42 protein-coding genes, 2 tRNA genes and 1 pseudogene are annotated in these 49,740 nt (G+C 59.1%); 19 read left to right on the top strand and 26 right to left on the bottom strand.

The genetic code is table 11. The features are described 5' to 3' along the window. The first annotated feature begins 120 nt into the window (after positions 1–120). The 3 genes from PMI37_RS07540 to PMI37_RS07530 are packed head-to-tail and all read left to right on the top strand — an operon-like array spanning position 121 to position 3,686. Complete coding sequence (locus PMI37_RS07540; RefSeq protein ID WP_008079596.1) at positions 121–780, top strand: paraquat-inducible protein A; 660 nt, start codon at positions 121–123, stop codon at positions 778–780. Then, positions 767–1,390, top strand: coding sequence for a paraquat-inducible protein A (locus PMI37_RS07535; protein WP_008079595.1), 624 nt, complete (start codon positions 767–769; stop codon positions 1,388–1,390). Before PMI37_RS07540 ends, PMI37_RS07535 begins: the two co-directional genes overlap by 14 nt. Next, positions 1,383–3,686 (top strand): PqiB family protein, encoded by a 2,304-nt coding sequence (locus PMI37_RS07530; RefSeq protein ID WP_008079593.1) that lies wholly within the window; start codon positions 1,383–1,385, stop codon positions 3,684–3,686. Before PMI37_RS07535 ends, PMI37_RS07530 begins: the two co-directional genes overlap by 8 nt. Positions 3,687–3,869: 183 nt before the next feature. Here the strand turns inward: PMI37_RS07530 and mksF are convergent, their stop codons facing one another. From mksF to mksB, 3 genes are read right to left on the bottom strand one after another with little or no spacing between them, the layout of a single operon-like run. Continuing rightward, positions 3,870–6,710, bottom strand: coding sequence for an Mks condensin complex protein MksF (gene mksF, locus PMI37_RS07525; protein ID WP_008079592.1), 2,841 nt, complete (start codon positions 6,708–6,710; stop codon positions 3,870–3,872). Next, positions 6,707–7,408: an Mks condensin complex protein MksE gene (gene mksE / locus PMI37_RS07520; protein ID WP_008079591.1), complete on the bottom strand. Its 702-nt coding sequence runs from the start codon at positions 7,406–7,408 to the stop codon at positions 6,707–6,709. The genes mksF and mksE overlap by 4 nt, the downstream gene beginning before the upstream one ends. After that, a complete protein-coding gene (mksB, locus tag PMI37_RS07515; protein ID WP_008079590.1) occupies positions 7,398–8,690 on the bottom strand; it encodes an Mks condensin complex protein MksB in 1,293 nt (430 codons plus the stop codon). The genes mksE and mksB overlap by 11 nt, the downstream gene beginning before the upstream one ends. 232 nt (positions 8,691–8,922) lie before the next feature. Between mksB and PMI37_RS07510 the strand changes: the two genes are divergently transcribed. Next, a complete protein-coding gene (locus PMI37_RS07510) occupies positions 8,923–9,669 on the top strand; it encodes a hypothetical protein (RefSeq protein WP_008079589.1) in 747 nt (248 codons plus the stop codon). Then, a complete protein-coding gene (gene rimI / locus PMI37_RS07505) occupies positions 9,662–10,114 on the top strand; it encodes a ribosomal protein S18-alanine N-acetyltransferase (protein WP_008079588.1) in 453 nt (150 codons plus the stop codon). The genes PMI37_RS07510 and rimI overlap by 8 nt, the downstream gene beginning before the upstream one ends. A 139-nt stretch (positions 10,115–10,253) precedes the next feature. On the opposite strand, the gene PMI37_RS07500 is transcribed toward rimI, so the two are convergent. Further along, complete coding sequence (locus PMI37_RS07500; protein ID WP_008079587.1) at positions 10,254–10,658, bottom strand: hypothetical protein; 405 nt, start codon at positions 10,656–10,658, stop codon at positions 10,254–10,256. A 141-nt stretch (positions 10,659–10,799) separates the two neighbouring features. On the opposite strand from PMI37_RS07500, the gene can reads away from it, so the two are divergent. Further along, on the top strand, positions 10,800–11,444 hold the full coding sequence (gene can / locus PMI37_RS07495) for a carbonate dehydratase (protein ID WP_008079586.1): 645 nt from the start codon (positions 10,800–10,802) through the stop codon (positions 11,442–11,444). Between the two features lie 7 nt (positions 11,445–11,451). Here the strand turns inward: can and PMI37_RS07490 are convergent, their stop codons facing one another. From PMI37_RS07490 to PMI37_RS07480, 3 genes are all read right to left on the bottom strand, one after another. Further along, a complete protein-coding gene (locus PMI37_RS07490) occupies positions 11,452–11,976 on the bottom strand; it encodes an SET domain-containing protein-lysine N-methyltransferase (RefSeq protein WP_008079585.1) in 525 nt (174 codons plus the stop codon). Positions 11,977–12,154: 178 nt separating this feature from the next. Next, positions 12,155–13,321: a hypothetical protein gene (locus tag PMI37_RS07485; protein ID WP_008079584.1), complete on the bottom strand. Its 1,167-nt coding sequence runs from the start codon at positions 13,319–13,321 to the stop codon at positions 12,155–12,157. Positions 13,322–13,439: 118 nt separating this feature from the next. Beyond that, positions 13,440–15,140, bottom strand: a complete 1,701-nt coding sequence (locus PMI37_RS07480) for an acid phosphatase (protein WP_008079583.1) — start codon at positions 15,138–15,140, stop codon at positions 13,440–13,442. A 148-nt stretch (positions 15,141–15,288) separates the two neighbouring features. Between PMI37_RS07480 and PMI37_RS07475 the strand changes: the two genes are divergently transcribed. Both PMI37_RS07475 and PMI37_RS31185 read left to right on the top strand, forming a co-directional pair. Next, positions 15,289–15,579 carry a nucleotidyltransferase family protein gene (locus PMI37_RS07475; RefSeq protein ID WP_045123053.1) on the top strand — a complete coding sequence of 97 codons (291 nt, stop codon included), beginning with the start codon at positions 15,289–15,291 and terminating at the stop codon, positions 15,577–15,579. A 125-nt stretch (positions 15,580–15,704) separates the two neighbouring features. After that, the gene (locus PMI37_RS31185; protein ID WP_443216812.1) at positions 15,705–15,920 is read left to right on the top strand and encodes a HepT-like ribonuclease domain-containing protein; all 216 of its coding nucleotides are present in this window, start codon (positions 15,705–15,707) and stop codon (positions 15,918–15,920) included. A 36-nt stretch (positions 15,921–15,956) separates the two neighbouring features. Here PMI37_RS31185 and PMI37_RS07465 read toward each other — a convergent pair whose 3' ends face one another. Beyond that, entirely contained in the window at positions 15,957–17,375 is a 1,419-nt protein-coding gene (locus PMI37_RS07465) for a short-chain fatty acid transporter (protein WP_008079580.1), read from the bottom strand. Positions 17,376–17,688: 313 nt separating this feature from the next. Here PMI37_RS07465 and PMI37_RS07460 point away from each other — a divergent pair, with 313 nt between their 5' ends. The 7 genes and pseudogenes from PMI37_RS07460 to PMI37_RS07435 all read left to right on the top strand — a co-directional run bounded on the left by PMI37_RS07460 (position 17,689) and on the right by PMI37_RS07435 (position 22,822). Further along, on the top strand, positions 17,689–19,002 hold the full coding sequence (locus PMI37_RS07460) for an MFS transporter (protein ID WP_008079579.1): 1,314 nt from the start codon (positions 17,689–17,691) through the stop codon (positions 19,000–19,002). 68 nt (positions 19,003–19,070) lie between these two features. Next, a pseudogene (locus tag PMI37_RS32445) lies at positions 19,071–19,895 on the top strand (PAS domain-containing protein); the annotation flags it as partial. After that, the gene (locus PMI37_RS32440) at positions 19,875–20,435 is read left to right on the top strand and encodes a methyl-accepting chemotaxis protein (protein WP_443216813.1); all 561 of its coding nucleotides are present in this window, start codon (positions 19,875–19,877) and stop codon (positions 20,433–20,435) included. The pseudogene PMI37_RS32445 and the gene PMI37_RS32440, both read left to right, overlap by 21 nt. Before the next feature lie 179 nt (positions 20,436–20,614). Next, positions 20,615–21,226 carry a flavin reductase family protein gene (locus PMI37_RS07450; RefSeq protein WP_008079577.1) on the top strand — a complete coding sequence of 204 codons (612 nt, stop codon included), beginning with the start codon at positions 20,615–20,617 and terminating at the stop codon, positions 21,224–21,226. 92 nt (positions 21,227–21,318) lie between these two features. Further along, positions 21,319–21,879, top strand: coding sequence for a DUF2975 domain-containing protein (locus PMI37_RS07445; protein ID WP_008079576.1), 561 nt, complete (start codon positions 21,319–21,321; stop codon positions 21,877–21,879). A 7-nt stretch (positions 21,880–21,886) separates the two neighbouring features. Beyond that, positions 21,887–22,108, top strand: coding sequence for a helix-turn-helix domain-containing protein (locus tag PMI37_RS07440; RefSeq protein WP_008079575.1), 222 nt, complete (start codon positions 21,887–21,889; stop codon positions 22,106–22,108). Positions 22,109–22,189: 81 nt separating this feature from the next. Further along, entirely contained in the window at positions 22,190–22,822 is a 633-nt protein-coding gene (locus PMI37_RS07435; protein WP_008079574.1) for a LysE family translocator, read from the top strand. Positions 22,823–22,958: 136 nt separating this feature from the next. On the opposite strand, the gene ggt is transcribed toward PMI37_RS07435, so the two are convergent. Next, positions 22,959–24,791: a gamma-glutamyltransferase gene (gene ggt / locus PMI37_RS07430; protein WP_008079573.1), complete on the bottom strand. Its 1,833-nt coding sequence runs from the start codon at positions 24,789–24,791 to the stop codon at positions 22,959–22,961. Positions 24,792–25,060: 269 nt separating this feature from the next. Between ggt and PMI37_RS07425 the strand changes: the two genes are divergently transcribed. Next, positions 25,061–26,161 carry a DUF2817 domain-containing protein gene (locus PMI37_RS07425; RefSeq protein ID WP_008079572.1) on the top strand — a complete coding sequence of 367 codons (1,101 nt, stop codon included), beginning with the start codon at positions 25,061–25,063 and terminating at the stop codon, positions 26,159–26,161. 215 nt (positions 26,162–26,376) lie between these two features. On the opposite strand, the gene PMI37_RS07420 is transcribed toward PMI37_RS07425, so the two are convergent. Together PMI37_RS07420 and PMI37_RS07415 are read right to left on the bottom strand one after the other, a co-directional pair. Further along, positions 26,377–27,534, bottom strand: a complete 1,158-nt coding sequence (locus PMI37_RS07420; RefSeq protein WP_008079571.1) for an MFS transporter — start codon at positions 27,532–27,534, stop codon at positions 26,377–26,379. Positions 27,535–27,582: 48 nt separating this feature from the next. Next, a complete protein-coding gene (locus PMI37_RS07415; protein WP_008079570.1) occupies positions 27,583–30,498 on the bottom strand; it encodes an aldehyde dehydrogenase family protein in 2,916 nt (971 codons plus the stop codon). Positions 30,499–31,483: 985 nt separating this feature from the next. Here PMI37_RS07415 and PMI37_RS32200 point away from each other — a divergent pair. Then, positions 31,484–31,855: a helix-turn-helix domain-containing protein gene (locus PMI37_RS32200; RefSeq protein ID WP_338009885.1), complete on the top strand. Its 372-nt coding sequence runs from the start codon at positions 31,484–31,486 to the stop codon at positions 31,853–31,855. Between the two features lie 181 nt (positions 31,856–32,036). On the opposite strand, the gene PMI37_RS07400 is transcribed toward PMI37_RS32200, so the two are convergent. The 6 genes from PMI37_RS07400 to PMI37_RS07375 form a co-directional block, all read right to left on the bottom strand. Further along, positions 32,037–32,113 (bottom strand) — tRNA-Met (locus PMI37_RS07400). 86 nt (positions 32,114–32,199) lie between these two features. Beyond that, positions 32,200–33,654: an amidase gene (locus PMI37_RS07395; RefSeq protein ID WP_008079569.1), complete on the bottom strand. Its 1,455-nt coding sequence runs from the start codon at positions 33,652–33,654 to the stop codon at positions 32,200–32,202. Between the two features lie 60 nt (positions 33,655–33,714). Next, a complete protein-coding gene (locus tag PMI37_RS07390) occupies positions 33,715–34,761 on the bottom strand; it encodes an ABC transporter substrate-binding protein (RefSeq protein WP_008079567.1) in 1,047 nt (348 codons plus the stop codon). A gap of 27 nt (positions 34,762–34,788) precedes the next feature. Next, positions 34,789–35,595 carry an ABC transporter permease gene (locus PMI37_RS07385; protein WP_008079566.1) on the bottom strand — a complete coding sequence of 269 codons (807 nt, stop codon included), beginning with the start codon at positions 35,593–35,595 and terminating at the stop codon, positions 34,789–34,791. Beyond that, complete coding sequence (locus tag PMI37_RS07380; RefSeq protein WP_008079565.1) at positions 35,595–36,515, bottom strand: ABC transporter permease; 921 nt, start codon at positions 36,513–36,515, stop codon at positions 35,595–35,597. The genes PMI37_RS07385 and PMI37_RS07380 overlap by 1 nt, the downstream gene beginning before the upstream one ends. 15 nt (positions 36,516–36,530) lie before the next feature. Further along, positions 36,531–37,649 carry an ABC transporter ATP-binding protein gene (locus PMI37_RS07375; RefSeq protein ID WP_008079564.1) on the bottom strand — a complete coding sequence of 373 codons (1,119 nt, stop codon included), beginning with the start codon at positions 37,647–37,649 and terminating at the stop codon, positions 36,531–36,533. Positions 37,650–37,875: 226 nt separating this feature from the next. Here PMI37_RS07375 and PMI37_RS07370 point away from each other — a divergent pair, with 226 nt between their 5' ends. Next, on the top strand, positions 37,876–38,778 hold the full coding sequence (locus PMI37_RS07370; protein ID WP_008079563.1) for a LysR substrate-binding domain-containing protein: 903 nt from the start codon (positions 37,876–37,878) through the stop codon (positions 38,776–38,778). On the opposite strand, the gene PMI37_RS07365 is transcribed toward PMI37_RS07370, so the two are convergent. Then, positions 38,771–40,828 (bottom strand): methyl-accepting chemotaxis protein, encoded by a 2,058-nt coding sequence (locus tag PMI37_RS07365; protein WP_008079562.1) that lies wholly within the window; start codon positions 40,826–40,828, stop codon positions 38,771–38,773. The genes PMI37_RS07370 and PMI37_RS07365 overlap by 8 nt on opposite strands. Before the next feature lie 471 nt (positions 40,829–41,299). Between PMI37_RS07365 and PMI37_RS07360 the strand changes: the two genes are divergently transcribed. Continuing rightward, entirely contained in the window at positions 41,300–42,517 is a 1,218-nt protein-coding gene (locus tag PMI37_RS07360) for an MFS transporter (RefSeq protein WP_008079561.1), read from the top strand. A 142-nt stretch (positions 42,518–42,659) separates the two neighbouring features. On the opposite strand, the gene ychF is transcribed toward PMI37_RS07360, so the two are convergent. From ychF to PMI37_RS07320, 8 genes are all read right to left on the bottom strand, one after another. Next, positions 42,660–43,760, bottom strand: coding sequence for a redox-regulated ATPase YchF (ychF, locus tag PMI37_RS07355; RefSeq protein WP_007912904.1), 1,101 nt, complete (start codon positions 43,758–43,760; stop codon positions 42,660–42,662). Between the two features lie 22 nt (positions 43,761–43,782). Beyond that, positions 43,783–44,367, bottom strand: coding sequence for an aminoacyl-tRNA hydrolase (pth, locus tag PMI37_RS07350; protein WP_008079560.1), 585 nt, complete (start codon positions 44,365–44,367; stop codon positions 43,783–43,785). A 171-nt stretch (positions 44,368–44,538) separates the two neighbouring features. Beyond that, positions 44,539–45,138 (bottom strand): 50S ribosomal protein L25/general stress protein Ctc, encoded by a 600-nt coding sequence (locus PMI37_RS07345; protein WP_008079559.1) that lies wholly within the window; start codon positions 45,136–45,138, stop codon positions 44,539–44,541. A gap of 142 nt (positions 45,139–45,280) precedes the next feature. Continuing rightward, positions 45,281–46,222 carry a ribose-phosphate pyrophosphokinase gene (locus PMI37_RS07340; protein ID WP_003171603.1) on the bottom strand — a complete coding sequence of 314 codons (942 nt, stop codon included), beginning with the start codon at positions 46,220–46,222 and terminating at the stop codon, positions 45,281–45,283. 45 nt (positions 46,223–46,267) lie between these two features. After that, a tRNA-Gln gene (locus tag PMI37_RS07335) sits at positions 46,268–46,342 on the bottom strand. Positions 46,343–46,378: 36 nt separating this feature from the next. Continuing rightward, a complete protein-coding gene (gene ispE, locus PMI37_RS07330; RefSeq protein WP_008079558.1) occupies positions 46,379–47,230 on the bottom strand; it encodes a 4-(cytidine 5'-diphospho)-2-C-methyl-D-erythritol kinase in 852 nt (283 codons plus the stop codon). 3 nt (positions 47,231–47,233) lie between these two features. After that, complete coding sequence (gene lolB / locus PMI37_RS07325) at positions 47,234–47,851, bottom strand: lipoprotein insertase outer membrane protein LolB (RefSeq protein WP_008079557.1); 618 nt, start codon at positions 47,849–47,851, stop codon at positions 47,234–47,236. A gap of 3 nt (positions 47,852–47,854) precedes the next feature. Next, on the bottom strand, positions 47,855–49,579 hold the full coding sequence (locus tag PMI37_RS07320; protein ID WP_008079556.1) for a tetratricopeptide repeat protein: 1,725 nt from the start codon (positions 49,577–49,579) through the stop codon (positions 47,855–47,857). Positions 49,580–49,740 lie beyond the last annotated feature (161 nt).

Below are 49,740 nucleotides of genomic sequence, written 5' to 3'. Positions count from 1 at the left end.
TTGGGGTTTTGTTTTGCCCGCAAGAAAAGTTTTTCAACTGCGATCAGCGAACAAATTTGCACAGTTATTTTCAAACCAGAACACTAGAATAGCCCCACCTTATTCGGAGCCAGAGCCTTTATGTCAGAGTCGGTTGACGCCCCCGGGCTGTCAGATTTACCGCTGGAAGACTTGGTGGCCTGTCACGAGTGCGACCTGCTGATGCGCAAGCCAACGCTTGCCCACGGCGAGAAAGCCCTCTGCCCACGCTGCGGTTACGAACTGTACGCTCACCGTCATAACGTGGTGCAGCGCAGCCTTGCCTTGGTGATTGCAGCGTTATTGTTGTACATCCCGGCAAACTTTTTGCCCATCATGCAGCTCAATATCCTCGGACAGTCTTCGCAGGATACGGTCTGGAGTGGCGTTCTCGGCCTGTTCAACACCGACATGCAGGGCGTTTCGATTGTCGTATTCCTGTGCAGCATGGCCATACCGCTGCTCAAGTTGCTGTGTCAGCTGTTCGTTTTACTGACGATTCGTTTCAACTTCGGCCGTAGCTACGGTCTGCTGCTCTATCGCATTTACCACCACCTCAAAGACTGGGGAATGCTCGAGGTTTACCTCATGGGCGTACTGGTGGCGATCGTCAAACTGGCGGACATGGCGGCGATTACTGTAGGCCTCGGGCTGGCGTGTTTTATCGGACTGTTGTTGGTACAGGTCTGGTTGGAAGTGGTGATGTCACCGCATCAGATCTGGCAGGCGTTATCAGGAGAAGACGCGCATGCGGGCGATTGATGCGGGCATTCTGGTCTGTACCGAATGTCATGAGTTAAACAGGCGGGAAGCGGACACCGACGAGCAAACCTGTACCCGCTGCGGTGCCTTGGTTCACGCTCGCCGGCCGAACAGCCTGACCCGCACCTGGGCGCTGCTGATCACGGCCGCGATCATCTATATTCCGGCCAATGTTCTGCCGATCATGACTGTCAGTTCTTTGGGGCAGGGTGATCCGAGCACCATCATGTCCGGGGTGATCCAGTTGGTGCAGCACGGCATGATTCCGATTGCCGCGGTAGTCTTTATCGCCAGTATTCTGGTGCCGACCTTCAAACTGGTCGGCATCGCGCTGTTGCTGTTTTCGGTGCAACGACGCCAGCCGTTGTCGGCGCGTCAGCGCATCTGGATGTACCGCTTCATCGAGTTCATCGGTCGCTGGTCGATGCTCGATATTTTTGTGATCGCCATTCTCGTGGCGGTCGTCAACTTCGGCCGGCTAGCCAGTGTCGAAGCCAATCTTGGCGCCATCGCCTTCGCCAGTGTGGTGATTCTGACGATGCTCGCCGCAGTAACTTTCGATCCCCGACTGATTTGGGATAACACGGAGTCGGACGACGACCATGACTGATTTGCCCGTAGCGAAAACCCGACCGGCCTCGAACTGGTCTGCCATTTGGGTACTGCCTCTGATCGCGCTGATCATCGGTGGCTGGCTCGGCTGGCGTGCCTATTCCGAAACCGGTATCGAGATCCAGGTCCGCTTCGAGAGTGGCGAAGGCATCCAGGCCAACAAGACCGAAGTCATGTACAAAGGCATGTCGGTCGGCAAGGTCAAGACGCTCAAGCTCGATGACGAGGGCAACTCCAAAGGCGTGATCGCCACCGTGGAGATGAACAAGGACGTCGAGCAATATCTTAAGACCAGCACGCGCTTCTGGCTGGTCAAACCGAGCGTGACTCTGGCCGGTATCACCGGACTGGAAACCCTGGTTTCGGGTAACTACGTCGCCATCAGTCCTGGTGAAGGCGAGCCGACTCGCAAGTTCAAGGCGCTTTCCGAAGAGCCGCCGCTGTCCGACGCCAAGCCTGGCCTGCACCTGACCATCAAGGCTGATCGACTCGGTTCACTGAGCCGCGGCAGCCCGGTGTTCTACAAACAGATCAAGGTCGGCCAGGTCAAAAGTTACCTGCTCTCGGAAGACCAAAGCACCGTTGAACTGAAAGTCTTCATCGAACCGACCTACGCCAAACTGGTGCGCAAACACACGCGTTTCTGGAACGCCAGCGGCATCAGCATCGACGCTAACCTGTCCGGGGTAAAAGTGCGCAGCGAGTCGCTCGCCAGTATTGTCGCTGGTGGTATCGCCTTCGCCACACCGGAAAACCGCAAGGACAGTCCACCGACCGATCCAAGCCTGCCGTTCCGTCTCTACGAGGATTTCGACGCCGCTGCTGCCGGGATTCGCGTAAAGGTCAAACTCAGCGACTTCGAAGGCCTGCAGGCTGGCCGCACGCCGGTGATGTACAAAGGCATTCAGGTCGGCAACCTGAAAGCTTTGAAGGTCGATCCGGATCTGAACAGCGCCACCGCCGAACTGACGCTTGATCCTTTGGCCGAAGATTATCTGGTCGACGGCACGCAGTTCTGGGTGGTCAAACCGTCGATTTCCCTGGCGGGTATCACTGGGCTGGAAGCTCTGGTGAAGGGTAACTACATCGCCGTACGCCCGGGTGACAAAGGCGCTGCACCGAAACGCGAGTTTGAAGCACGGCCGAAAGCGCCGCCACTGGATCTGCGCTCGCCGGGCCTGCACCTGGTGTTGTTCACCGATACCCTTGGCTCGATCGATGTCGGCAGTCCGATCCTGTACAAGCAGGTCAAGGTCGGTTCGGTTCAGAGTTATCAGTTCTCCAAGACGCGCAAGCAGATCATCGTTGGCGTGCACATCGAGAAGGAATACGAAAACCTGGTCAACGCCTCGACGCGTTTCTGGAACGTCAGCGGTGTCACCCTCACTGGTGGTCTGACTGGCGGGATTCAAGTTAAAAGTGAGTCGCTGCAAACCCTGATGGCCGGCGGTATCGCCTTCGAAACGCCGCAAGCCAAGGCGCCGCTGCAGAAGCGCATCCCGCGTTTCCGTCTGTTCGCCAATCATGACGATGCCAGTAAAAAAGGCAGCGTAGTGACGATCAAAGTCGATCGCGCCGACGGCCTCAGCAGTGGCACGCCGGTTCGCTTTAAAGGGCTGGACGTCGGCAAGATTGAAAGCGTCGATCTGACTGATGACCTGCAGTCGGTCATCCTCACCGCGCGCATCACTGAAGTGCCAGAAAAGATCGCGCGAGTTGGTAGTCAGTTCTGGGTGGTCAAGCCTGAGCTCGGCCTGATCAAGACCGAGAATCTGGAAACCCTGGTGACCGGCAAGTACATCGAAGTGCAACCGGCGGCGAAGAATCTTGGCCCACAGAAGAACTTTGTCGCGCTGGCCAATGCGCCGGAAGTGACCAAGCAGGAAGCAGGGTTGAGTCTGGTACTGAGCGCTGCCCGTCGTGGTTCGCTGAAGCCGGGTGTGCCGGTGACTTACCGTGAAATCACCGTGGGTAAGGTGACCGGTTATGAATTGGGCCAGACCGCAGATCGGGTGTTAGTGCACATTCTGATCGAGCCGAAATACGCGCCACTGGTGCGCAGTGGCAGCCGGTTCTGGAACACCAGCGGTGTTGGGTTTGATATCGGGTTATTCAACGGGCTGACAGTGCGAACCGAATCGCTGGAGACGGCGATTCAGGGCGGGATTGCTTTTGCTACGCCGGAGGGTGAGCGCATGGGCAACCCGGCGCGGGCTGAGCAGACTTTCCCGTTGTTCGACAAGTTTGAGGATGAGTGGCTGACGTGGGCGCCGAAGATTTCACTCGGTAAGTAAATCCTGCGGTGTTTGAAGTGGCGCCATCGCGAGCAGGCTCACTCCTACAGGGGAGCGAATTCCAACTGTAGGAGTGAGCCTGCTCGCAATAGGGCCCGTAAAATCAGCACTAATCCCAAGCCATAAAAAAGGGCCGCGATCCCATCAGATCGCGGCCCTTTTTTTGCCTTCAGTTAACGCCGATCAAACCGCATCCAGCGCCGGCTCATCCGCTTCAACATTCACCGTCGCCTTCACCACATCATGGCGACGGATGTACTTCCAGTCCGCCTCATCAATGTAGATACCCGCCGGGCCGCTGCCGCCTTCAAGGTCGATCGCGACACTGGCGCAGACCTGCGGCTTCACACTCGCCAGAATCGGTACGAAGCCCAGTTGCAGGCTGGTTTCCAGCAGTGCGGCCTGGTTCTTCTCATCGATATCCGCCGCCTCGTCGAGGTAGTACGGCAGACGCACGCGGCCGGCCAGATCGCGATCCATCAAGTGCAGCAACAAGTACATGTTGGTCAGCGCCTTGATGGTCATGGTCGTACCGTTGGACGCCGCGCCGTCGATGTCGGTGTGAATCACCGGCTGGCCGTTGACCTTGGTAATCTCGAACGCCAGCTCAAACAGATCCTTGAGACCGAGCTGGTTGTGGTTTGCCGCCACCAACCGCGCCAGATATTCCTTGGCCTCTTCGTTCTTGTTGTCCTGCTCGGCGCTTTGGCTGAGGTCGAACACCGACAGGGTTTCGCCTTCTTCGTACTGACCGGCGCTGTGGATGATCTGATCGATGTGCTTGAGCGCTTCCTTGTTCGGCGCGAGAACGATGCGGAAGCTCTGCAGGTTGGAGACCTGACGCTTGTTGATCTCGCGGTTGAACAGCGCCAGTTGGTGCTCGAGGCTGTCGTAGTCGCTACGGATGTTGCGCAAGGTGCGGGCGATGTCGGTGACCGCTGCACGACGGGCCTTGCCCAGCGTCAGCGCTTCATCGGTACGGTGCGCGTAAGCGTTGATCAGCAGCGACAGACGGCGCTCCATGTCGTCTTCGCTGTCGAACTTGGCCACGCCCTTGAGACGCACTTGCGCGTACAGCGCTTCGATCTGACCGTCAGCGCGCAGCAGACCTTGCCAGCTGTCCTGATAGTCGTTGAGAAGCGGCAGCAGGTTGTCCATCGAATCGTCGACCGGATCCATGAACGGCGTACCGAACGGCAGATCCGCCGGCAACAGCTGACGACGGCGCAGCGCATCGTCGAGCGTGCGTTGCTTGGCTTCCATGTCGGCGATCTGCCGGCCGACCAGTTGCAGCTTGGCCGACAGTTGCTGGACGCGTTCGGTGAAGGCATCGCTGGAACGCTTGAGTTCGTCCTGTGCGCCTTCCATCTGCGCCAGTTGCTCGAGCTTGTCGCTTTCTTCAGCGCTCAAAGTCTGCGTACGGCGGAAATCTTCCAAGGCTTTCTGCGCGTCCAGCACTTGCTGGTACAGCGCTTCGGTCTGGGTCTTGCTCGCGGCGCGGTCGGCAGCAACGGCCTGTTGGGTTTTCAGTTGCTTGAGTTCTTTTTCCAGACGCTCTTTCTGATCGCGCAACGCGGCACGGTCGGCCAGCGCTTGCAGGGCCGGCGGTTCGATATTGGAGATGTCGATGGACAGGCCCGGCACTTCGAAACGCTCGCCCTTGAAGCCATCAAGGATCAGCTCGACCGATTTGACCCACTCGCCATCGTCGTCGAGGGTGATGCCGTGTTCGCCCAGCGGCAGGCTGAACAGTGCGCTGTTGAACAGGCGCATCAGGCGCTCGACGTCCTGTTGCGAGAACTCTTCGCGCAGACGCGCATAGCTGTTGTTGTCGGCGTGATCGAGTTGCAGCTTCACCGACTTCAGGCGTTTTTCCAGATCGCGCAGACGCTCTTCGAGATCTTCGGCACTGAACTGACGCGATTGCGCCAAGGCACCGGCCAGTTCGTCGTGCGCGTCTTTGGCCGCGAGCAACTGTTGCTCCAGCACTTTGACGTCATCGACCAAGGCGAAGCGATTCTTCAACACCGACAATTCGCCGAGCCAACGCTGGATGCCGGAAATTTCCCGCTCCAGACGCATCAGTTCCTGGGTGCCACCGCGCTGATCGTTTTGCAGACTGTCCTGCTCGCCACGGTAGTGGTCGGCCTGAATGGTCAGCTCTTCCTTGCGCGCACTGGCGTAGTCCGACCAGGTGCCGAGCAACGAATCGAGCAGCGGCGACAGCCGATGCAGTTTGCCGCGCAGCACGTCGCGCTGTTTCACGCCGTTGGCCAAGGCTTCAACCAGCGGGCCGGCAGCGACCAGCGAGTTGTAGTCCTGTTCCATACGACGCACGTCGCGGAAGGCTTCTTCGCACGCGGCGATGTAGTCGACGCTGCCCGAACGCAGGCTGTGTTCGAAGGCATCAAGGAACAACTGCTTGAGCTTGGCCGCAGTGATTTCGCGCATGTGCAGCAGGTTGATGAACAGTGCGCGGAAGGTCTTCAGGCTCTGCTCGCTGGTGGAGCGCAGCGGGATCAGGGTCAGATCCAAAGGAATAGACGTGTGACCGCCCACCAGCAAACGACGCAGTTCATCCGGCTTGAGTTCGTAGGCTTTCAGGCCTTCTTTCTCAAGGTTGCTGAACAGCTCTTTCTGGCGCAGGCAGGTGTCGTTCTTCTGGTAATGCGCCAGATCGAGCTTGCCGGCGTAGGCGAAGAACTGGTGACCGAAACCACCGCCCGGGCCGCGCCCGACCACGCCGATCACGTGCGGGCCGTGCGGCAGGTTCACTTCGACAAGGATGTAACTGGTGTCGGAAGCGAAGTAAAAGCGCCGCGATTGTTCGAGGCTGTACTTGCCGAAACTCATGTCCGACATGCGCGCCAGAATCGGGAACTGCAAGGCGTTGATCGACGCCGATTTACCGAGGTTGTTCGCGCCGTAAACCGACAACGGTTCTTCCAGCGGAAACAGGCCGAGGCTGTAACCGGCGGTGTTCAAAAGGGCAAAGCGGCGGATGCCGTAGCGTTCCTGGCTCATGCGTCGGACTCCTGTTCTTCGGCAATGGCGCGGGCCAGTGCGTCTTCTTCGCTCTCTTCATCGAATTCGCTGAGATCGAGCGGATCGTCGGTTTCGAGGAATTTGGCTTCCGCCGCTTCGTCGATCAGCACCGGGGCTGGCAGCGGCAGAACGCTGTGTACGCTGGCTGCCAGATCGCGGTCTTGCTGCACCGACAGGCACACGTCGAGGAAACGGTGCATCGGCGGCAGGAAGCGATACACACCGTTTTCTTCGCCGGCGAAACCCAGTTGAGTCATGCGGCGCATGATCTTTTCTTCGAGTTCTTCAACGGTCTGCACTTCGGCCTGAATGAACAGGTCGCGGTACTTCTCCAGCAACGATGGCAGTTCTTCACGGCCGAGGCTGCCGCCATCGAGCACGGCGATCGGGTCGCGGCCCTGATCGGCCAGGTGCTCGACGAGGATGAAGGTGAACAGCGCCAGACGCTGGGCCGTCTTGTTCACCGCTGCTGCGGCCATGTCCGGTACGAAGTAGTAGAAACCACGGGTGTCGCAGACCAGTTCAAAACCCAACGCCTTGAACAGCGTGCGGTACTGATCCTGGAAGTTCGACAGCTGCGCGTACAGCTCCGGATCACGGCGACTGACGTGGTAACCCTTGAACAGCTCGCGGAAGATCGGCGCGAGTTGCGACAGTTCGGAAAGATCAAGTTGCATTTGAAGTACCTGCAGAGAGGGCGCTCGCAGAATCCTCGGCGGCGCTGTCGCTGGCCGAGAGCAGGGCGAAGGAGCGCAGGCTGACCTGGTGCTCGTGAGTGTGGTATTCGCGGCGTTCCAGACGCTCGCGCTTGAAGCGTTTTTCCCGCGACAGGCGCGAGAACCAGTAGAGCAATTCGTCGGTGGCGCCGTCCGGTTCTTGCTCGAGCAGCCAGGTCATCAGATCCGGCATCGGGAGGGCTTCTTCGCAACGGTCGACCATCTCGCGCACGGTGCGTGGCGCGCGGGGGGCTTCGCCTTTCTGGGTCTTGTGCGCTTTCGGGAAACGCGCCGGTTTCGGCTCGAAACGCGCCAACGCATACACGTAGGCTTCGACCTGACTGGCGCTGCCGAGGAAGGTGCTTTGCGGGCGGGTGAACAGCGGCATCGCCGCTTGGGGCACAGCGTCGATGCCTTTGCGGCGAATCGCTGCCAGAGCGAGCGCGGCACCACGGGTCACGGCGTTGTGCCGGCGCGCTTCTTCACGCAGCGGCAGCAGCAGTTCGCGGGCGTGACGCAACGTCAACTGAGCGCTGGTCTGCATTTCGAGGATGCGCGCGTGGGTGCGCAACAACATGTCGTCATCAACCAAGTGACCGAGGCGCTGTTGCTCGCTGAGCATCTTCAGCAACACGGTTTCGACCTTGCGCACGCCTTGTTCGAAGGCACCGTCGGCGTTCACCAGATCGATCATCGGCTCGACGTATTCGTCCCACGTCGCCAGCACTTCGGCGTAACGCTGACGCAGCGGAATCTGCCGGTCACTGGTCTTGGCGCGTTCGGCCACCGCCACCAGCGCCTGTTCGTCGTTGTCGAGTTTCTTCAGCACGTCACGCACGCGCATGTCGAGCAAACGCAATTGGCGCGCGAGGTCGTGGCCGTCGCGGATGTCGAAGGCGTCCTGGATGTAACCAGCCAGACGCTCGAGGTGGCGCAGATACGCTTCGATTTCCAGGCATAGGCCCAAGCGGTGTTCACGGCGCAAGTACGCGAGGAAGTCGTGAATCTGCGCGTTCAGCTCGAAACGGTTCGGGCTTTTCGCCACCGGAATCAGAATATCGAGGCGAATCCACACGTCGAGCAGGCTGGTGATGTCCTGTGGCGTGCTGTCCAGTTGTTGGGCGGCCAGTTGCGCGCGCAGTTCGTTGAGGCTCAATGTGCCTTGGTCGAAATGCTCGCACAAAGGCTCCAGAAGCGCCCAGTGTTCAGCGAGGGCGCGCAAGACGCGCTTGGGTTCGATCATCGGAATGCCCGGCTGGTTGGCAATGAAAAGCGGCGATTGTACTGCATCATGAAGGAGGCGATTCACTCTCGGGACGGACTGTCGCGTTTCTCCCTGTGGAAGACGTTGATCAAGTCTATCGATCAACAACGGGCGATCTTGAGCGAAGGGCGGTAGAATCAGCCCACTTCAGTTATCCACAAGTGGCCGACCCTTGCTAATCGAGTCCCGCCGCCGCGCCTATTTGAACGCCATGCAGGTGGTCAACTGGCTGCCGCGCACCGAATTGCCTTTCGCCGCGCCGTCGCGGCCCGAGCTGCTGGACATGCCCGAGCCCGAGGTAGAGGCGCAGGTGATGCCCGCGCCTCAGGCTGAAGCGCCCGCGCAGGCTGCTGCGCGTCCGAGCGAACGGCCGAAAATCGAAGTGCCACGCCCTTCGCTGGCCAGCACCCGAACCAACGCCAAACCGGTAGAAGCGGCCGACGACACCCCCGTGGTGGCCAAACCCGCGCCGGTGCCGCCACCGCGTTTCGCTCTGCAATTGCTCCGTGCCGGGCGCTGCCTGCTGTTGGTCGAGTTACCCACAGGCGAACCGTTCCAGAGCCGCGACCCGGCTTATCTGCTGCTCAAAGACATGCTGCGCGCCGCCGGTCTGCCGGATGCACCGCAAATCGTCGGCGAGCCAGTGCGTTGGCCGTGGCTCAATCGCGGCACCATGGATCAGGGCCCGGAGGCGGCGCGCGACTTCGTCCAGGGCTTCCTTTCGGTACAAATGGAAGCCGCACCGTGCGCCTGCCTGTGGCTGATCGGCCTGCCGGCAGTGCGTTTTGCCGGTGAAGCGGACGCTGAAGCATTCAATCGTGAATTGCAGATCGAAGGTCTGGGCTCGGCCTGGGCCATTCCCGGTCTGGAGTTGTTAATGGAAGAGCCACAGCGCAAGGCCGCTGTGTGGCAAGCCATGCGTCGGCTGATGGCGCGCTGGAAAGAATCGAATGAGTGACGCTGTAACCTTCCGCCCGATGATCGAGGCGGATCTGGACGCTGTGCTGAAGATTGAATTCGCCGCTTACAGCCATCCATGGACTCGGGGCATTTTTCTCGACGGCTTGGGCAAATACCAGATCTGGCTGATGTTCGAAGGGCAGCAACAGGTCGGGCATGGCGTGGTGCAGATCATTCTGGATGAGGCGCACCTGCTCAATATCACGGTTAAACCGGAGAATCAGGGGCGAGGCTTGGGGCTGACGTTGCTCGAGCATCTGATGTCGCGGGCGTATGCGGCGCAAGCTCGGGAGTGCTTTCTCGAAGTGCGCGACAGCAATCGCTCGGCGTTCCGCTTGTACGAGCGCTATGGTTTCAACGAAATCGGCCGGCGCCGGGATTATTATCCGGCGGTGGGCGGGCGCGAAGACGCTGTGGTCATGGCCTGCACCCTGGTCGACTGATCCCCTGACTCATTCTGCGGATACAACATCCCCCTGTAGGAGCTGCCGCAGGCTGCGATCTTTTGATCTTGTTCCGGGTCATGCAAAAAAAGATCAAAAGATCGCAGCCTTCGGCAGCTCCTACAGGAAGGCGCGTCTGTTAGCGGTTACCGTCCAGCGGATCGCGCCGCGCCAGCTCCGCTTCATCCAGCCCGTTACCACCGCCGATGTCGTCTTCATCGACCAGGCTCAAGTCCCAATCTGCCGGATTACCTTCACCGGCCTCTTCGGCATCCCGCGCACCGTCTTCATGAATCAGGGTTTCCGGGCTCATGTCATCGTCCGTTGGCTCATGATCGCTGACCGAAGCCCCGGTCATGCCCGCCTCACGCACGCGCTCACTGGGCATCAACTGCTCGCGTTCACGTTCTGGAATCTCATCACCAATCTTCGCGCTCGGCTCGTCTTCATCGAAATCCAGCTCATGCACCGAACCCATGCGGTCTTCGTTATCATCGATGGGCTCCGGTTGCACCGCATCGTAAGGGCGTCGTGAATCAGTCATGGCAAATCCTCATACTGTGGGCCTTACTAAGGTGGACTCACCAGGCACACGAGAATTCCCATGAAATCACTTGCGATGGCGGCGTGACCCCGACGGGCGGTCGACTGTCATACCAGCGCATCTTTCTTGAGGCCTTACAGCATGCACGACTTACAAGACCTGATTGATAACAACGAGCGTTGGGCTGACGCGATCACCAAGGAAGACCCGGATTTTTTCGCCAAGCTGGCGCGCCAGCAAACGCCGGAATACCTGTGGATCGGCTGTTCCGACGCACGTGTGCCGGCCAACGAAATCGTTGGCATGTTGCCCGGCGACCTGTTCGTTCACCGTAACGTTGCCAACGTGGTGCTGCACACCGACCTCAATTGCCTGTCGGTGATTCAGTACGCGGTCGATGTGCTCAAGGTCAAACACATCCTTGTCACCGGCCACTACGGCTGCGGCGGTGTGCGCGCCTCGATGCAGGACCGTCAGTTCGGCCTGATCGACGGCTGGCTGCGGTCGATCCGCGATCTGTACTACGAAAAACGCGAAGAACTGGCCAAGTTGCCGACCGAAGAAGAGCAGGTCGATCGGCTCTGCGAACTCAACGTGGTCCAGCAAGTGGCCAACGTCGCCCACACCAGCATCATCCAGAACGCCTGGCATCGCGGGCAGAGCCTGTCGATCCACGGGTGCATCTATGGCATCAAGGACGGTCGCTGGAAAAGTCTCAACACCACCATCAGTGGTTTCGAGCAGTTGCCGCCGCAATATCGTTTGCGTCCGGTCGGCGCGCCGTAAAACCGCGTCAGCGCCCGCTCGAATGTCGCCAACGCTGTAGAAAGTGCTGACCTTCAAGGGAGGGTGGATCGTCGTAGCCGGTGATCCACCCGCGACAGAGCGACGCTCCGCACGTGCAGGCGAACTGCTGCAGGAGTTTGTCTTCGGTGGCGGCGTAATCCATGGTCAGGCGCTCGCCGCTGTGGATATCTTTCAGCGCCCACAGCCATAACTCGCTCATGTCGAGAAAGACGTTGGGGTCGCAGGAGTGCTCCAGCAGGCCGCAAAAACGCGGGTCGTAAATGTGAATGCCGATCTGCAACTGGCGGGTTTGCCGACACCGATAGGGCAGCAATTGCCCGGACACCCGGCACATCCGACTGATACGCAGAAAATCCCGCCGGGCCACCACTGCTGCGCCATTGCCCGCGTCCGGGTGAACGATTTCGAAATCAAGGCAGGAGGGGAAACCCAGGCGAACAGGCAGTCCGGCGAACGGATAAATCCCTTTTGCATCCCTCGCCTGACTGGCTTGAAAGGCATGGCTGTTCATAACGTTCCTTGTTGTTCGGGTGTTGCGACTCCCGAAGGCTGACGTCCTGTCAGTCCTGCAACACGTTCTGTGGAACCAATCGTCGTGTATGTGCCGAGACGGGTCTACTGTCAGATCTGACAGGCGCGATAGACGCATCCCGCGTCAGCTCTGGCTGACACGGGAATCCCGTCATCGGTTACAGATGCGGTGCTGCAACCGCGGCTTGCGGCAGTGGCGCCTGCAATTGCTTGAGTTGCGCCTTGATTGGCGTCGAGGCGCATTTGGCGGCGGCCTCTGGCTGGCTTAGGTTACGGATCGAGGTGTAGAACAGTTCGCAGGTTTTGCCTTTCTGCGTCACTTGCCAGGTCTGCGTGCAATTGTTGAGCGTGGTCTGCGCATTGCTTGCCGGTCTGGTGCCCATGTCGGCCTGCCAACAGGCGGCGCTCAAGTCCTGACCCATGACCTTGAGGCCGGCCGCATCCGCCTTGGCCGTGTCGCCGTCGTAGCTCGCCGGGTCAGCGGCGTACCAGATGTAGCTCGGGTGGTTGGAGCCCAATACCGGCACTTTCACGCCTGCGCTCGGGCTGATGGTCGCCAGGCCCAGGACATTCACGGTCGGCCCGTATTGCTGCTTGATCCAGTTACGCACCGGCGCACCGAATGCGACCATCGGCAGGGTTGTGCCGGCGGCGTTCTGGCTGAACTGTTGGACCAGCGTGGTCTGATAGTCCTTGAAGTAGTCATAAACACCTTCGAGATCCTTGCCCGCACTGGACGGCGCCGCGATCGGGGCGATGTCGATGATGGTCTGGAAGGCTGGCGTCTGCTCGGCGGGAATGCCGTTGAAAGTGAGCAGCGCTGCCCAGCGATCCGTGGTGTTGGACCGTAAATAATCCTGCGCCTGAGTCAGTGAGTAATCCGGCGGGAAGTGCAGCAACTCAATACTTTTGCGATTTTCCAATGCCATGCCCAGCGGCAGGAACAGGTACCAGCTGTACGCCCACTTGCCGTCGGCGTTGAGTTTGCTGGCGCCGGTATAAGCCAGGTCGCCGGCGTCGAGCAGCGCGGACAGCGGCTTGTCATAGCCCTGCGGCACGCCACTGATTTCAGCGTAGAGCTGGCCGTTATCGTTTTTCACCAGAACCCTGGCGTCGGTGTAGCCGTCGCGCTGCACGCTTTGGCTCAGGTAGTGGGCGACGGTCTGCTCCAGCGACCAGTTGCGAAAGCAGATCACGTTGCAATTGTTGGGATAGGCGAAGAGGCGCGTGACGCGCTCGGTGCTGCCCAGCTTCAAGTCGACATCGGCGTGGGCGGCCGCGCTCAACGTCAGCGCGGCGAGGGTCAGTCCTGCGAGTTTGAACATGCTCAGATCCTTTTCAGCGTGGTTCCCGTCGGTCGGGGGCGGCTCATAGTGGATCAGCCGCGTGGCGCAGAAAAGCGGTCATGCGCAGTTTTTTGCGCCACCTCGCAGGACCCTTTGCTCAGGCCCGGAGCTGCAGGGCGTTGGTCAGATCGCCCATGGGTTTCTGGCCACGAGCGATCATCGCTTCATCGCGCTGCTTGAGACCGTCGAGCGTTTCCAGTTGGAACACCCGGGTGATCAGACGCAGGATCGATGCGGTGTCGTACACCGTGTGATCCACCGTACCTTTGCGGGCAAACGGCGACACCACCAACGCCGGCACCCGTGACCCCGGCCCCCAGCGATCGCCTATGGGCGGCGCGACGTGATCCCACCAGCCGCCGTTTTCGTCGACCGTGACGATCACCACCATGTTTTTCCACTGCGGGCTTTCACGCAAAACCTTCAATGCGCGGACGATATGGCGATCCCCCGAGGCAACGTCGGCGTAACCGGCGTGCATGTTCAGGTTGCCCTGAGGCTTATAGAAACTCACCGCCGGCAGCTTGCCGGCCTCGGCATCGGCGAAGAACTTGTTGCTGGTTGACTCGTCACCCAGACCGGCATCGCGCAGGCGTTTGTCACGCTCGGCGGGGTTTTCCGGGCCTTGCTGTTTGAAGTAGTTGAATGGCTGATGGTGATACTGAAAGTTGGGGATTTTCGGGATGCCGCCGGAATCCTTGAACTGCTCCAGCGTCGCTTGCCACGCACCGGCGTACCACGCCCAATCGACATTCTTCTTCGACAGCTTGTCGCCGATGTGCTCGTGAGTCTGCGGCACCATGACATTGGGCAGATCGGGCTTGGCATACGCCGGGCGTTGCGGGTCGCGAATCCACGTCGGCCAGTAGGGCGGGGCGAGCGTGTTGACGCCAAAACCATCCGGGGTCAATGCACTCGGGCCGAACTGCGGCGGGCCGGTCATGGCGCTGGCTGGGGACTGTTCCAGCGGTTTCAGGCGCGAATCTTTCGGATCGTCGCTGTGCAAGGCAGCGATCTGCGACTTGGCCACCGAATTGGCCGCGTCCGGATAGAACGGCGCGGTGGCGCTGATCAAGTACTGGTGATTGAGGAACGAACCGCCGAAAGCGCCCTGGAAGAAGTTGTCACACAGCACGAATTCCCTGGCGACATCCCACAGGCGCAATGAATAGCGACTCTGGGCGTAATGGCCCATGGTCAAACCGCCGGAGTCCGCCCAGGCGACGAAGCTGTCGTTCTTGCCGCCATTGATCTGCATCTGGTTCTGGTAGAACACGTGCCACAGATCGCGCGTCACCAGGCCGAACGGCAGATCCTCGCCGCTCGGGCCTTTAAGGGCGAACGGCGCGTTGGGCAGGTTTTCCTGAAACTGTGTGGCGCTGGGGTAGGTCACGCCATCGAGGGTTTGCGGGCCGAGCTGCAAGGTGCCGCCCCAGACGGGCGGCAAGGTTTGCAGCAATGAGCCGTCGCGATCACGTTGCTGATAGTCGGCGGGATTGAGCGCCGCCAGCGGCTTTTCGACACCGGGGAAATTACCGAACAGGTTATTGAAACTGCGGTTCTCGGCGTAGATCACAACTACGGTTTTCACCTGCTCGCGCAGGGCCTTGTCCAGCTCGGTCGGGGTTAACGGATGTTCGGCCGGTTTGCCGGGCTGTTCGCCGGTGTTGCCACAGGCCGCCAGCGTCGCGCCGACGCCGAGCACCGCGACACCCCCGAGGAAGCGGCGGCGACTGGTATCGGTGGGATTGTCGGATTCAGGGGAAGGTGCGTCGGTGCCGTCTGTTTCGTCGATCATGTCTCAGCCCGTTTTTGCTTAAATGTTTCAGTATGTTTCGGGCGGACGCTAGCAAGGGTGTGTGACGGTTGGGTTACAAAAGGCGCGGTGTTTGCAGCTCTCAAGCACTGCTAGACTGGCGCTACATTGAATCTGGCATGGGTGAACCATGAAACCTTCCACTGCTCTTGATTTGCAGCGATCAGCCGTTCGCGAGGTTATAGGCCGTTTTCGCGTGGCCAATCCTCGGGTGTTTGGTTCCGCGTTGTTAGGTACGGACATGGAAGGAAGCGATCTTGATTTGTTGGTAGATCCCTTGCCCGGCACTACCCTGTTCGATCTAGGTGGGCTTCAAGTTGAGTTGGAGGACCTGCTGGGTGTCACTGTTGATTTGCTGACTCCAGGAGACCTCCCGCTGAAATTTCGCCAGAAGGTTCTTGATCAGGCCCGTCCCGTATGACCGAAAACCGCCTCAGCGATTACCTTGAGCACATGCGCCAGGCGTCGAGCGATGCGTTGATCTTTGTGTAAGGCCTGAGCAAGGAAGAGTTCGTTGACGATAAGCGAACTCAGCAAGCGGTCATCATGAGTCTGATCATCATTGGCGAGGCCGCGACCAAAATAATGGACCGCTTTCCGGATTTCGTGGCGCAGCATCCAATGATTCCCTGGCGCAATATGCGCGGAATGCGTAACCGGATTGCTCACGGTTACTTCGATATCAACCTGGCTGTAGTGTGGGAAACGGTTCATAGCGCTTTGCCTGAATTACTAGCCTCCTTACCCACCGCGTCAGATTGATTGCACCCGCCCTGAAGCAGGTGCAATCAACTCAAACTACGGCATCACCGGCGGCGTATACGCCAATGTCGTCCCCAGCGCCCACAGCAACAGCAGCACCAGTGGCGTGTGCACCAGCAACTGCACGAACGAGAAGCCGATCAGATCCCGCGCCTTCAACCCAAGCACCCCGAGCAGCGGCAGCATGTAGAACGGGTTGATCAAGTTCGGCAGGGCTTCCGCCGCGTTGTAGATCTGCACCGCCCAGCCGAGGTGGTATTGCAGATCGTTGGCGACCTGCATCACGTACGGCGCTTCGATGATCCACTTGCCGCCGCCCGACGGAATGAAGAAGCCGAGAATCGCCGAATACACGCCCATCAGCAGCGCATAGGTGTCGTGCGAGGCGATGCTGACGAAGAACGTCGAGATGTGATGCGCCAGGGTTTGCGCATCGGTGCCTTTGACCGTGGTCATCAGCGCGGCGATCGAGCCGTACAACGGGAACTGGATCAATACGCCGGTGGTGGTCGGCACCGCACGGGCCACGGCATCGAGGAAGCTGCGCGGACGCCAGTGCAGCAGGGCGCCGAGCATGATGAACAGAAAGTTGTAGGTGTTCAGCCCGGAGATCGCGGTGATCGCCGGTTTGGTCGAAAACTCGTGGAACAGCCATCCCGCCGCCAGCAGCACCAGCACGATGATCAGCAGCGGGCTGTGTTCCAGCCATTCACCCGGACGGGTGCGTGGTTGCAGCGGCGGCAGGTTGAAGGCCGGGTCGATGCCGCAGGCCTTGGCGTCCCGCGCAGAGTTCGGGCCGGGCGCGGTGGCGTAGGCGATGATGATCGAGATCACAATCAGCGCCAGCAGCATGACCCCGGACTGCCAGAGGAAAATGGTTTCGGTGAACGGAATCACCCCGGTGATCGACAGGATCGATGGCGGCAGGCTGCCGGGGTTGGCCTGCAACTGTGCCGCCGACGAGGACAGGCCCAACGCCCATACTGCGCCGAGGCCCAGATACGCTGCGGCACCGGCGGCGCGGTAATCCATTTTCAGATCGGTGCGGCGGGCGAGGGCGCGCACCAGCAAACCGCCGAACACCAGCGACAGGCCCCAGTTGAGCAACGAGGCGACCATCGAGATCAGTGCGACCCAGGCCACGGCGGAGCGGCCGTTCTTGGGGATTCGCGCCAGACGGTCGATCAGTTTTACAGCGGGCGGCGAACTGGCGACGACGTAGCCGCCAATCACCACGAAGGCCATCTGCATGGTGAACGGGATCAGGCTCCAGAAACCGTCACCGAAGGCCATGGCGGCATCGGTGGGCTTGGCGCCCATCGCCAGCGTCGCCAGCGCAACGATGATGACGGCCAACGCGGCGAACACCCAGGAATCGGGAAACCAGCGTTCGGCAAAACTCGAACAACGCAGGGCAAAGCGTGCAGAGCGGCTATCTTCGATATCAACGGCCACAGGAATACCTCGGATTTTTATGGTTATTGTGGTGTTGCGGACGAAACAGCCATTACCTGTGTAGGAGCGAGCCTGCTCGCGATAGCGTCCGTTCATTCAACATGTGAATTGACTGATCTGGCGCCATCGCGAGCAGGCTCACTCCTACAGGGGTTTGACCGTGGGGGTCGCCATGTCTCAACAGTAATTCAACTGCCGACGCTTTGTGAGCAGGTTTTGCAAAACCGGGACTATGGTCTAACGGGTTGTCCATCCGCCCGTTTGCGTAGACCATGGGCGCCTTGGTTTTTTGCCTGATCCAGAGTTCTTTGCCATGACTGCCCAATCCACGGCCAAACCCGCGCCGTTCAGCCGCTCCGACTACAAGACCCTCGGCCTTGCGGCCCTTGGCGGGGCGCTGGAGATCTACGATTTCATCATTTTCGTATTCTTCGCCCTGACCCTCAGCCAACTGTTCTTCCCGCCAGAAATGCCCGAGTGGATGCGTCTGCTGCAAAGCTTCGGCATCTTCGTCACCGGCTATCTGGCTCGGCCGCTGGGCGGGATTCTGATGGCGCATTTCGCCGACAAACTCGGGCGCAAGAAAGTCTTCAGCCTGAGCATCCTGATGATGGCGCTGCCATGCCTGCTGATCGGGATCATGCCGACGTATGCGCAGATCGGCTATTTCGCGCCGTTGCTGTTGCTGGCGCTGCGCATCCTGCAAGGCGCGGCGGTGGGCGGTGAAGTGCCGAGCGCTTGGGTGTTCGTTGCCGAACATGCGCCGACCGGCCATCGCGGTTATGCGTTGGGCTTTCTGCAAGCCGGGCTGACCTTCGGTTACCTGATCGGCGCGCTGACCGCGACGTTCCTGGCACAAGTCTTCACCCCGACGGAAATCCTCGATTACGCCTGGCGTTATCCGTTCCTGCTCGGTGGTGTGTTCGGCGTGATTGGCGTTTACCTGCGTCGCTGGCTGAGCGAAACCCCGGTGTTCATGGCCATGGAAGCGCAACGCGAGGCGCGCGTCGAACTGCCGTTGCGCACGGTGCTGCGTGAGCATCGGCTGGCGATGTTGCCGGCCATGCTGCTGACCTGCGTGCTGACCTCGGCGGTGGTGGTGTTTGTGGTCATCACCCCGACGATGATGCAGAAAACCTTCGGCATGTCCGCCAGCCACACCTTCGCCCTCAGCGCCTTGGGCATCGTCTTTCTGAATATCGGTTGCGTGCTCGCCGGGCTGCTGGTCGACCGCATTGGCGCCTGGCGCACGGTCATGCTCTATAGCCTGTTGCTACCGTTGGGCATTGGCGTGCTCTACGGCTGCCTGATCAGCGGCGGCGACTGGATTGGCATCGCCTACGCCATCGCCGGTCTCGCCTGTGGCGTTGTCGGCGCGGTGCCTTCGGTGATGGTCGGTTTGTTCCCGGCGCGCATTCGTGTGTCGGGCATTTCCTTCACCTACAACATTGCTTACGCCGCCTGGGCCAGTTTCACACCGTTGTTGCTGATCGGTCTGATGCCGTGGAGCCCGTGGATCTGTGTGATTTTCTGCGCGGTGATGGGCGTGGTAGGCATTCTGGCTGCGGCGTATTTCGGCGCGCGGATGCCGCGTACGGGACAGTGTCAGGTGGCGGGCCCGGCCTGATCGTGCGCAGTCGAATTATTTTTGACTGACGGGTCGCAAGGGCGCTTCAGAAAAACTTTCCAAGGCCGATGGTTAGGCTGCATCCCGCTTTCTATCCTGCCCATCGGTACCTTGCCATGTTCAACAAACGCCTGAAGCAAGAGCTGGCCGCTCTTCGTGAAGAACTCTCCAGCCTTGTACAAGTGAAGGAAAGCCTGGAAAGCGAGATGCTGGTGCTGAACCTTGAGCCCGATGGCCGGGTGCAGTCAGTCAACCAGAACTTCCTCAACGAGATGCTCTACAAGAGCCACGACCTCATCGGGCGGGCGATTGAAGACATCGTACCGGTGCATGTGAAGTCCGACGATTTCCATCATCGCTTCAAGAACGCCCTGACCCGCGGCGAGCATTTCGCCGGCGCCATCCGCCTGATGCGCGGCAATGGTGAAGAGGCGTGGCTGCGCTCGATTGTGCAGCCGGTGCGCTCTTCGGATGGGCGGATCAAGCACATCTCGATCTTTGCCAGTGACCTGACCCGCACCATCGAAGCGTCTCGCGAACACGAAAACCTGATCGGCGCGCTGGTGCGTTCCACGGCAGTAATCGAGTTCGATCTCAATGGCAATGTGCTAAACGCCAACGACCGCTTTCTCAACGGCATGGGCTACAGCCTGGCGCAGATCAAGGGCAAACATCACCGCATGTTTTGCACGCCGGAGGAGTACAACAGCGTTGATTACCAGAATTTCTGGCGACGTCTGAACAATGGCGAATTCGTGGCTGAACGGTTCAAGCGAGTCGACAGTCATGGTCGTACGGTCTGGCTGGAAGCGTCCTACAACCCAGTGGTCGATGCCAACGACAAACTGTACAAAGTGGTGAAGTTCGCCACGGTGATCACCGATCAGGTGAACCGCGAACAAGCCGTGGCCGAAGCCGCCAACATTGCCTACAGCACCTCGCAGCAAACCGACAGCACCGCCCAGCGTGGCACCACGGTGGTGACCGAAGCGGTGAACGTGATGCGCGATTTGTCCAGGCACATGCAAACCGCCGGGGAAGGCATCGAAGCGCTGAACGAGCAGTCGCTGGTGATCGGCACCATCGTCAAAACCATCAGCGGGATTGCCGAGCAGACCAACCTGCTGGCGCTCAACGCGGCCATCGAAGCCGCGCGGGCCGGTGAGCAGGGCCGTGGCTTCGCGGTAGTGGCCGATGAAGTACGCCAACTGGCCTCACGTACCAGCCAGGCGACCGACGAGATCGTTGGTGTGGTGCGACAGAATCAGGAAATGGCTCGCAACGCCGTGGCGCTGATGACCGACGGCAAGCTCCAGGCTGAACAAGGCCTGGCGCTGGCGGCAGAGGCGGGCACGGTGATCGTCGAGATTCAGGACGGCGCGCAGAAAGTCGTCAATGCCGTCGGCCAGTTCGCCAACCAACTCACCCACTGAAGCCCCACCCAATCCCTGTAGGAGCTGACGAGTAAAACGAGGCTGCGATCTTTTGATCTTAATGTTGAGGTCCAAGATCAAAAGATCGCAGCGTTCCGCCGCTCCTGCAGGTTTTTCACCAGCATATATTTCGATGCTGGCGCTACAATCGGCTCCTTTTCTCCCCGGAGCAGATCCCCATGAGCGATTCCCACCGCCGCCCGGTTCCCCTCAACAAAGCCTACCGGTTGCTCAACCACGGGCCGACCGTATTGGTCAGTGCCGCCCATGACGGCCAGCGTAATATCATGGCCGCCGCCTGGGCGATGCCGCTGGATTTCGAACCGCCGAAAGTTGCCGTGGTGCTCGATAAAGCGACCTGGACGCGGCAGTTGCTCGAAGCATCGGGCACTTTCGTCCTCAACGTACCGTGCGCACAACAGGCCGATATCGTGCAAACCGTCGGCACCACTTCCGGTCTGGATCTGGTTGGCAATCAGGGCCACGACAAGTTCGAAGCGTATGGCCTGCAAACTTTTGCCGGAGATCTCGTAGACGCGCCGCTGCTCGACGGCTGTGTTGCCTGGCTTGAATGCCGGCTGCTGCCGGAGCCGCACAACCATCAGCAGTACGATCTGTTCCTCGCCGAAGTGATTGCCGCTCACGCCGATGCGCGCGTATTCAGCGAAGGGCGCTGGCATTTCGACGGCCACGATTCACTGCGCACGCTGCACCATGTGGCGGGCGGGCATTTCCTCACCATCGGTGATGCGCTGGATGGCAAAGTGCTGGAGGCGAAACCATCTGTGTGAAATATAAATTAACGTTTTGCAGTAATTAATTATTGTTTTACGATAATTTTATCGTCTATGGTTTGTCTCACATTCATTCTGTGAGGCATCCCATGACTTCCGTTTCTCTCGCGCAATTCAGCCGTCGCATGGCCACGATCACGCTGCTGCTGATCATTCTCATGCTGGTACTCAACGCCGCAGTCTGGTTATTCCCGACGCTGGGCAGCAAGGACGGTCTGGGCCTGGGGTTCGCGTTGAGCGAACGCCAGCTCTCGGACATGACCAGCGCCGCTGCGGTGTTTCCGTGGTGGCAAACCCTGGGCGCCATCGTGCTGTCGAGTATTCCCCTGATCGCACTGGCCTTTGGTTTGAAAGCGCTGCGTCGTCTGTTCCAGTGTTATGCCATGGGTGAGTATTTTTCCACTGAAGCCGCCGGTCATCTGGGCAAGGTCGGGCGCGCCGTGGCCCTTTGGGTACTGCTGGATTTTCTCTGCGAGCCAATGCTCAGTCTGTGGGTTACGCAAAACGCACCGGTCGGCGAGCGAATGGTGACCTTGAGCGTCACGGCTTCCACCTTCGTCGCGCTGTTCATGGCCGGCTGCATTTCGATCATTGCGCGCATCCTGTCGCAAGCCAGCGAAGTGGATTCCGAAAACCGTACTTTTATTTGAGATCGCCATGTCTATCGTGATTCAGCTGGATGTGATGCTCGCCTTGCGCAAAGTCAAATCGAAGGATTTGGCCGCAGCCATCGGCATCACCGAGGCCAATCTGTCGTTGCTCAAGCAGGGCAAGGTCAAGGGCCTGCGTCTGGCAACTCTGGACGCCATCTGTGAATACCTGAACTGCCAACCCGGCGACCTTTTGATACGCGTGCCGGATGGCGAACCTGCTGTTTAAAAGCAGTGTTCAACCCATGGCAAAACGCTGTGGGATGCTGCAAGGTATGGGGCATTGTCGAATCAATCAGGCACATGCCCCATGGATCTCTCAACTGTGAGCTACTTTGCTCCACTGCTGTCGTTGGCGCTGTTGTGGACAGTCGCGGTGATCACGCCGGGGCCAAACTTCTTCAATATCGCGCAACTGGCCGTCAGCCGTTCGCGGCGCCATGGCGTCGTCGCCGCACTTGGCGTGGCCAGCGGCACGGTGCTGTGGGGCTTGGCTGGCGGGCTGGGCATCCAGTCGTTGTTCAGCGCCGCACCGACGCTGTACCTCAGTTTCAAGATCGCGGGTGGCTGCTACCTGATCTACCTCGGCCTCAAGCAATTCAAGCGCAAAGCCGCTACCGCGCCGGGTACGTTAGATGCGTCGCAGCAAACATTGCACGGCGCTTATGCCCGAGGATTTCTCGGCAACATGACCAATCCAAAATCGGCATTGTTCGTCGCCACCATCTTCGCTACCGCAATGCCGGCACACATACCGCCGTTATTGCTGGCGCTGGCGGTGCTGACCATGGCCACGCTGTCATTCAGCTGGTATTGCAGCGTAGCGCTGTTCTTCGCCAGCCGCCGGATGGCAAGTATTTACGAACGCTCGCGTAAGTGGCTGGATCGACTGGCGGGTGGCTGCTACTTGCTGTTTGGCGCGCACTTGGTGGCGAGCCGTTGAGCGAAAACAGGCTGAACGAACAGAACTTGTGGCGAGGGAGCTTGCTCCCACCGGGGCGCGAAGCGGCCCCAATCTTGAATCCAGGAGCAGGGCCTGCTGCGCAGTCCAGCGGGAACAAGCTCCCTCGCCACAATCCTCAATCCCCCAAAGCTTCGCCTTCACGCCGCGGATCCGCGCCACCTTCAAGCGTTGCTTTGCCCTGCGCATCCTTGACGCGCACGATGGCCTGAGTGCCGCTGGTCATGTCGATTTCGTTCACGGCATGTCCCTTGTCTTTCAGTGCCTGAATCAGCATCGGGCTGAACTGGCCTTGCTCCAGTTCGGTCGGGCCGTTGCGGCTGCCGAAGTTGGGCAGGCTGATGGCGCTTTGCGGGTCGAGGTTCCAGTCGAGCAGGCCGATGGTGGTTTTTGCCACGTATTCGATGATCTGCGAGCCGCCCGGTGAGCCGACGCTGGCGAGGAATTCGCCGCTGTTGCGATCGAAGATAAGCGTGGGAGCCATCGACGAGCGTGGGCGTTTGCCGGGTTCGACGCGGTTGGCGACTTTTTGGCCGTTCTCTTCAGGGATAAAGGAGAAGTCGGTCATCTGGTTGTTGAGCAGAAAACCCTGAACCATCAGGTGCGAGCCGAACGCCGCTTCGATGGTGGTGGTCATCGACACGGCACCGCCGAGGTCATCCACCGCGACCACTTGTGACGTCGAGATACGCAGTGGCGAACGGTCGGGCGCGTAGGCCACCTGAACACCCGGCGGTGTGCCAGGTTCAGCGGTGCCCATGCTGCGCTCGCCGATCAGGCTGGCGCGGCTGGCCAGATAACCCGGGTCGACCAGGCCTTTCACTGGTACAGGAACGAAGTCAGTATCGGCGACGTATTGCGCACGGTCGGCGTAGGCCAAACGTTCAGCTTCGGCGATCAAGTGCACCGCTTGTGGCGCGGGTTCAATGCCGGCGGGTTTGTCAGTTTTCACCGGTTTCAGTGGGGTGAGTGACAAGCGCGGATCGCGGGTTTCCAGCGCCTGCAAGGTGCCGAGAATCTGCGCCACCGCGATGCCGCCCGACGACGGTGGCGGCATGCCGCATACCTGCCAGCGTTTGTAATCGGTGCACAGCGGCGCGCGTTCTTTGGCTTGATAGTGCTGAAGATCGTTCAGCGACAGGCTGCCGGGGTTGGCATGGCCCTGCACTTTGGCGACGATTTCTTCAGCGATCGGGCCTTTGTACAACGCATCGGCACCTTCATTGGCGATGCGTTTGAGCACGGCGGCCAACGCTGGATTCTGCAAGCGCGTGCCGACGGCTTTGACGCTGCCATCAGCGTTGAGGAAATACTTGGCCATGTCGGGCGAATGGCGGATCACCGGGTCTGATTCCAGCAGCGAGTGCAAACGCGGCGAAATCGCAAAGCCTTGCTCCGACAGTTTGATCGCCGGTTCAAACAGCTTCGCCCAAGGCAGGCGACCGTGTTGTTTATGCGCCAGCTCGAGTGCACGCAATACACCCGGCGTACCGACTGAGCGACCGCCGATCTGCGCCTGCGGGAACGACATGGGCTGGCCGTCAGCGCGCAAGAACAACTTCTCGGTAGCGCCGGCCGGTGCGGTTTCGCGCCCGTCGTAAGTGCGCACCTGTTTACCGTCCCACAACACGATCATCGCGCCGCCACCGATGCCGGAGGATTGCGGCTCAACCAGCGTCAGCACCGCTTGCATCGCAATCGCCGCATCAATCGCCGAACCGCCCTGACGCAACATCTCGCGCCCTGCTTCAGCGGCCAGCGGATTGGCAGCAGCGGCCATGTGTTTGCTGGCGTGACGGGTTTGCAGATCGGTGCGAAAGCCCGAGGCCGCCTCTGGCGCGAGTGGCAAAGTCGAGGAGGGCGGGGCGTTGCAGGCGGTGAGGGTCAGGGCGCTGATGATCAGTGTCAGGGCAGGCAGGCGAAAGCGCTTCAAGGGCAAGGCTGAAAACACGCGGGCTCTCCGTCCGTGGATTAAAAGTCTGAGGGACTTTATCGACCGCTCGGTCGCGACGCAAACCGGTGGGCATTTTTGTCTTTCTTTTCGGGGCGGATGTTCGCTAGGGTCAGCGTCAATTGACTGACCGCACACGTCCCCCTGTAGGCCTTCGCCTGCTCGCGAAAGCGGTGGGTCAGTCAGCAATGATGTTGGATGTGATGACGCTATCGCGAGCAGGCGAAGGCCTACAGAGGTCAAACCATAAAAATCACAAGAGGCCAAGAATGCACAGCGAGTTCCCCACCGACTCCAGTTACCGCAATCAACGCGAACAGTTCCTGGCCGCCGCCAACGCCGCCGGCGCCACGCTCACCTCCTACGCACATCCGCGCTGTGGGCCATTTGGCGAACCGTTGAGCACCGACGTCGCTGTGCTCGGTGATCCACAGGCCAAACGCCGATTGGTAGCGCTCAGCGGTACTCACGGCGTGGAGGGGTATTACGGTTCCGACTGCCAAATCGATTGGCTGAAAGATTTCGTCCCTGGCTCCCTGCCCAAGGATGTCGCGGTGGTCATGGTGCATCTGATCAATCCATGGGGCACCGCATGGCTGCGCCGGGTCAACGAAGACAACATCGACCTCAACCGCAATCACCTGGATATCACCGGGCCGCTGCCGGACAACCGCGCGTACGCCGCACTGCATGAAATCTACGCCTGCACCGAACTGAACGGCGCCGAGCGTCAACTCGCGGATGCCATGCTCGATGCGCAAATCAACGAACACGGCTGGCCAGCGGTAATGTCGATTGTCGAGGGCGGTCAGCACAGTCATCCCGACGGACTGTTTTACGGTGGCCGCGCGCCGAGCTGGTCGAATCGCACGTTGCATCAAATCATCGAGGCGCACCTGGCTGGCGCTGAAACCGTGATGTGTTTCGACCTGCACACCGGCGCCGGCGAATACGGTCATCCGATGTTGCTGACGATTACACAGGCACCTTACCCGGCACTTGCGCAAGCTCAGGCAATTTACGGCCAATGGCTCTACACCCTGCACACCGGCGCCGACACGTTGAGCGAAACCGGAGTGGCAGCGACGGCTACCGGATACACCTCGCAAGCGTTGCTCAATGCTTTACCGGATGTGCAGTTGATGCCGTTCGTGATCGAGTGCGGGACCTATCCGGGCGCGGACGTGCACCGGCATTTGCGTGATGACCATTGGCTGCATCTGCACGGCGATCCACTGGATGCAACGGGGAGGGCGATCAAGCTGAATCTGCTCGAACAGTTTTATCCAGCCGATCCTGACTGGCGCGCGATGGTCGGTTTGCGCACCCGGCAGATCTGGGCAAAAGGTCTGGCGGCACTGGCTGACTAACTGATAGTGGCGAGGGGATTTATCCCCGATGGGCTGCGAAGCGGCCGCAATGTTCATCCGGTAAAAAGGTCATCTCGTGCCCCATCGAGGATAAATCGCCCTCGCCACAACGGGCATAAAAAAACGGCCTGCCTTGCGGTAAGCCGTTTTCAGTACGTGTAAAACGTCGAAAAAACCGACGGCGCCGAAGAAAAACTCCCCGGCCTCGGCGTTTTTTATCGCAACGCTTTCACCCTGACCGTCCTTCTGAACAGCGGCAACGCGAACAACACAAACAGCGCCGCCGCAGCAGACAGCGCTAACGGCAGGCCGTGGGCGCTGGTTGTCATCGCTGCGCTGCTGACCAAGGGCCCGAGCAAACTGCCGACCCCCCATAAAAAACCGGCGCTGGCATTCGCGGTGACCAGGTCGGGGCCCTTGAACCCTTCGCCGATCAGAATGATCGCCAGGGTATAAACGCCGCCAGCAACGGCGCCGAGTACCACAAGGCTTGGCCAGAGCAAGAGGGGATAGTTCATCAACCACGGCAAGCAGACACCGATGGCCAGAGAAAGCACACCGCACCCCAAATAGACAATCGGCCTGGCAACGTTGTCCGAGAGCCAGCCCAGCGGGAACTGGAAGGCCGCGTCACCGAGCAGAATCACCGTCACCATGAGCGCAGCGAATTTGATCGCATAGCCGTGATCGGCAGCGTAAACCGGAAACATCGAGAGGATCACGCTATCGAAAAACGAGAAGAAAATGATGCCCATACACAGCGCCGGCGCCACTTGAATGAAGCCCAGCACCGAGAACGTCTTGCTTTCCGAATGCCCGTGATGCTCCTTTTGCCTGGGCAAGGTGAACCAGATCATCCCTAGCGCCAATAGATGTCCGCCAATCACCACACTGATCACCTGGGGGCCAGCAGTGCCGAAGAGGGCCACCATCCCGGGCCCCAGTAGCTGGAACACCGTAAAGCAGGTGGTGTAGATCGCGACAACCCGACCTCTGTATTGGTCCTCGGCGATTTCATTCACCCAGGACTCCCCCAGAATAATGATCACCCCCGCCGCCAGCCCCATCGTAAACCTGGCCAGTGCCAGGGCGTACACCGTCGAGGCGAAGAACTCGACGGCGGCCACGCTCAGGGTCGACAGGGCGAAACATCCCAAATAAATATGTCGACGGCTCAGCCGCTGGCAGATCCAGTCCACCAGAAAGGCCGACAGCATCATTCCGGCTGCGGGCAGTGCCGACATCACGCCGATATGCACAGCCGACGCTCCCGCCTGGTACAGGCGCAACGCAACCACTGGCACGGTCGAACCGATACATAACCCGACGATGGAAACGCCGAGTACCAGCGCCGCCAACAATAATCTATTCATTCATCACACCTCAGGCTCACTGCCCATCGATAGCTGGCCCGCGCACGCTCAAACCGCCACGAGATGCTCGTGGATATCCCGTTGAGGCAACGTCGGTTTGGCAATTCTCACGCCGTTCACATACAGGCAGGACGCCGCGACCCCATACCCGCCGTAAGGGTTGTAGCCCTTCTCCACGACATGCAGGTCGGTGTTGTTCAGCACCGTCTCCGCGGCATGTTTGCCTGACGCCACCAGCTCGTCGATGTAGCCACTGCTGCCAAACAACGATACGTACATGGAATTGGGGGCATAGAGCGGATGTTCGAAGTAGCCCGCCAGCTCGCTGTCATCTGCATAAGGTTGAACGAAGAACACGGGGGCAAAAAACTCTTTGTAGTTGCCGCCCAGCGACAATGGCCGCTCGAACACGGTTGGACGTATCAACCCGCTGATCGGATTGATCTCGCCGCCATACGTACAGTGTTCGCGATACTCCTTGAACATCTTCACCACTTTCAACGTATGGTCAGGGTCGCTATTGGGGCCGACGATGTTCTCTTTGCGTGCGTAATCGCCGACATAGTCCTCGCACTTGACCAGCTCCTCGCGCAGCCGACGGATGAACTCACCGTAGACCTGGCGATGCACCAGGATGCTGTTGGGACCGGCGCAATCCTGTCCCTGGTTGTACAACACCACCCGCAGCGCACTTTCGATCGCGGTGTCGATTGATGCATCTGCCGACACCACCAGTGGGTTATGGCCCGCCCCGTTGAGGATGAACAAGGTGCGCTTGAGGTAGGACTTTCTGACTTTGGTCGCGTTTTCCGGCGTGCCGGTAAAAATAACCACATCGGACATCGCAGCGGTCTGGCTGACAAACGTCTCTTTGTCGGCAAAAGAGACATTCAGGTTCGGAAAGAAGCGCTCCAGCTGCAACGACTCCAGCAACTTCCTGTAGTGCGAGTGCATCGCCGTCGGCGGTCGAAGCCAGGCTGAATCGGCCAGCAATGACGGAATAATGCCAAAACAAGTCGTGGCATAGATCGGCTGGTTGAGCGGCAAGTAACTGGTCACGCAACGCACCCGGCGTTCAAAGAAAGGGCTGTTAAGCGCCAGGCACTCAAGAAACTCGACACACCGCTCAATCTCATCCACCGCCACGTTGTAGCATTCGAACCCCGAAAGGCTCTCGGCAATCGCCTCACTGTTGCTTCGAAGATGTTGTGCAAACGCGGCGGCACGGGCTTTGACCTCTTCGAAATCGATGGCTTCCAGCACTTGCCGGGCCTCTGGTGGCCTTTCGATCGTGACCATCGGGCGCGAAACTTCGGACAACTCGGTGGTGGCTTGATTGAACTGCACTTCGCTCATGGTTTCACTTTCCCTGTATTGAGTTGCCTGTTTGATCCGTGATTCGAGTTGCGCACTAAAAGCCTGAACACCCAGACGATTGACGTACCCGTGGAGTCGCGGCCCGCTTTCCTCGCCGAACAGACAGGCGTAAAGCATCCGGTAAGCATCGCCGTGACTGGCGACGCCAACCTGATCGAAGATTTGCGTTATCTGTTCGCGAGTAACAGGTCCTGGGTGGACCGCCAGTTGTTTGAACTGCTCCGACATCCGATAGAGCACCGGCTCCCCGTTCTTGTTGAGCATCCGTGGCAGGAAAAGTGGGGCAACTCGTTCCTGGTAATAGGTAAATGCTTTCTGGACCACATCGGTAAAGCCGTCATCCGCCACGATGTCCTGTCGGGTTTTGTCGTGCTGGAGCAGGTAGTGGTAAGCCGCATCAATGTTTTCTGGATGGCAGGCAGTAAATATGTTCAGCATCCGCTGATAGGTGGTGCGACGCTTGCCATGGCGCGGTGGGCGATGGAAATAACCGACGGGATTGTCATCGTCGCCCTCGACCATGCGCGCATGGTCAGCCCGGTAATGGTCATAGGCCTTGATCGACACCTCGGGATGGAAGCGCGTGGTGCGATAAGGGTTGTTGAACATGAAATGCTGCAACGCCCCCTCGGGCATGTATTTGTTCACTTGCTCCAGAGAAAAGCCGTTGCCTTTGCTTTTGGATATTTTTTTGCCGGCGATGTCGGTAAACAGCCCGTACTTCATCAGGATCGGAGCTCGCACATCCAATACCTGGCAGATATCGCGCACCGTATTCGCCGAGTCAGTCAGGTCTTCGCCATGCATTTCAAAAGCAATATTGCGGTGAATCAGGCGCATTGCCCAATCGGCCTTCCATTGCAACTTGCAGTGACCATCCAACACTGAGGTGGTGATGTCTTCGCCAATCGGCTCGTCGGCGTAGTACTCCTGTGACGTGATGCTGTACTCCTCGCCTGGCCGGTTGATCAGCAGGTCTGGCGGGATCTGATAGACAATTTCGCCGCGCTGCACATCCACATGCCGAACCACCAGATGCTCGATGATCCGCCCTGAAAAGCGCGAAACGGGCATGAACATGCTGTAGCTCTTTCTACGGGTAATTCCCAGACGTGAGGCCACGACCTGATTGATTGCCTCCATTCGAGAGAGAAACTGCTTGATGGTCGAGTTGTAGTAACCGGATCGATAGAGCGCACTGTTTTCAATCAACTGATAGTCGAGCGCATAGGGCATCAGTGCCTGATCAAGTCGAGCGTTAATGCCTGCCGACAGACTGCCCGCCTGTTCAAATGGGTCGGGAATATCGCACAACGGTAGCCCCAGACTACTTTGCAGGAGCTGCGGCTGAGGGAATGTTCCGGGTACTTTTCGCAGCGCGTCCAGATCGTCGGAAACAATAAACAGCCGGGTTTCCTTGCTGGATATTTTCTCGAAGGCGGTTTTTACGATGCTGACGCGCAACACCTCACACAACGTTCCGATATGGGGAAGCCCGGAGGGTCCGAAACCTGCGCCGAACGCGACGACCCCATTGTTATCGGCAGTTCTTTCCTGAATTTGCCGAGCAAGACTCTTCCACCACATGCAGTGAACTCCCTGTTAGATGCATCAAAAGACCCGCCCCACCCAAGTGGACGTCCCGTTAAAAAGGCTCAGGCAATCGCTGACAGGCAGGCCAAGGCACCCGGCCAGTTATCAGGAAGGCAATAGGTTCAATAACGACTTAGCGTTTTTGGGGGGGAGGAGAGAAAGTAAAGGCAAACAAAATGCTGCGACGACGACTGTTCGCAACATGGCTATCGAAAAGGGCGATATCCGGGCGGACATGCGCGATGAGTCGATGCGGGCTCAATAAGGAAGGGAACATGAGAGTATCAATAACCAGATATTCGCAAACGCTTCTACCTACGCGTTCGCCGTGTTCGATTACAGGCAGGCAACAAAACGCCTACCAACCCTTGTAAAAATGAAGCTCCTGATCTGGTACTGATGTGTGCCGTCATCCAACTCAACCTTGAGAAATGACTGACACGATCAACGGAAACAGCCTACGTCAGCGGCTCATCAGAAATCAATCCCCCGAGCGCCAACCACATCGGGCAAAACCACAAGGGGTCATGCTGCCAGGGAGAGTGCATCCGATTGCATGACTGCAACCAAGCAAGCGCCCTGGAACAACCTAGGACAGTGGCTGATTACCGACGGTCATGGCAGAGGGGGGCGTTTTATATTGCTGCGCTTCATCCGTGAAGGCCCTCAGTGCAGGGGCGTACAGGGTGTGAAGGGTGCGGGGGGCGACAAGAATGGAATTCCAGACACAAGAAAGCCCGCACGAGACGGGCTTCTTGTTTTGATTTATAGACATCCTGAGATGTCTGTAAATCGGTCCTTGCCTCTCACAGCCGCATTTGCCTGATGAGCACCGGCATTTGCCTGATGACCAGTGGCTGCATTTGCATGGTGATCCGCTGGATGCCGCGCCTGTAGTACCTCGCCCCCGACCTAGCGGTTGTTCTGCATTTCTCCTACAAACCTTTCAGGTCGACAACTTACGCGCCTTTACCTGAGGATGTTTTCTGTTGTTTTTCCAGGATGGATTTCAGATGAAAAGGATGAGTCCGTTGCCAATCAACTCTATTTTCAGTCGGCCATTGTCATGAGTATTTCCAATGAGGACCGTGATTTTCTGGTGGCGCTGGGCAGTCGCATTGCTCACTTACGCACAGTGCACGAGATCACACAGACGCGGTTTGCACGGGCCTTAGGTCTTTCCCGGCAAACCTTTCAGGGCTACGAGGAGGGCACGCGCAGCATGGCGGTCACGACATTGGTGAAGATGGCATTTGCGCTTCGCGTGCCTGTTGGGGACCTGCTCGGGGTGCCCTCGTACACGGAGACGCCCAGACGCAGCTTGACCTCGACATGGTATCGATGCCTGTAGTCCATCAATGAGCTTTCGAAGGTTCAACAGAAGGTCATTGCGCAGATGCTCGACGCCCTGATCGCACAGGCAGCGACCAAAGCGAGCGACGAAGAGAAGGATGTTTGAAGTGACAGATCACTTAGACTTTTCTCGAGACATAAAAAAACGGCCTACCTTTCGGTAAGCCGTTTTTAGTACTTGGTGGCTACACAGGGACTTGAACCCCGGACCCCAGCATTATGAATGCTATGCTCTAACCAACTGAGCTATGTAGCCAAGTGGCGCGCATTATTCCCCTGAAATGGAAAAGCGTCAAGCGTAAATTTAAAAATTTTTTCTACGCTTTCAACCGTTTATCAAAATCACTGCCTCAACAGTGGCGAAGGGCAGCGTTGGAACCAGCGGCTGGCCTGTTCATAAGCGTGCGCCAATTGCAGGACAGCGAAGTCGGCCTGGTGCTTGCCGATGATCTGCAACCCCATCGGCAAACCGTCCGCATTGAACCCCGCCTGGACGTTCGCAACCGGGCAACCCGACAAAGTGCCGGGAATCACGACTTCCATCCAGCGGTGATACGTGTCCATCGCCACGCCCTCAATCGACGTCGGCCAAGGCTGGGTTTTATCGAACGGGAACACTTGGGCGCTGGGCAGCAGCAGGTAATCGTACTTTTCGAACAGCCGGGAAATCGCCCGATACCAATCGCTGCGAACCACTGAGGCGGCGAACACTTCACTGGCCGACAGCTTCAGGCCGTTTTCCACTTCCCAAATCGCTTCCGGCTTCAACAATGTACGCTTCTGTGGATCGGCATACGTCGCGCCCAAAGACCCCGCGACCATCCAGTGCCGCAACGTCCGCCAACTGCTCCACAGCCGCTCAGGCGCGAAATCCGGCAGAACGGACTCAACGTGGCAGCCGAGGCTCTCAAAGTCGGCGAAGGTCTTCTCACACAGCGAGAGCACGCCTTGCTCCATCGGCAGATACCCACCGAAATCGCCCAGCCAACCCAATCGCGTGCCTTTGAAATCACGCCCCAGCGGCGCTGCAAACGCCTCACCGGATTCAGCGATGGACAGCGGCGCCCGCGCATCACTGCCAGCCTGCACCGACAACAGCAACGCCGCATCTTTCACACTGCGCGCCATCGGCCCTTCGTAACCGAGCTGATCAAAAAACAGATCGGCACTGTCATCAAACGGCACACGTCCCTGCGACGGGCGAAAACCAAAAATGTTGTTGAACGCCGCCGGATTGCGCAGCGAACCCATCATGTCGCTGCCATCCGCGACGGGCACCAGATGCATCGCCAGCGCGGCCGCCGCGCCACCGCTACTGCCGCCCGCCGTCTTGCTCGGGTCGTACGCGCACGCGGTGGCGCCAAACAACGGGTTGTAACTCTGCGAACCGAGGCCGAATTCTGGGGTGTTGGTCTTGCCGATAATGATCGCCCCAGCAGCCTTGATCCGCTCGACCATGATGCCGTCGCGCTCAGGCACAAAGTCTTTGTACAACGGCGAACCCAGCGTGGTGCGGATGCCCTGGGTCAGCGACAGATCCTTGATCGCATGGGGCAGGCCATGCATCCAGCCCCGGTATTCGCCACGCGCCAGTTCGGCATCGCGTTCGTCGGCCTGAGCCAGCAGATGTTCCGGTGATTGCAGGCTGATCAACGCATTGACCAGCGGGTTGAAACGTTCGATATGGGCAAGGTAAGTCTGCATCACTTCCCGGCAGGAAACCTGGCGCAGGCGAATGCGGTCGGCGAGCTCGTGAGCCTGCAACAGGACCAGTTCGCTGATGTTATTAGAGTTCATTGCAAGCGGCCTTTCAGACGGCTGGAAAAACGCCCCGCCAGTGCGACGGGGCGGTAGCGATCAACGCATCAGGTTGGTCCAGAGACGGTCAGCGAGGCGGATCGCGCCTTCACCGCAGGTCTTGCTGAACACCACGTTGGTGCCCTCGGGAATGTGCAATTCCGGCGCATCTTTCAACGCCGCATCAAGGAACGGTTCAACGCCTTTGATCGGGCTCTGGTGCTTGAGGAAGTTCTGCGTCATCGCCGCGTTTTCCGGCTGACTGAGGAAGGCGATAAACGCCTTGGCATTCGCCGGATTTTTGCTGCCGGTGGGGATGACCATGTTGTCGACCCAAGCCAGCACGCCTTCTTTCGGGTAGAGGTATTTCAGCGTCGGCTTCATCTCACGGGCACGCATCGATGAACCACCCCAGAACATCGACATATCGATTTCACCCGAGGCGAGATTCTCGCGAATCGAGCCGGCCTTGGAGCTGTAGGTTTTCACGAATGGCTTCTGCGCCTTGAGCAGCGTAAGCACTTGCTGCATCTGTTTCGGGTCTTCGCTGCACAGCGGAATGTTCAGATAGAGGCTGGCCATGTCGACCATGTCGCTGACCGAGTCGAACATGTTGATGCGCCCCTGCAGCTCGGCTGGCGGCTCATACAAAACCTTGTAGCTGTCGGCCGGGCCTTTGTAGCGCGCGCTGTCGAGGACGACGCTGGTGGTGCCCCAAATGAACGGCACCGAATACGCGCCCTCCGGGTCCCAACTCGGTTTTTTCAAGTTATCCACAACGCTGGCGTAGTAGGGCTCTTTGACCGGGTCGAAGCGTTCCAGCAGGTTTTCCTTGATCAGGATCGGCACGAACTGGTGCGACGGAATCGCCACGTCATAACCGGCGCCACCCTGTTTCAATTTCGCCAGCAGCGTCTCGTTGGAATCGTAGGAATCGACGGTGACTTCGATACCGGTCTGCTTCTGGAACTTGGCGAGAATCTCCGGCGAAAAGTAGCCGCTCCAGCTCACCACGTTGAGTTTCTCGGCGGCCTGAACGCTGCCCGTCATCGCCAGCGGCACAGTCAGGAACAACGAAGTGCCAACGCTTTTTATCCACTTGCTCATGTTATTTCCCCACAGGTCGTAGAAGGTTCAGGCGTTCTTTTTGCCCAACAGGTAAGAGAGGCTGACGAACAGCACCGAGACGCCGAGGATCAGCGTCGACACGGCGTTGACGTCGGGTGTCACGCCCATGCGCAGCAGGCCGAAAATGAAGATCGGCAGCGTTGTCGTGCCGGCCTGCGAGACCATCATTGAGATCACGAAGTTATCCAGCGAGACGATGAAGGCCAGCATCAGCCCGGAGAAAATCCCCGGCATCAGCAGCGGCAGAGTGACCTTGCGAAAGGTTCGCCAAGGGCCGGCATACAGGTCGGCCGAGGCTTGTTCCAGCGACAGGTCCATGTCGTTCAATCTTGCGCGAATCGGCAGGTAGGCGAAGGGAATGCAGAACACCGTGTGCGCGATGATCAGGTTGCCGTAACCCAGCGACAGACCGATGGTGGAGAACAGCGCCAGCGTCGCTACACCAACGACAATTTCCGGCAACACCAGCGGCAACATGATCGCGCCCATCGACAATTGCAGACCCTTGAACTTGGCGCCGCGCGAGGTGCCGAGGGCAGCGAGGGTGGCAATCGCCGTGGCGATCATGCTTGCGCAGACGGCGATCAACAGGCTGTTGCCGGCGGCCTGGCGCAAGGCCTGATTGGCGAACGCGGCGCGATACCAATCGAGGCTGAAACCGGTCCACACCGTCGCCGATTGGTTGGCATTGAAGGAGAACACCACCAACACCACGATCGGCGCGTAGAGGTACAGATAGAACAGAAAACTGAAGCCGCCGAAGCCGGGGAAGTCCTGCACACCCAGCCCTTTGCGTTTGAATAGGCCGATCATCACGCACCTCCTTTGGCGATGCGCTGGCGCTCAGCGCGCAAGGCATAAACGGTCAGCACCAGCATCACCGCGGCCATCAGCACCAGCGACAACGCCGCGCCAAACGGCCAGTTACGCGCATCGCTGAACTGCCGGAAAATCAGGTTGCCGAGCATCATCCGCGTGCCGCCACCGAGCAGCTCCGGGGCGATCATCGCGCCCAGGCACGGTACGAAGGTGAGGATCGCGCCAGCGAGAATTCCCGGTTTGGCGATTGGCAAGACGACTTTGCGCAAGGTGCGTATGCGTCCGGCGTAGAGATCCTGCGCGGCTTCGAGCAGGCGGATATCCATCTTTTCCAGCGTCGCGTAAATCGGCAACACCACGAACGGCGCATAGGTGTAAACCAGCCCCAGCAGCACCGCGCCGTCGGTGTACAACAACTGCAATGGTTCGTGGATAACGCCCATGCCCATCAGGCTGTTGTTGATCACCCCGGTGTTACGCAGCAGCAGAATCCACGCGTAAGTGCGGATCAGCAGGTTGGCCCAGAACGGCACGGTGATCAGAAAGATCAGCAAACCACGGCGATGTGCCGGTTGCATGGCCAGCCACACCGCGACCGGAAAACCGATCAGCAGCGTGATGATCGTGGTCAGCCCGGCAATGCCGATCGAGCGCAGGGCGATGAGCAAATACGAGTCGGCAAAGGCGAGGCTGTCGTCCAGTTGCCGTTCGAACAGCAGCGAGGTGTAGGCGTCGCTGCTGAAGACTTTATTGACCCCGCCGTAGGGGTTGGCCTCCATCAGCGAATAGCCGATGACGATGAGAATCGGCACCACCAGAAACAAACAGATAGCGATCAGCGCCGGGCTGACCCCGAGGAAACTCTGAAAGGCTTTGCGCCGCTCCAGCGTGTTGGCAATCGGTAAGGCGTGCATGGCAATTCCTCCGGCTCAATCGTGCAGGACGCTGGCGCTGCCCTGGTCGAACAGCAAACCGGCCTGGGAGCCGACCGCAAAGCGCAGGCTTTGGTCGACGCAATTGGGCGTACGCACGGTGAGGCGCGAACCGTCGCTGAGGCTGACCTGATATTGCAGATCAGTGCCGAGATAGATCTGTGCTTCGATCCGGCACGGCAGCGCGCTTTCGCTAGCCGCTGGCACCAGATGCAGACGCTCAGGTCGTACCGACAGGCTGACGTTGGCGCCGACCTGCACATCGCTGCACGGTTGCGCGGGCAGCGGATGCCCGGCAGGCCCGGCGAACCACGCCTTCCCGTCCTCAACGCGAGTGACGGTGCCTTCGATGAAATTGGTTTCGCCGATGAAGTCGGCGACGAAGCGATTACGCGGGCGTTCGTAGATATCTTCAGGCCGACCGACCTGCTGCACTTCGCCTTCGGACAATACGGCGATGCGGTCGGACATGGTCAGCGCTTCTTCCTGGTCGTGGGTGACGAAGATGAAGGTGATACCGGTCTTGGCCTGGATGATTTTCAACTCTTCGCGCATCGCCTGACGCAGCTTGAGATCGAGCGCGGAAAGCGGCTCATCGAGCAACAGCACTTTCGGATGCGGTGCCAAAGCGCGGGCGAGGGCGACACGTTGTTGCTGACCGCCCGACAGCTGCGCCGGTTTGCGGTTGGCGAAACGTTCCATCTGCACCAGCGCCAGCATCTCGCGCACACGCTCGGCGATTTGCGCCTTGGTGAGGACTTTGCCCATCGGCTGTGATTCGAGGCCGAATGCCAGGTTCTCGGCGATGGTCATGTGCGGGAACAGCGCGTAATGCTGGAACACCGTGTTGACCGGACGTTGGAACGGCGGGCGATCAGCGATGTTTTCGCCGTAGAGAAGAATCTCGCCTTCGGTGGGAAATTCGAAACCGGCGATCATCCGCAGCAGCGTGGTCTTGCCGCAGCCGGAAGGGCCGAGAAGGGTGAAGAATTCGTTGTCGCGGATATCCAGGTCGATGCTTTTCAGCGCCACCGGACCGGTCTGCGGATCACCGTAAACCTTGCGCACTGAACGGATCGAGACCGCCAGCGTTTGCAGCGAATGCAGGGCATTCATGCGTTACCTCCGATTCCCCCATCGCCTGCGACTCGCTTTGCAAAGCGTTGCCGTCGGGCCATGGATATTATTTTTTTGGGCAGGATCGAGATTGCGTTCGGGTGTGAAACCAGCTGTTTTTTTGTTTTGCTGTGGCTCGATTATCAGCCAGGGGTTGCGCGGCGCGACACTTCAATTTAAACATGGCAGGTGTTAGTTAATTTAACAGCCGAAGGTGCCAGGAATCATGCCCGACCACCGTTTGCCGCCGCTCAACGCGGTGCGCGCCTTTGATGCCGCTGCACGTTTGGGCAGCTACGTCGAAGCCTCGAAAGCCCTGCACGTGACCCAGCCTGCGATTGGCCGCCACGTGAAATTGCTCGAGGACTGGTTGGGCATTCAATTGTTCGAGCGCACCTCGCGCGGAGTCAACCTGACGCCGGCGGGGGAGAAGTACCACCGCAAGATCAGCGCCGCTTTGCAGTTGATCATTGAAGCGGGCAAGGAAGCCCGGCCGAAAGATGCTGAGCGCTGGCTGCGGATCATGGTGGTGCCGGGTTTCGCCAAGCGCTGGTTGATGCCTCGGATCGAAGCGCTGCGGCATTTGCGCCCGGGATTGAAACTGGCGATCGAGCCCAATTCGACCTTCACCGAAGTGGACGGCAAGAGCGCAGATCTCGGCATCGTTTACGGCCTCGATGGGCAATACGCCGACTCACGGGAAGCGCTGATTTGCCCACGGGTATTCCCGATCTGCACGCCGGCGTATCTGGCCAGCATCGCCCCGATCAGCAGCCCCGCTGACCTGGTCAGAAACGATCTGATCCACGTCGATGACGGCGAATGGTGGAACCTGTGGTTCGCCGCGCACGACCTCGATATCCATCTCAATTCTGACATGCTTTACGTCAACAACGATCACGCGCTTTCAGTCGCCGAGAGCGGGCAGGGCATCGCGCTGGCCAACGAGGTACTGGTGCGTCATGAACTGGCCAGCGGCAAACTGGTGCGTGCGGTCGATGCTGAGGTGAAGCTTGAGAGCTATCGAGTGCTGACGCCGTCCGCCGAACTCTCGGCGGATGTGGCGTGGTTTATTCAATGGCTCAAGGCTGAACTGGAAACGGACTTCCCCGAGGCTGTGATCAACTGAGGCGGAAGCGTGCGGTGTTGTCGCTTAGCGCCTTGCTGCCTTGGCTGAGGGTGTCTGCGGCAAGATTCACTGCGCGTGCGCCTTCCAGCAAACGTACGGCGGCCTGATCGACCTGCTGGATATTGCCGCTGACCTCATCGGCGGTACTCGCTTGTTCTTCAACGGCTGTGGCGATCTGCGCCAGGGTATCGGTGACGCTCTGCACGGCGCTGGCGATTTCGCCCAGGCGTTCACCGAGACCGGTGACCGACTCGGCATCGGTTTGCGCCTGGCCGCACGCCGCTTCCATCAAACTCACCGCTTCGTTGACCGTGGCGCGCAAGCTGTCGACCGTGCCGGCGATCTGCGCGGTGGATGATTGCGTGCGTTGCGACAGGCTGCGCACTTCGTCGGCGACCACGGCGAAACCGCGACCCTGCTCACCGGCACGCGCAGCTTCAATGGCCGCGTTGAGCGCGAGTAGATTGGTTTGCTCGGCAACGCCGCGAATAGTGTCGACCACCAATTGAATCTGCTGGCCTTGCTCGCTGACTCGACCGAGTGCCGCTGCGGTGTCGTTCAAGCGTTGATTGAGCTGCTGAATACTCGCCGTGGTGCGTTGGCTGTCGCGGCTGCTGTCAGCAGCGATGCGCTGGGTGTGCTGAGCGCTGCCTGAGGCCTGCTCACAGCTTTGCGCCACGCCTTGCGAGGTGGCGGCCAATTGCGTGGCGGCTGCGGCGATCTGGCTGATCTGCAACTGTTGCGCTTCGACTTCGCCGAGGGCGCCGCTGGAGTGCTCGTTGAGGCTGCGCACGGCATGGCTTAACTGCGAGGTCTCGTGATCGACGCCGAGCATGCTTGTGCGCAGTTGCACCACGGCCACGTTGAGCGCGGTGCTGATCGCCGCCAACTCATCGCGGCCCACCACCGGCACTTGCAGGCTCAGGTTGCCGTCGCGCAGAGCTTCGGCGAGCAGGGTGATGCCGCTGGCGCTGCGGCGAATCGAAGCTTGCAGGCAGATGAACAGATACAGCGCCGCGAGCAGCAAGCAGCCGAAGATCGCCGCGACGAGGATGAACTGACGGATCGCCGAGCCGTGATAGGCGTCAAGTCGTTGATCCAGCGACACCAGTGATTGCTGGCGCAGGGCGGCGAGATCGGTCAGCAGGGCATCGAGGTTGCGCTCGAAGTCGTCCGGTTTGAGCGTGATGCTGCCGCCGAACACGCCGTCGTCGAGCACCTTCAGGCCGCTGTCGAGACGTTTCAGGCTGTCGTGGTATTGGCTGGCCCAGGTCTGTTGATCTTTCGGCAAGCGTGCTTCGAGCAGCGTGGCGGTTTTCACCAGTTGCTCGCGGGCATCGCCGATGCGGCTGCGCAAGTCGCGCAATTGCAGACGGCTTTGCAGGGTGAATTGGCCGGAGACGACCGAGGCTTGACCGACGGCGGCGAGGCGGCCGACCCGTTCGATCAGGTCCGGCGCGTGTTGCGTGGAAATCTGCGTGAGCAGATAGGTTTCCAGCCAGGGTGCGAGGGTCAGGCGATTGTCCATGACGATCTGTTCGCGCAACGCCTGCAGGGCGCTGAGGGCGTTGGTGAAACGATCGTAACCGTCTGGCCACCAGCCGACGCTGCTGAGGCTTTTCGAGTCCAGGCCATTGAGCGCGGTTTGCAGCGCCTGAAAGCGGCTGAGGGTTTCGCCTTCGGCACCTTCGTTTTTCAGCGCGTTACCCAAGTCCGTGGTGGCTTGCAGAACTGCCGGTTGCACCGTGTCGAATGCGCCCATGGCGGCGAGGGTAGCGGGCGTCGGCTGGCGATTGGTTTCCGTGGCGCGCCAACGGGCAGCGCGATCACGTTGGGCGGCGAGCAGGTTGTCCAGCGCATCCAGCGCCAGCAACTGGCGCACGCCGGCACGTTCGCCGGAAATCAGATTGAGCTTGTCGCGATAGTCCTGGCCGATCATCAGCAGACTGCCGGCCAACGGCAGAATGAACAGCAGAAACAACAACTGGAATTTACCTGCGAAGCCAAATCGCCCCAGCAATTTGATCCCCGGTGAAAGGAAAGCCTGCATGCCCCATGACTCCTCTGGACACCACGCACCAATGGCGTGCATCGCGGTCGTGCGACCTGGATGTTGTGCCCTGCTAAAAGGCCTCGAAAGTTCACTCTCGCCCGCTCTGTAGGCCGGCTCTGTAGCGAAACTTCCCATTGTCGGTGCCCTTTGTAAGGGCGCCGCGTTCAAGAGATGAAACAAGGCAAGATTCAGACCATGGCGTTGCGCTATCACCTATCCCATGTAGGAGCTGCCGAAGGCTGCGATCTTTTGATCTTTGTTTTCAGGATCAAGATCAAAAGATCGCAGCCTTCGGCAGCTCCTACATGATTCATGTCAGTCAGTCAGTCAGTCAGGTTTAGTTGGTCAGGTTTAGTTGGTCAGGTTTAGTTGGTTAGTTAGCTGGCTAAGGGGATGGCGCTCGCGCACTGAAAAATGGCACATTGACGCACCTGCCTGTGCGCACCCATCTGTTGTCCGGAAATTCTCATGGCTATCAGCAACGCTCAGACCGCCGCTGCCTCGGCGCCCGCTGCTCCGCAAAGCAGTCCATTGGTGATGCGCATCATCGGCGCGGTGGCGCTGGCGCATTTGATCAACGACTTGATCCAGTCGGTACTGCCGTCGATCTACCCGATGCTCAAGGCCAAATACGATCTGAGTTTTACTCAGGTCGGCCTGATCACCTTGACCTTCCAGTTGACGGCCTCGCTGCTGCAGCCGTGGGTCGGCTATCACACTGATCGGCATCCGAAACCATGGTTACTGCCGGCCGGTTCGATCTGCACACTGATTGGCATTGTGATGATGTCGATGGTCGGCAGTTTTCCGTTGATTCTGCTGGCGGCGGCGCTGATCGGTATCGGTTCTTCGACGTTTCACCCCGAGGCCTCGCGGATTGCGCGACTGGCCTCTGGCGGACGCTTTGGTCTGGCGCAATCGACCTTCCAGGTCGGCGGTAACGCCGGCTCCGCGTTCGGTCCGCTGCTGGCGGCGGCGATCATCATTCCGTTCGGTCAGGGCAACGTGGCGTGGTTCGGCTTGTTCGCGGTATTTGCGCTGTTCGTGATGTACCGCATCAGTCGCTGGTACGCCCATCATTTGAACCTGTTCAAACTCAAGGCCGGCCAGGCGGCAACTCACGGGCTGTCGAAGGGCAGGGTGACCAGTGCGTTGGTGGTGCTGGGGCTATTGGTGTTTTCGAAGTATTTCTACATGGCCAGCCTGACCAGTTACTTCACGTTCTACCTGATCGAGAAGTTCGACCTGTCGGTGGCGAGTTCGCAACTGCACCTGTTCCTGTTCCTCGGTGCGGTAGCGGCGGGGACCTTCTTCGGCGGGCCGATTGGCGACAAGATCGGGCGTAAGGCGGTGATCTGGTTCTCGATCCTCGGCGTGGCGCCGTTCACGCTGCTGATGCCTCACGTTGATCTGTTCTGGACGACTGTCCTCAGCGTGGTGATCGGCTTCATTCTGGCGTCGGCGTTCTCGGCGATTGTGGTGTATGCGCAGGAACTGGTGCCGGGGAATGTCGGGATGATTGCCGGAATCTTCTTCGGTCTAATGTTTGGTTTTGGCGGGATTGGCGCGGCGTTGCTGGGGCATCTGGCGGATGTGCACGGGATTGAGTACGTGTATTTCCTGTGTTCGTTTCTGCCGTTGTTTGGCGTGTTGGCGATCTTCTTGCCGCGTACCAAAAAGGCTTAAGATCAAAAGATCGCAGCCTTCGGCAGCTCCTACAGGTGTACATCAATCCCATGTAGGAGCTGCCGCAGGCTGCGATCTTTTAACAATCTGCCAGGCACAAAAAAGCCGCGTATCAAACGCGGCTTTTTCTTGGGCGTAATGCTTACACGTTGAATCGGAAGTGCATCACGTCGCCGTCTTTGACGATGTAATCCTTGCCTTCCAGACGCCATTTACCGGCTTCTTTGGTACCGGCTTCGCCCTTGTACTGGATGAAGTCGTTGTAGGCGATCACTTCGGCGCGGATGAAGCCTTTCTCGAAGTCGGTGTGGATCACGCCGGCGGCCTGAGGTGCGGTGGCGCCGACTTTGACGGTCCAGGCGCGGACTTCTTCGACACCGGCGGTGAAGTAGGTCTGCAGGTGCAGCATTTCGTAGCCGGCGCGGATCACGCGGTTCAGGCCAGGCTCTTCCAGGCCCAGGGCCTCAAGGAACATGTCCTTCTCTTCGCCGTCATCGAGCTCGGCGATTTCCGCTTCGATCTTGTTGCAGACCGGAACAACCATTGCGCCTTCTTCTTCGGCAATGGCGCGAACCACGTCCAGGTGCGGGTTGTTCTCGAAACCGTCTTCAGCGACGTTGGCGATGTACATGACCGGTTTGGTGGTCAGCAAGTGGAAGCCCTTGATCACGGCTTTTTCGTCCGCGCTCATGTTCTTCATCAGGCTGCGTGCCGGCTTGGCTTCGGTGAAGTGCGCGATCAGTTGCTCAAGCAGAGCCTTCTGAACCACGGCGTCCTTGTCACCGCCCTTGGCGTTACGCGCGACTTTCTGCAGTTGCTTCTCGCAGCTGTCGAGGTCGGCGAAGATCAGTTCCAGGTCGATGATTTCGATGTCGCGCTTCGGGTCGACGCTGTTGGAAACGTGGATCACGTTCTCGTCTTCGAAGCAGCGCACGACGTGAGCGATCGCGTCGGTTTCACGGATGTTGGCCAGGAACTTGTTGCCCAGGCCTTCACCTTTCGAGGCGCCGGCAACGAGACCCGCGATGTCGACGAATTCCATGGTGGTCGGCAGGATGCGCTTCGGATTGACGATGGCCGCCAGTGCTTCCAGACGCGGATCCGGCATCGGCACGATGCCGCTGTTCGGCTCGATGGTGCAGAAGGGGAAGTTCTCCGCCGCAATACCGGATTTGGTCAGGGCGTTGAACAGGGTGGACTTGCCGACGTTAGGCAGGCCGACGATGCCGCAATTGAATCCCATGGTGTTTCCCCTCGGAGTAGAGTCAGGCCTTCTGGCTGTGCAGGTTTTTCATCGCGCGGTTCCATTCACCGGCGAGGATATCCGGCAGCACGCCGAGGGCAAAGTCGATGCTGGCATCGAGTTTTTCCTGTTCGGCGCGTGGCGCACGACCCAGGACGAAATTTGAAACCATACTGGCGACGCCCGGGTGGCCAATGCCAAGCCGCAGGCGGTAGAACGTATTCTGATTGCCCAGTTGCGCAATGATGTCGCGCAACCCGTTGTGACCGCCATGGCCGCCGCCCTGCTTGAGCTTGGCAACGCCCGGAGGCAAGTCGAGTTCGTCGTGCGCCACGAGGATTTCTTCAGGCTTGATGCGGAAGAAACCGGCGAGTGCCGCCACGGCCTGGCCGCTGCGGTTCATGTAGGTGGTGGGAATCAGCAGACGAACATCCTGACCCTGGTGCGAATAGCGCCCGGTCAGGCCGAAATATTTGCGATCGGCCACAAGATTCACATTCTGTGCGTGGGCGATGCGCTCAACAAAAAGGGCCCCTGCGTTATGCCGGGTCTGGTCGTATTCGGCGCCTGGATTTCCCAGGCCAACGATCAGTTTGATGGCAGTCACGATAGGGGCCCTTCCTTTGAGTGGTGGATAACATCGCCGCGATCAGGGATAGCGGCGAAAGTGGACGAAAAATGCTCATTTACCATGAATGTAAACTCCGCGATCTCGCCCGCTTTCTCGCTACGTTCCAGTCCGCGATGTTACTTGCTCACTCAGGCATGACAGAGTGAATTACTCTGCTGCGCCTTCTTCAGCTTCTGGAGCAACGCGTGGAGCGTGTACGTTTGCAACAGCTTTGTCGTCACCGTGAGCCAGTGCAACGAACTCAACGCCTTTAGGGGCTTTGAGGTCGGACAGGTGAACGATTGCGCCGATTTCCAGAGCCGACAGGTCGACTTCGATGAACTCAGGCAGATCTTTCGGCAGGCAAGTTACTTCGATTTCGTTCAGGACGTGCGAGATCTCGCCGCCTTTCTTGGTCGGAGCTTCTTCACCAACAAAGTGCACAGGCACGATAGCGGTCAGTTTCTGGCCGGCTACGACACGTACGAAGTCAGCGTGCAGAACGTGACCCTTGGACGGGTGACGTTGCAGAGCTTTGATGATGACGTTCTGCTTTTTGCCGCCAACGTTCAGTTCGATAACGTGGCTGTAGGCAGCGTCGTTTTCGAGCAGTTTGGCAACTTCTTTGGCCAGCATGCTGATGGATTCAGGGGCTTTTTCGCCACCGTAAACAACAGCTGGAACCAGAGCGGCGAGACGACGCAGGCGGCGGCTCGCACCTTTCCCCAGGTCGGAACGCAGTTCAGCATTCAGAGTAAAATCGTTCATTGTGTATCTCCAAAATAGCCATGACCGGGTTGACGTTTGCGACCAGCGCCAAACACGGTATGGGCAAAAAAGCCCCGCCCCGGCAGGAATGCCGGGGCGGGGCGCTTTTCGTCAACGAGACATTTCGAGAAGGGCAGGGCCCTTAACGGAACATCGCGCTGATCGATTCTTCATTGCTGATGCGGCGAACCGCTTCGGCAACAACCGGTGCGATATCCAGTTGACGGATACGTGCACAGGCTTGTGCTGCAGCGGACAGCGGGATGGTGTTAGTCACCACCAGCTCGTCCAGCACGGAATTTTCGATATTCTCGATGGCCCGACCCGACAGCACAGGGTGTGTGCAGTAGGCAAAGACCTTGGCTGCGCCATGCTCTTTCAAGGCCTTTGCCGCGTGGCACAGAGTGCCGGCGGTATCGACCATGTCATCGACCAGAATACAGGTACGCCCTTCGACATCACCGATGATATGCATCACTTCAGAGTGATTGGCTTTCTCACGGCGTTTGTCGATGATCCCGAGATCCACGCCCAGGGATTTGGCAACAGCCCGTGCACGCACGACGCCACCAATGTCCGGGGACACAATCATCAGGTTTTCAAAGCGCTGATCTTCAATGTCATCCACCAATACTGGGGAGCCGTAGATGTTATCTACCGGAATATCGAAGAAACCCTGAATCTGGTCAGCATGCAGATCAACCGTGAGAACACGGTCGATGCCGACTACGGTAAGCATGTCAGCGACGACTTTCGCGCTGATAGCCACACGTGCGGAACGCGGACGGCGATCCTGACGGGCATAACCAAAATAAGGAATAACAGCAGTGATACGAGTAGCCGAGGAGCGGCGGAAGGCGTCAGCCATCACTACCAGTTCCATCAGGTTATCGTTGGTCGGAGCGCAAGTCGGCTGAATAATGAAAACGTCTTTACCGCGAACGTTTTCATTGATCTCGGCAGTAATTTCGCCGTCGGAGAACTTACCGACAGAGATGTCACCGAGAGGGATATGCAGCTGACGTACAACACGCCGAGCCAGATCGGGGTTAGCGTTCCCCGTAAAGACCATCATCTTGGACACGCGCAGTACCTAGAGGCTGAGGGTAACCTGGATGAGTATAGAAAATGGCAGGGGCGGCTGGATTCGAACCAACGCATGGCAGGATCAAAACCTGCTGCCTTACCGCTTGGCGACGCCCCTGTATCTGTTGCATCAAGTGCCGAGCACTTGGTTCCTTTAGAGCAGACTTTGCAGCTTGCGGTGCAACATCGAAACGTTGCTGCCTTTTGCTACAAACCCTGTAAGGGTCTCTGTCAGAAGGGCCGAGACTTTATCAGCTTCAGCTTTGCTTGGGAAGCCCCCAAACACACAACTTCCAGTTCCGGTGAGTTTTGCTTCGGTAAATTTACCTAACAAATCCAATGCGTTACGTACTTCTGGATAACGCCTTGCAACCACCGGCAAGCAGTCATTTCGACTGTTTCCCTCGGGAACGGGGCGCACTTTAATGGGCGGCGTGTTACGTGTCAACAAAGGATCGGAAAAAATTTCTGCCGTACTTACAGAGACTTGCGGTACGAGCACCAGATACCACGGTTCTTCGGGATCGACCGGGGTCAGTTTCTCGCCCACGCCCTCGGCGAAAGCTGCGTGACCACGGACGAAAACCGGGACGTCGGCACCCAGCGTCAGGCCCAGAGTAGCCAGGCGATCTTCATCCCAGCCCAGTTGCCACAAATGATTGAGGCCGAGCAAAGTGGTCGCCGCATTTGAACTGCCACCACCAATGCCACCGCCCATGGGCAGCACTTTGTCGATCCAGATGTCGATACCCAGCGGACAGCCCGATTGTTGCTGAAGCATTTTTGCTGCGCGCACGATCAGATTGCTGTCATGCGGCACGCCGGCAAACTCGGTGTGCAGCTGAATCACGCCGTCATCGCGCGCGGCAAAAGTGATTTCGTCGCCGTAATCGACAAACTGAAACAGCGTCTGCAACTCGTGATAACCATCTTCACGGCGACCGAGAATGTGCAGCATCAGATTGAGTTTGGCCGGCGAGGGCAGGGTCAGGCGTGCAGCGGTCATGCGTTATTGCCCCAACTTGCGCGGTTGCCAGGTCTTGATCACCAGCGTGACGTCGAGGTCGGTGCCGTGCAGCTTTATGCGCTCGGGCAACCAGTAACCGTTTTGTTCGGTGTACGCGGTGTATTCAACTTTCCAGCCATCCTGTTCAAGGCTGGCCAGACGGCTGTCAGCGTCCAGATTCAGGCGGCTTTTAGAGTCCGGAGCCGGCAGGCCACGCACCCACCAGGCCAGATTCGGCACCGGCAGTTTCCAGCCAAGCTGTTCTTCGAGCAAGGCTTCCGGGGATTGCGATTCGTAGCGGCCCTGGTTGGCGACTTCCAGCGACACCTTGCCCGGACGCCCGGTCAGGCGTGCGGCGCCACGACCCAGCGGGCCGGACAGACGAATGTCGTAGTAATCCTGACGTTGCAGCCAGAACAGCGTGCCGCTACCGGAATCTTTCGGTGCGCGGATGCCGATCTTGCCGTCGATCTGCCAGCCGTCGAGGCCAGTCAGTTGCTGTTTGTTCGCGGCCCATTGAGCCGGACTGCCGTGGCCCTCGACCGATTCACGGGTGCCGAAACCCGAGCAGCCAGCGAGCAGGGCGATGAAGCTGAAAACAATAACGTGGCGCAAAAACATGAGTTAAAGAGTCTCGGATCCGGTCAGGCGCTTGATGGTGCTGCGCAGAATGGTGCTGTCGGGCTGATCCTTGAGGAATTTGCCCCAGATTTGTTTGGCTTCACGCTGATTGCCCTTGGTCCACAACACTTCGCCCAGGTGAGCGGCGACTTCGTGGTCAGGGAAACGCTCCAGCGCCTGACGCAGGTATTTCTCGGCGTCATCCAGATTGCCCATGCGGTAATTCACCCAGCCGAGGCTGTCGAGTACGGCCGGGTCTTCCGGATTGATCTGGTGCGCCTGCTCGATCAGCGCCTTGGCTTCAGCGTAGCGGGTGGTGCGGTCGGACAAGGTGTAACCCAAAGCGTTCAGCGCCATGGCGTTGTCCGGATCACGCTTGATGATCAGGCGCAGGTCTTTTTCCATCTGCGCCAAGTCGTTGCGTTTTTCCGCGAGCATCGCCCGGGTGTAGAGCAGATTCAGATCGTCCGGGTATTGCAGCAAGGCTTGCTGCAAGACTTTCCAGGCCTTGTCGTCCTGTTTGTTGGCCGACAGGGTTTCCGATTCGATCAGGTACAGCTGAATCGCGTAGTCCGGTTGCTCGTCACGCTCGGCGGCGAGTTTGCTTTGTGCTTCAGCGGTCTTGCCGTTGTTCATCAGGATATCGGCCTGACGCAATTGCGCCGGCAGATAGTCGTTGCCGGGGCCGACCTGGGCGTACTCGATGAGTGCGCCTTGCGGATCGTTACGCTCTTCGGCGATGCGGCCGAGGTTCAGGTGCGCCGAATCGACGTGGCTTTCACGGGCGATCAGGTCTTCCAGATAACCCTTGGCCTCGTCCCAGGCTTTGGCTTCCAGGCACACCAATGCCAGCGAATAGCGCAGTTCGTCGTCTTCCGGGTATTGCTGAACGAGGCTGGAAAACTCGGCCTTGGCGTCGTCCATGCGGTCTTGCTCAACCAACATGCGCGCGTAAGTCAGGCGCAGGCGCTTGTCGTCCGGGTATTTCTTGATGCTTTTTTGCAGAAGTGGCAGGGCTTCGTCGCCGCGGTTCATGATCTGCAGAAGACGGGCGCGCAGCAGGATCGGAGCGATTTCGCCTTCTTCCGGCGGATGGTCTTCGAGCAGGGTCAGGGCCGCTTTATTGTCGCCGTCCTGCTGCAGGAGCAGAGCCTTACCGAAAATCAGTTGGCTGTTGTTCGGGTGACGCTGCAGCAAACGGTCGAAACTTTTCATCAGACCGTTGCGGGTTTCCTGGTCGGTGTCGGCCGCTGAGAGGGCGAGGAAGTCGAAATGGGTGTCGCCCTTGCCTTGCAGGACTTTCTCCATATAGACCATCGAGTCGTCGTAACGCCCGGCGCGCGCCAGTTGCACGGCAGCAGCGCGTTGCGCTTCGAGGTCGTCCGGCGCGTTTTTCGCCCAGATCAGTGCGGTATCCAGCGCAGGCTGGTCCGCGCCGAGGTACTCGGCGATGCGAAAGGCGCGCTCGGAGACGCCCGGATCCTGCGTATTGATCGCCTGAGTCACGTAGTTGTCCAGGGCAATGTCGAAACGATTGCGCTGGCCGGCGAGTTCGGCACTCAACAGGCTGAAAACGGTTTCCTCGCTGAACGAGCTGTAAACCTTGGGCTTTTCAGGCACGGGCGTGGTGTCTTCGACCGGCGGTGTACCGTCCGGCGACACGGGTGCCAAGGCCTGACAGCCGCTGAGGAAGACAAAAGCAAGGAGCAACGCGGAAGATCTATTCATATAGGAAGAGGACGACTAACCTGCGGTCGGATCATCATGACACAAGCCTTCGGCCAAACATAACCGCTCAGGCAATTTACGCTGATCGCCCTGTAGGAGCTGCCGCAGGCTGCGATCTTTTGACGTTGATTGAGACGCGGAGCGTCCCGGGCTGCATTCCC

Source organism: Pseudomonas sp. GM80, from assembly GCF_000282515.1.
In the GTDB taxonomy this organism is placed as follows: domain Bacteria; phylum Pseudomonadota; class Gammaproteobacteria; order Pseudomonadales; family Pseudomonadaceae; genus Aquipseudomonas.
Note: the sequence above shows the minus strand (reverse complement) of the source record. Positions and strands in the feature narration are given on the sequence as shown.

Excerpts from the sequence above, each read along its gene's own strand:
- PMI37_RS07540 (WP_008079596.1), top strand. The coding sequence starts at position 121 with ATGTCAGAGTCGGTTGACGCCCCCGGGCTGTCAGATTTACCGCTGGAA.
- PMI37_RS07535 (WP_008079595.1), top strand. The coding sequence starts at position 767 with ATGCGGGCGATTGATGCGGGCATTCTGGTCTGTACCGAATGTCATGAG.
- PMI37_RS07530 (WP_008079593.1), top strand. The coding sequence starts at position 1,383 with ATGACTGATTTGCCCGTAGCGAAAACCCGACCGGCCTCGAACTGGTCT.
- mksF (WP_008079592.1), bottom strand. The coding sequence starts at position 6,710 with ATGAGCCAGGAACGCTACGGCATCCGCCGCTTTGCCCTTTTGAACACC.
- mksE (WP_008079591.1), bottom strand. The coding sequence starts at position 7,408 with ATGCAACTTGATCTTTCCGAACTGTCGCAACTCGCGCCGATCTTCCGC.
- mksB (WP_008079590.1), bottom strand. The coding sequence starts at position 8,690 with ATGATCGAACCCAAGCGCGTCTTGCGCGCCCTCGCTGAACACTGGGCG.
- PMI37_RS07510 (WP_008079589.1), top strand. The coding sequence starts at position 8,923 with ATGCAGGTGGTCAACTGGCTGCCGCGCACCGAATTGCCTTTCGCCGCG.
- rimI (WP_008079588.1), top strand. The coding sequence starts at position 9,662 with ATGAGTGACGCTGTAACCTTCCGCCCGATGATCGAGGCGGATCTGGAC.
- PMI37_RS07500 (WP_008079587.1), bottom strand. The coding sequence starts at position 10,658 with ATGACTGATTCACGACGCCCTTACGATGCGGTGCAACCGGAGCCCATC.
- can (WP_008079586.1), top strand. The coding sequence starts at position 10,800 with ATGCACGACTTACAAGACCTGATTGATAACAACGAGCGTTGGGCTGAC.
- PMI37_RS07490 (WP_008079585.1), bottom strand. The coding sequence starts at position 11,976 with ATGAACAGCCATGCCTTTCAAGCCAGTCAGGCGAGGGATGCAAAAGGG.
- PMI37_RS07485 (WP_008079584.1), bottom strand. The coding sequence starts at position 13,321 with ATGTTCAAACTCGCAGGACTGACCCTCGCCGCGCTGACGTTGAGCGCG.
- PMI37_RS07480 (WP_008079583.1), bottom strand. The coding sequence starts at position 15,140 with ATGATCGACGAAACAGACGGCACCGACGCACCTTCCCCTGAATCCGAC.
- PMI37_RS07475 (WP_045123053.1), top strand. The coding sequence starts at position 15,289 with ATGAAACCTTCCACTGCTCTTGATTTGCAGCGATCAGCCGTTCGCGAG.
- PMI37_RS31185 (WP_443216812.1), top strand. The coding sequence starts at position 15,705 with ATGAGTCTGATCATCATTGGCGAGGCCGCGACCAAAATAATGGACCGC.
- PMI37_RS07460 (WP_008079579.1), top strand. The coding sequence starts at position 17,689 with ATGACTGCCCAATCCACGGCCAAACCCGCGCCGTTCAGCCGCTCCGAC.
- PMI37_RS07450 (WP_008079577.1), top strand. The coding sequence starts at position 20,615 with ATGAGCGATTCCCACCGCCGCCCGGTTCCCCTCAACAAAGCCTACCGG.
- PMI37_RS07445 (WP_008079576.1), top strand. The coding sequence starts at position 21,319 with ATGACTTCCGTTTCTCTCGCGCAATTCAGCCGTCGCATGGCCACGATC.
- PMI37_RS07440 (WP_008079575.1), top strand. The coding sequence starts at position 21,887 with ATGTCTATCGTGATTCAGCTGGATGTGATGCTCGCCTTGCGCAAAGTC.
- PMI37_RS07435 (WP_008079574.1), top strand. The coding sequence starts at position 22,190 with ATGGATCTCTCAACTGTGAGCTACTTTGCTCCACTGCTGTCGTTGGCG.
- PMI37_RS07425 (WP_008079572.1), top strand. The coding sequence starts at position 25,061 with ATGCACAGCGAGTTCCCCACCGACTCCAGTTACCGCAATCAACGCGAA.
- PMI37_RS07420 (WP_008079571.1), bottom strand. The coding sequence starts at position 27,534 with ATGAATAGATTATTGTTGGCGGCGCTGGTACTCGGCGTTTCCATCGTC.
- PMI37_RS07415 (WP_008079570.1), bottom strand. The coding sequence starts at position 30,498 with ATGTGGTGGAAGAGTCTTGCTCGGCAAATTCAGGAAAGAACTGCCGAT.
- PMI37_RS32200 (WP_338009885.1), top strand. The coding sequence starts at position 31,484 with ATGTTTTCTGTTGTTTTTCCAGGATGGATTTCAGATGAAAAGGATGAG.
- PMI37_RS07395 (WP_008079569.1), bottom strand. The coding sequence starts at position 33,654 with ATGAACTCTAATAACATCAGCGAACTGGTCCTGTTGCAGGCTCACGAG.
- PMI37_RS07390 (WP_008079567.1), bottom strand. The coding sequence starts at position 34,761 with ATGAGCAAGTGGATAAAAAGCGTTGGCACTTCGTTGTTCCTGACTGTG.
- PMI37_RS07385 (WP_008079566.1), bottom strand. The coding sequence starts at position 35,595 with ATGATCGGCCTATTCAAACGCAAAGGGCTGGGTGTGCAGGACTTCCCC.
- PMI37_RS07380 (WP_008079565.1), bottom strand. The coding sequence starts at position 36,515 with ATGCACGCCTTACCGATTGCCAACACGCTGGAGCGGCGCAAAGCCTTT.
- PMI37_RS07375 (WP_008079564.1), bottom strand. The coding sequence starts at position 37,649 with ATGAATGCCCTGCATTCGCTGCAAACGCTGGCGGTCTCGATCCGTTCA.
- PMI37_RS07370 (WP_008079563.1), top strand. The coding sequence starts at position 37,876 with ATGCCCGACCACCGTTTGCCGCCGCTCAACGCGGTGCGCGCCTTTGAT.
- PMI37_RS07365 (WP_008079562.1), bottom strand. The coding sequence starts at position 40,828 with ATGCAGGCTTTCCTTTCACCGGGGATCAAATTGCTGGGGCGATTTGGC.
- PMI37_RS07360 (WP_008079561.1), top strand. The coding sequence starts at position 41,300 with ATGGCTATCAGCAACGCTCAGACCGCCGCTGCCTCGGCGCCCGCTGCT.
- ychF (WP_007912904.1), bottom strand. The coding sequence starts at position 43,760 with ATGGGATTCAATTGCGGCATCGTCGGCCTGCCTAACGTCGGCAAGTCC.
- PMI37_RS07345 (WP_008079559.1), bottom strand. The coding sequence starts at position 45,138 with ATGAACGATTTTACTCTGAATGCTGAACTGCGTTCCGACCTGGGGAAA.
- ispE (WP_008079558.1), bottom strand. The coding sequence starts at position 47,230 with ATGACCGCTGCACGCCTGACCCTGCCCTCGCCGGCCAAACTCAATCTG.
- lolB (WP_008079557.1), bottom strand. The coding sequence starts at position 47,851 with ATGTTTTTGCGCCACGTTATTGTTTTCAGCTTCATCGCCCTGCTCGCT.
- PMI37_RS07320 (WP_008079556.1), bottom strand. The coding sequence starts at position 49,579 with ATGAATAGATCTTCCGCGTTGCTCCTTGCTTTTGTCTTCCTCAGCGGC.